The sequence below is a fragment of the Hyphomicrobium sp. genome, from assembly GCF_041674905.1.
In the GTDB taxonomy this organism is placed as follows: domain Bacteria; phylum Pseudomonadota; class Alphaproteobacteria; order Rhizobiales; family Hyphomicrobiaceae; genus Hyphomicrobium_B.
Map to the genome: position 1 here is coordinate 1 of NZ_JBAYUV010000023.1, position 54784 is coordinate 54784.

A 54784-nucleotide genomic window follows, 5' to 3' on the forward strand; every position below is an offset into this window, starting at 1 on the left:
CCGGTGACGTACAAAAACTCGAACCCGCCATCAGCGGCTTCAAAGCCTTGTTTTCTCCATCGACGGGGATCATCGACAGCCCCGGCCTGATGCAGGCGCTCGCGGCCGATCTCGAAAATAGCGGCGGCGCGATCGTGCTGAACACAGATGTTCAGAATGTTGATCTGCGTGCGGATGGCATTTTCAAAATCAAAATGGTCAGCAGCGGCGCACCGGCGAGAATTACGGCGCGAAATCTCATTGCAGCCGCGGGTCTTGGAATGGCAAAGCTCGGTTCCCTTCTACCGAGGGAAACGCCTTATATTCCGCCCGCGCTCCAATTTGCCCGAGGTCACTATTTCGCTTATCGCGGCAAATCGACATTCCGGCATTTGATTTACCCGGTCCCTGTCGACGGCGGCCTCGGCACGCACCTGACACTCGATCTCGAAGGGAATGTCCGCTTCGGACCAGACGTACAATGGATCGAAAGCGTCGACTATGCCTTCGACGATCCGGACGGCGCGCGATTGGCTGCGTTCGAACGCTCCATCCGCCGCTATTGGCCCGGCCTCCCAGATAACGCACTCAGCCCGGGTTACACCGGCATTCGCCCCAAGATCGCAGGACAAGGTAAACCATCGCAAGATTTTGCGATCCATGCTGCCACCCAGCACGGCATCCCGCACCTCGTTGCGCTCTACGGCATAGAAAGCCCAGGACTGACGTCGAGCCTCGCAATAGCGAAATATTGCAAGGCGCTGCTTGATACGAATTGAAAGATGAATTGCATTTGCGGTCGGCGGCACTCAAAAAACAGACCCCCGGATCGAAATCCGAGGGTCCGATATTGATTGCAGTGAGACGCCGCGATCCTAGGGTTCGCCGCGCCGGTCTTTCCACCAGCACGCACTGGCCGGTGAAGCAGACATCATCGACAGCGGGATTCCAAATGCGAAGCTCAATGCAATGAGAGACATGATTGCTTTTTTCATTGGAAATATCCTCTGCTAACGGAAACGAAACTCGGCCGGCAATTCGAGGTTCCGTCATCCGCAAACATGAATTCTCCAATTGAACAGCTATTTTTCGAAGTTTCTCCGGCCCAATTCACATCCCTCTCAAATATTTGGGGGAGCGCTCGGCCATCGAAAGCCAAGCGCTCCGAGGCCGTTAATCATCGTAGCCGGTCAGCACCTGCCCCGTTGCCGGGTGAGCGTGACCTTCGATCCGCACGCCATTGGCATCGACCGCATCGAACTCGTAAACGCCGTCATCGGCCTCGATTTTCGTCACCTTGTATCCCTGCGCCGCGAGCTTCTCCGTGACAGCCGACATCGAAAGCCATTTTTCCGCGGGGATATTGAGACGGTTCTGGTGGTTGTCGGCAAACGCCGGACCTGCAACAACCAAAAGAGCCGCGAGGGTGGAAAGCGTCAGGACCTTAAGCATATCTTGATCTCCATGTTCAGGGTTGGCCGGTTCAGCCAATGCAGGCACACTCTCGCATGTGTGCTGACGCTGCCCTGATGGCCGCCGTCAGCGAATTGTCAGGATCGTTTCGGCATTGATGTCCCATGCTTGGCCCATCGCGCTTTCTCATGACTGCCGCTCTGATAACGCTGCTCATTGCTGGCGGCGCCGCTGTCGCGTCGGCGGACGACGATGACGCGCGCGATCATGAAATCGCACGTCAGGCGCTGATCGAGGGCCGCATCCGGCCGCTAACCGAGATCACGGAAGCTTTCAAGGCTCAGTTCGCAGGCGAAATCGTCGGCGTCGAACTCGAGGTCAAAAGCCCCAGCATGCTCGTCTATGAATTCAAGGTTCTGACGCCCGCAGGCAAGCTCAAGGAGGTCAAGGTCGACGCGAAGACCGCGAAGATCCTCAAGGTCGAGGACGACGACTGATGCGCATTCTGGTCGTCGAGGATGAGCCGAAGATTTTGCAAAGCCTCGTTACCGCGTTGACGGCCGCCAACTATAATACCGACGCCGCCACGGACGGCGAGACGGCCTGGTTCCGCGGCGACACCGAAGACTATGACCTCATCATTCTCGATCTTGGCTTGCCGAAGATGGATGGACTGTCGGTGCTCAAGCGTTGGCGCGCCGCAGGAAAGATGATGCCGGTGCTTGTACTGACGGCGCGCGGGGCATGGTCGGAACGTGTCGACGGCATCGACACCGGCGCCGACGATTACCTGACGAAGCCCTTTCATCTGGAGGAGTTGCTGGCCCGCGTGCGAGCGCTTATCCGCCGCTCCGTCGGCTACGGATCGCCCGTCATCGAAGTGGGCGCGCTGACGCTCGACACACGGCAGATGCGCGTCTCGCGCGATGGAGCGCAGATCGCAGTTTCACCTCTCGAATACAGGCTGCTCGCGTATCTTCTGCATCACAAGGGACGCGTGGTTGCGCCGTCCGAACTGATCGAGCATCTTTATGGCGATGACGATGCGCGTGACGCGAACGCGCTGGAAGCCGTTGTGACCCGGCTGCGCAAGAAGCTCGGGCAGGACGTGATCGAGACGCGGCGCGGCTTCGGCTACATCGTTGCGGGCTCTCCCGCATGAGCTTTCGCTCCTTACGCCTGCGCCTCCTGCTTGCGGGTGCGGTTTCGATCCTCATCGCACTTGCCCTCGCCGCGTTCGGACTGTCATTGCTTTTCGAGCGTCACGTCGAACGCAGGATCGACGCGGAGCTTGCAGTCTATCTCAACCAGCTCGTCGCAAATCTGGCGTCGGGTCCGTCGGGAGAACTTCTAGTCAGGCACGCGCCGGCCGACCCCAGGTTCAAGGAACCACTGTCTGGCCTTTATTGGCAAATCGAACCCGCACCTCCCAGCAAACCGCTGACGTCCCGCTCGCTCTGGGACAGTTCGCTCGCTCTGCCGCCAGAACGCTCAACCGACGACACGCTGCATCACTATAGAATTCCTGGCCCCGGCGGCGAAGAGCTTTATCTGCTGCAGAAAAGCATCGAATTGCCACCGAGCCTCAATAGCTCGCGCATTCGCGTGGCTGTCGCCTGGCGCGCCGAGGAATTACGGAAGTCGGTTCGCGATTTCACGTCCGAGCTTGTTCCATTCCTCATCCTTATCGGACTGTTTCTCATCGCAGCTTCATGGGCGCAAGTGAGCATCGGTCTGCGCCCGCTCGCAGCCATTCGACGAAAGCTCGGCGCCATTCGCTCCGGCCACGCCCGTCGCTTGCAATCCGGATTTCCCTCCGAAGTGCAGCCGTTGGCCGAGGAAATCGACGGTCTCCTTGATGCGCGCGATCATGCCATCGAACGCGCCAAGGCCAGGGCCGCCGATCTTGCGCATGGACTGAAAACGCCCCTGCAGGTCCTCAACGGCGAGATCGAGCGCCTGAAGAATAAAGGCGAAGGCGAAATTGCAACGGACATTTCGGCCCTGTCTGAAACCATGCGCCGCCATATTGATCGCGAACTCGCGCGTGCGCGCATCAACTATGCCTCGCGCAGCGCGACGAGCAACGTGAAGTCCGTCGTCGATCGCGTCGTCCACGTCATCCAGCGCGCCCCGCAAGGACAGAAGCTCGATTGGGACGTCGACGTTGCCGAAGGCCTCACGGTCGCGATTGAAGCCGAGGCTCTGAGCGAAGCCCTTGGCAACCTCGTCGAGAACGCCAGCCACCATGCGCGCACGCGCGTTTCCATCTCGACCGCAACCGCGGACCAGCAGATTTTAATTGTCGTAAGGGACGACGGCCCAGGCATCGCCGAAGAACATCGCTTGACCGTGCTGGCGCGCGGCGAGCGGCTAGATACGCGAAGCGGTGGCGCGGGCCTCGGACTCGCGATCGTGTCGGATATCGCGGACGCCGCGGGCGGCAGGCTCATCCTTGACGACGCAAATCCGGGATTGATTGCAAAACTGCAGTTACCCGCGAATTCGGAAATGCCCTCGGAAATTAAATCGAAATATTAAGATGCCCGCGCTGCCTCTTAAATTCACGCCGAAGGCATTTATTTGAGACGATTTATATCAGAACGAAGCAAGCTGATCAGCGATTATTAATATTGAAGCCGCTGTTTTGTTGCTACCGGATGGGCGATTTATTCAATCTCATGATGTGAGCCCGCTCCAGGCGGCGCGCTGAAGGTTCACTCGGAGAAAGACGATGGCACAAAATCGTGTAACGCCGGCAACGCTATCTTTCGCAGTTCTGACGCTGGCGTCTGGGTCCGCCTGCTTTCCTGCCGTTGCAGACATCGTTCCTGAAAGCGTCAGGATCCAGCAGAACGCCAAACGAGCCTATTTCCAGAAGCCCGTCGTTCCGATCGATCGCGGCAATGCGCATCATAGAGACCTCGGGAGTTCGGGCGGTGACAGAGAATCTTCAGGCCGGATGTCACCGGCGCTCCCCGACCCGACCATACCGCCGTCCGTTCAGTCCAATGGAACGCCTCGATAGGCTTGCCGAACAGCCCGGGCGGCGCAAACGTCAGAACGGCCCGCGCTTGGCAATGCCATCAACGACGCCGTTCAGAACGGCGATGCGCGCATCATACACTTTCGCAAGGCACGCGACGTCATTCGCGCATGCCTCCCGCGTCTTCAACCAGGCGCGCTGCGCGTCCTGAATGTCACCACGCTGTCCCATCGCAACAAGCGACGTCGCCACTCCGAATAGCGTGGCGAGCCGCGCTTCCTGCTGACCCAAGGCATAATTCCGGCAGATCGTTTGTTCGGACGGCGAACGCGCTTTGGCGCAATCGATCGGGGCGTATCCTTCCGCCTGCGCGAAAGATGGTCGAAGCGCCGTCGCCGCGAGAATGGCAATCGCAAGACCTGCGCGCATGTGCTTATCCTCCGCCATTTCGGTCTCGCTAGTCTAGCAGCGCCGACGCCTTGACGTCAGCTCCGATCGGCGGCGCGCGTTGGCTCAAGGTTGTGCCTTCACCGTCGATGTCACCACCGCCGCAACGGCCTTGGCATCTTTTACGGTGGGTTCTCGGTCGCTCGGCACCTCTGTCGTTCCGGGCGATTGTTCGATTGCAGTCAGCCACTGCTCGGTGCGCTTAAAATCCGGGTCAGCCAGAAAGCGTTCGCTCGGCGCAAATCCCTCGGCGCGGCTGATGGCCTGCGCGACGAGCTTGCGGAATTCCGGCACATCAAAATAAGAGGCGTGCACCAGTTCCTTCCAGGTGAAATACGTGCTGATCGCTGTGTCGGCGCTATGCGGCGGAACAGCGAACCGAATCTGACCGATCGCCTGGCGGAATTTCGCAATCGAGCGGCTCGCCGCCATGTTGCTGTAGTCTGTTACGAGATCGGCGACGGAAGCAGGCAGACGCGGTTGCGACCGATCGAGCCAAGACGGGCGATCCGCTGCGCCCAAGACGACCTCGCCTTCGGTATCGTTGCCGAACCCGGCGCGCTTCACTTCCGCGTTCGTGATGGTGTTCAGGAACCTGCTCGACACGCCGCTGATCACCGACGCCAGCGCCTGGATCGTGACCATCAGCACGAGCGCGAGGATACCGAATATCAGCGGTGTCACGATCATCGGAATGGCCAGCGACCAGAGCCACCGCTGGCCACTCATGCCGCGAACGTTATTCGCCCCAAGAAACCAGGACAGCTCGTCCGTCACGAGGTGGAGCAGAAGCCCGCTATTGTAGGTCAAGTCATGGCCACCGCCGCAGATGACGCCACCTTCGCAAGGCTGTCCGTCCTTGCCCTCGAGAAAGCGCTGGCGAAACCGAATGGCGCGCTCGATCTCGGAGAAATTCGGATATTTGGCTTCCAAGGCGTTGCGCTTTTCCCGGAATTGCTTCCAGAGCGCCGATCGTTCCTGCTGCGTCCGCTCGGTCGGCGCTGCCGCCGTCGTGGCCGCTTCGGTCTCCCGGTTTCTTCGAATGGCGCGCATCTCTTCGCGCAAAGCTTTCACGTCCGCTTCGGCCTCTGGCGTAAGGTTCACCTCGTAAACGTGCGTATAGATCCAGCTCGACAGTCCAACGATCGTCGGTGGCGAAAACAGAACAGCTAGATAGATGAGCGGCAGCGCGATGACGGAGACCAGCGTTATGCTCGAAACGGCGAACGACCGGTCGAAAAACGTCAGCCGCGCATCGGGCAGTAATGCCAGGCCCTGAATCGCTTCATCATCCGGGTGCGCCAAAGCACGCCAACGATCGCCGAAATTATTCCGGGCCCGCTTTGTCACGCGGCGCCGATGGTCGAGCATGGCGCGCACGTCCAGATACTTGAAAAGAAAATAGATGAGGAATGCGGGAATGCTCATGAACGCGATTGTCCAGTACTGGACGCGCGGAAACAGGCTGCCGAACAGCAGGCGGTCACCCGTAAGCATGGTCGCTGCCTGATAGATGATCAACATCAACAGGAGCATCATCGACGCGACGAAAATGACTTTACGAACGAGACTGAGGCGCGTCAGCAGCCACACCTCTTTCCGCAGATTGATGAAGGGCGTGCCGACGGTGATCCAGCGCTTCAAGTTAGGCAGCGACTTTTTGCGTGCCGCGCATTCCAGCAAAGCGGAGGAGACAACCGAGCCGCCGTGGCTGTGCCCGATGACGCAGTAAGGCTCGCTTCGTGTCTCAAGCTCGCGCATCAGTTTCGCAAGTTCGGCGCCGGCCTCGCGACGCTCGACTTCGCTATTGTCTCCCGACCAAACGAACGGCTTCACATCGAGCTTGCCGTCGCGCCCTTCGACAAACTTATGGAGATCGGTCTCGAACGTGCTCTGCGTTTCCCACCACTGGAGATCCGGCTGAAGGCCGCCGTCGGCATTTGCCTCCGTCGGCTTCGCAAACGTGCCGTGCACAGTAATGATTGTCGCCATAGCCCCTCGTCGCCCGCAGTATCGTTCGGCCCGCAGCTCTTTCGAATTGTTCGCGCCTTGACGCCCTCGCGTGAAAAGGCGGCGCGGACTGGCCTTATCGCTAGTGACGTGCCTTAAAGCCGGACGGGAGCGAGGATGATGCCGCAACGGACCAACCGTGGCATTACAGACGGCCTCGCCTTGGCGCGAATATCTCCGCGTGTGGCCTTAAAACCGCGCCGAGCCGCCCGATGAACGCAATTTCCTACCGGCGGCCCACGTTGATGAAATCCTCTCCGTCATGGCGTTTCGAGCTGGCGAGTGCATGCGACCGAAAGCAAAGGTCGCGCACGCCTGGAACCGACGCACAGAGAGCTATCTCCTTCCTGTTCTATTTTCAGAGCCCCGGTAATCGAGACTTAACGGGGCAGCTCGTGCTTTCTCGGCGAGTGTTTGCATGCTGATGAATGTCCTTCGGGACCTGGAGACGCGACATGAGCCAGAACAATTCGGCACACTTTCAGCGGTCAATCCTGCACCTTCTGCGCCGCGTGGATCAGTGTGCGACCCAACTTTACTCTGACGAAACAGGCGACAGCGACCTGACCCTCCGGCAGCTGGCGATCATGACCGCGATTTCGCGCGAGGACGATCTCAGCCAGACCGATCTCGTCGTGATTACCGGCATCGACCGTTCGACCGTCGCCGGTATCGTCAGCAGGCTGATCCGTAAGGGCCTTCTCGAGCGCAAACGCTCTCCCGTCGACGGCCGCGCCTATTGCGTGAGGCTGACGAAGCGGGGCCTAAAAGCGGTTGCCGGCGCCGATCGCCTTTACTCCCGCATCGAGAAAAAGCTGCTCTCTGGAGTTTCTTCGGCGGAAGCCACCCAGTTCGTATCAACGCTGAAAAGTATTCTGGGCTCTCAAACGGCCTGAGTGCCTGCAGGCGTCTTTTTGTGCACTTTGAGACATAACATACCGACAGATATTCCGAGTTTGCATTTGACCGGCTCGCCGTAGAACCTATCATCCTGTGCGCTTAATCCGCATGGTGATCCTATGTCGTGCCCGCCTCCGTTACGCCAGAGCTTCCGGTGATGTCGTGAAGCGCCGCGCCTCCAAGACCGACTTGGTGTCGACCGCCTCCGTGCACCCGCGAGACCGCTTCGATTACTGGCATGAAGTGGCTTGCCAGGCCATGGTTCCGTTCGAATGCCGGCCGCGCGACCGTTCGAGCTTTGAGGGCGAGATCACCGCGCTGCCATTCGCCGGAGCGTTTCTCACGATCACGAGCAACAACGGCGTCAGCACCTGGCGCACCGCCCGCCAGGTCGCGCAGTCGAAGAATTCCGTCTTCATCTGCTCGCAGATTTCCGGAACCACGCGGATCAGTCAGAATGGCCGGGACGCGGTTTTACAAGCCGGCGATCTGACCCTCGTCGACAACGCAACGGCAAGCACCTTTGTGAGTTCGAACGTATCGAAGAAACTCGTCGTAGAGATCGATCGTCGAAAGTGCGAAGCCCGGCTGGGGCGGATCGCGCAATTGACGACACGGCGCATCGATGGCTCGATCGGCGCCGGCGCGCTTGTTTCTAATTTCATCCAGCTGCTTCCAGTGCAATTGTCGTCGCTCAGCGACGCTGCCCAGAGGCAGATCTCACACCAGCTCATTGAGCTGGTGGCATTGGCACTCACCGAAGGCAACGGTAACGCAACCGCGCGCTCCTCCGGACGGCTGATTTCGCTCCTGCGGCTCAAGGCTGTCGTTGACGCCAACCTCACCAACGGCAGCGCGACGTGCGAAGAGCTTGCCGCCGCTGCGGGCATCTCGGTGCGCTATGCCAACCAGCTGCTTGAAGCCGAGGAAACGTCGCTGCAACGGCTGTTGTTCAGCCGAAGGATCGGAAAATGCCAGGACGCGCTCGCCGATCCCGCTCAGGCGCATCGGCAGATCAGCGACATCGCATACTCCTGGGGTTTCGGTGACGTCTCACACTTCGGGCGGCTGTTCAAAAGCACGACGGGTCTGACACCGAGGAATTATCGGCTGCAAGCGCAAAACCCGGCTGAAAGAATTTAGCAACCTTTCCATATTGCACATACGCCGGTACCGCCTGTGCGCCCCAACGCGGAACCAGGCGCTGAGCTTCGCCGTTCCCCATAGCCCCCTGCGCATATGCTCCGCGATGGCTAAATCGCCATACCGGCCACCTGTCGCCCTAATCGAAACGTAACCAGGATGTGCGATGCTGGCGTAATGCCCGCCAGATTTTTGTTGGAGCTTATGGTGAGCGCCCGGCACGAAGTTCTGATCCGCGCACGGGCGCTGCAAACGCGCGTCAAGGCGCTGTGGACTCTGGCAATCGCCAGAGCCATGCGTTTCGTCGTTCGCGCTTCAATCAATCTTTCGCGTGCTGTTTTCATCGGGCTTGTCGTGCTCGCCGTCCTGCACGCCTACCTTTCCAAACGCGATGCGACCGCGCCATCGATCGAAATCGTGCGGACCCATCCTCTCGCGCCGGAAGCGCCCGAACTGCGGCATCCCTCTGCGGCCGAACCAAACAGCGCGCCGGCGGACCCAGCGGCGCCCTCCTCGCAGGCAACCGATCCCAAGGCCGCAGGTCCCCTTCCCCCGGCGCTGCAAAAGATGCCCGAGTGGACCGAAACCGAGATCGCTGACGCGAAAGCCGAGTGCACGCGATTGCTCGACAAGGTCGCGGTCGTAACCGAACCGCTTCCGCCTGCGCGGGAAGGCGCCTGCGGCGCACCGGCGCCGCGCGAACTCCACAGCGTCGGCGAGAGCAAGGTGAAGTTTCAACCGCCCGCAACGCTGCGCTGTCCGATGATCGCCGCGCTCAACACCTGGATTTCCGACAAGCTGCAGCCCGCCGCCAAGAAAAGTTTCGGCTCCCCGATCGCACGCGTGTTAGCTGGCTCATATTCATGTCGAAATCGTTACGGATTGGCGCGCGCGACAATCAGCGAGCATGCCTATATGAATGCCATCGACATCTCCGGCTTCGTCCTCGAAAACGGCAAGATCATCCGGGTTTCGAAATCGTGGACTCCGCCCAAGGAAGAAGCGACCGCGGACGCAAAGAAGCCTGACGCCGCGCACAACGGCCGCACAAAAACCGTCACGGTCGTGGCTGTTCGGATCGCGGCCTCGAAAGTTGGCGCGCTTGAGGACGGCGACAAGTCGAAGACCAAGCCTGACGAAGCTAAAAAACCTGAAAAAGATCCGACGTCCGAATTTCTGCATGTGGCGCATGACGAGGCCTGCGATATCTTCGGAACCGTTCTTGGTCCCGACGCCAACGCCGCGCACCGCGATCACTTCCATCTCGACATGAAAGAGCGAAAGTACCGTTCAATCTGCCAATAGCGGTTAGTCCGCAACGGCAAACGCACGCGGCGGCTCACCTGCGCGCGCGATATCGATCATCGTCGAGAACGCACGTTCGAGATGCCGCGTATAACGGATGCTATCGAACAGCGGCGCCGTTTCCCGCTGCCGCGCAAGTTTCGCACGGAGATCGGCAAGCTTGCCGTTATCCCGCGCCAGGGCGAGCGCGACGGAGGCATAATCTTCCAGATTTCTCGTAACAAGTTCGGGCAAACCGACGGCCGTCAGCAGACTTGCAGCGACGCGCCCGGAAAATGTCTCGCCCATCGCGGTAATGACCGGCAGACCCGCCCACAACGCGTCGCTCGCCGTCGTATGGGCATTGCAGGGCAGCGCATCGAGAAAAAGGTCCGCGAGACGATGCCGAGCGAGATGCTCGGCGATCGGCTTGCGTGTCGCGAAGACGAGCCGGTCCGGATCGACGCCGCGCTGAGCCGCTTCGCGCCGCAAATTTTCGCGGCACGTGACGGTCGGCACCAGCAACCAAAGCACTGCCCCCTCAACGTTCCGCAGCAGCGACATCCACACGTCGAACATCGTCGCGTTCAGTTTGTAGCTGTTGTTGAACGAGCAAAAGACGAAGGCATCCTCGGGCAACCCGAAGTCGGCGCGCGCCACGGGCGCCTCCGAAATCTTACGCCTGCGGTCGTTCGGCTGATAGCAATCGGGCAGATGCATGATGCGTTCGGAATAATCCGCCTGATGCTCCATCGGCGCAACGATCGGATCGGCGACGATGTAGTCGATGCCGTCCATACCCATCGAGCCCGGATAGCCGAGATAATTCACCTGGATGGGCGCCGGCCTGTACGTCAGAATTTCTGGGCGTCCGTCTCGCGTGTAGCCCTTGAGATCGACGAGAATGTCGATGCCGTCGTCGTGGATCGCGCGCGCCGCGTTGCGGTCGGTTATAGTGCCGATCGGCACATGACGATCGAAAGCTGCGACGATGCGACGGCGCATGTCCGTGCCGTCGTCGGGACTGAAGCAATATCCGAAAAGCTCGAACCGGCTGCGGTCGATGTTCTCTAGAACCTCGACGAGGAGCATCGCCGTCGCGTGATTGAAAAAGTCCGCCGACAGAAATCCGACACGAACGCGCTCGCCGACGCCCAGGCAGTTGCGATGCTCTTTGAAGCGCAGTGCGTCTGGCGCCGAGAGAGTTGCAGCGTGTCTGCGTCCAGCTTGCAACTGATCGGCGCGCGTCGAAGGGATCGAGATCAACTGGAAAGGCGCAACGAGTTCCCGCTGCTGGCGGAACTGATCGAGGCACGCGCCTTCCTCGCGATCCAATCCATCCCAATCGCAGAGAACGCGGCGCAGGTTCGCTAGCTCGAAGCGGTTGATGATCGAATCCGGCGCGTGCTCGACCGACTTGGCGAAGGCGGCGCGCGCCTCGTCGTAGCGTTCACGCTCCTTCAGCGCCACCGCAAGATTGTAGTGCGCAAGCGCGAGCGTCGCATCGAGTTCAATCGCCTTTTCGTAGGCCTGCACCGCACCGTCCGCCATGCCCATGCCGCGAAGCAGGTTTCCGACACTGGCATAAGCTTCGGCACGATCTGGATCGATCGCAAGGCCCGCCTGGTAGCTCGCGAGCGCCTCCTCTTTGCGGCCGAGGCTCGTGAAGGCAAGCGCCATGTTGAGCAGCGCATCGGCCGACGCCGGATCGGCAAGCGCGGCGCGGCTGTAAACGTCGATCGCTTCCTCATGTCGCCACTGCGTCCGTAGATAGTCGCCGAGCTCGTTCAAGCTTTTGGCGAACTCCTTCGGGTTTGCGGTCTGAGCCGAAAGCGCGGATTCGATGTCCTGAATCGAACCGGACGCCGCAAGAATACGCTGCTCGAGCTGCCGCAGATCAGAAAGCGAAGGATCGATTGTGAGCCCTTGACGGCAATACGCCAACGCTTCCCCGACATGTCCACTTTGCAGCATCATCTCGGCAAGCCGCGCCAGCACGCGCGGCTGCTCGGGTTGCAGGCGCAGAGACGTCAGATAGGCTTCGATCGCCTCCGCATCGCTCGCCGCTACTCGCAGAAGGTTGCCGAGCACTTCGAAGGCTGCCGAACTCTCCGGTTGCAGATCGACGCATTGCCTGCAGGCTTCGATCGCTTCTTGCGAGCGCTGCAAGTCGGAAAGAATGATGGCAAGGTTCAGCCACGCCTGATGATAGCCGGGATCGGACGCAAGGCTCTGGCGAAGATAGTCGACCGCGCGTGCGCCGTCGTTGCATTTGAATGCGATCAGCCCGAGATGATGCAGCGTGGGCGGGTGACCAGGCGCCTTCGCCAGGACGCGCCGATGCGCCGTCTCCGATTTCAGCCATTCGCCGGCCTGCAGATACGTCACGGCCTCGCGATAATCGGCAGCGATCGCGGGATCGATCTGATGTGGCGCTGCGCGTGACGTCGCCTGCGCACGCCGTCGCTCTTTGCGGTTCATGGATCACTCGAATGAATGCCGATCGGCACAGTCGAGGACCAGTGATGACTCGGCCAGCGTGCGCGGAGCTTGCGCGGCCGCAGCAGGACAGGCTCCGGCAAAAACTTCGCCGGAGTCGCCGTGAGTCGTCGTGCTATTCGGCGGGGTGCAATTGCGGTTCCGCCGGCCGGCGCCGGCCGAGCCCCGCAAGCCAACGGCAGATGACGTAGAACACCGGCGTAAAGATCAGGCCGAACACCGTCACGCCGATCATCCCGGAGAAGACCGCGGTTCCGAGCGCCTGGCGAAGCTCGGCACCCGCTCCGACCGCCCAAACGAGCGGCACGACGCCCAGGATGAACGCCAGCGACGTCATCAGGATCGGTCGCATTCTGAGCTTCGCGGCTTCCGTTGCAGCCGCGAACCGGTCGCGGCCCTGCGCTTCGAGCTGCTCGGCGAATTCGACGATCAGAATCGCGTTCTTCGCGGCAAGACCGATAAGAACGATGAAGCCGACCTGCGTCAGGATGTTGTTATCCATGCCGCGCAGGATGACGCCCGTGATCGACGCGATCAGACTCATCGGCACGATCAGGATGACGGCGAGCGGCAGAGTGAGGCTTTCGAACTGAGCCGCGAGAACAAGGAACACGAATGCGACGCCCAGCGCGAACGCGAACACCGCCGTGTTGCCGGCGCGAATTTGCTGGAACGCAAGATCAGTCCACTCATAGCTGAAGCCAGGCGGCAGCGTTTCGGCCGCAAGCTTCTGCATGATGTCGATCGCCTGCCCCTGCGAATATCCGGGCGCTGCCGAGCCGTCGAGTTCGGCAGCCGGATAAAGGTTGTAACGCGGCACGCGCGACGGCCCCGAAACGTCGCTGATCGTCGTGAACGAACCAAGCGGAACGGCATCACCGTTTGCATTCCGGACCCTGATGTTGAGCGCATCCTTGCTCGTCAGGCGGTAGGCGCCGTCGGCCTGCGCGGTCACACGGTACGTTCGCCCGATGATATTGAAGTCATTGACATAGATCGAGCCGAGGTAGGATTGCAGGGCGGCAAACACATCGGGAATACTGACGCCGAGCATCTCAGCCTTGACGCGATCGATGTCGAGAAAGAGTTGCGGCGTTGACGTTTCAAATAGAGAGAAAACCTGCGCCACGCCCGGAGTCTGCGCAGCTTTGCCCATCATGGAGTTGATGGCATCCTGCAGAACGCTTGAATTTGCGCCGGAACGATTCTCGACCATCATCCGGAAGCCGCCCGCGCTGCCGAGACCGCGAACGGGTGGCGGCGAGACGACGAGAACCATGCCGTCCTGAATCGCGGAAAACTTTGCTAGCAGCGCACCTTGTATGCCTTTCGCCGATTGTGCCGGGTCGCGCGAGCGTTCTTCGAATGGCTTCAGAACGATGAACACCGCGCCGGCATTCGATGCATTGACGCGCGTCGCACCCGAAAAGCCGACAATGCTGACGGCATGGGCGACACCCGGCACCGTCAACGCGAGATCGACAATGCGCCGGTTAACGGCATCCGTCCGGTCAAGGGAAGCCGCGGGCGGCAATTGTACGACGGTGATCAAATATCCGCCGTCCTGATCGGGGATGAAACCGACCGGCGTTTTACGGAACTCATTCAATCCGAATGCAATCAAGCCTAAATAAACGACAAGCATCACGAGCGCGAAGCGGACGATCTTGCTGACGAACCAGCCGTATCCCAATGAAAGCTTATCAAAGCTCCAGTTGAACATCCTGAAGAACGCGTGCACCGGCCACATGATCAGACTGGTGCGGTGCGTCTCGGCATGAGGCTTCAGCAGCAGCGCACAGAGAGCCGGAGACAGCGTCAGCGAAACAATCAATGAAATGACGGTCGCACCGGCAATGGTCAGAGCAAACTGCCGGTAGAATTGGCCCGAAATGCCGGTAATAAAAGCCGACGGAACGAACACGGCCGTCAGCACAAGAGCAATAGCAACCAGCGCCGTCCCGACCTCCTCCATCGTCCGATAAGACGCTTCGCGCGGACTGAGCCCATTGGCGATATTTCGCTCGACGTTCTCCACCACGACGATCGCGTCGTCGACGACGATACCGATCGCGAGCACCAAACCAAACAAGGACAAATTGTTCAGCGAGAAGCCGAACATCGCCATGATGAAAAAAGTGCCGATGAGCGAAACAGGAATGGCCACGATCGGAATGATCGCTGCGCGCCACGTCTGCAGGAAGATAATGACGACGAGGACGACCAGGACGATCGCTTCCAGGATCGTTTCCACGACCGCGTTCACGGACTGCTGGATATAATCGGTCGGATTGTAGATGATGTCGTACTTGATGCCGGGCGGGAAATTCTGCGAGATTTCCTCCATCGCGTCCTTGATCTTCTGCGCGGTGTCTATGGCGTTCGACCCTGGCAACTGGAAGATTCCGAGACCAACGGCGGCTGTTTTATCGAGATAGGAATTCACGCCGTAGTCGAGACCGGCAAGCTCGACTCGCGCGACGTCCTTCAGCCGCACGATGGCATCGCCGCTTCGCTTGACGATGATCTCTCCGAACTGCTGCGGATCCGCAAGGCGGCCGAGAGTCTGCACCGTGATCTGAAAAGCGCCGGGATCTTTCATCGGCGGCTGATTGAGGATGCCGGCGGCGACCTGCACGTTCTGCCCCTGAAGCGCCGTCACAACATCGCTTGCCGTCATCGTCAGCGATTGCAGGCGATCCGGATCGAGCCAAACGCGCATCGAATAATCGCGGCCACCGAACACGGTCACCGAGCCGATGCCCTGAATACGGCTCAGCGTATCGACCACGTTGACGTTGGCGTAATTGGATATGAACAGCGTATCTCGCGAATTGTCCGGCGACAGCAGATGCACGACCATCATCAGGTCCGGCGACGCCTTCGCGACCGTCACACCGATATTGCGAACGTCGGCGGGCAGCCGCGGCTGCGCGATGGCTACGCGGTTCTGAACCTGCACCTGCGCGATATCGAGATTGGTTCCGATGTCGAATGTGACCGAGATCGAGAAGCGTCCGTCGTTCGTCGAGTTCGACGAAATGAACAGCATGTGCTCGACGCCGTTAATCTGCTGTTCGAGCGGCGTTGCGACGGTCGCCGCCACGACCTCGGCGCTGGCGCCGGGATACTGGCCGGTGACATTGACAACGGGAGGAGCGATGTCGGGATACTGCGCGATCGGCAGCCGGGTAACCGACACCGCGCCCAGGATCATGAACACAATCGAGACAACGGCCGCGAAGATCGGCCGGTCGATGAAGAAATGCGAGATGCGCATCCGCCCTGCCTGCTCAGTTGGTCCGGACCGTCGGGTCCTTCGGTGCTGCTTCGGCCGTCGCCTGTTGAGGAGCGACCTTGACGCCCGGGCGCACGCGCATCAGCCCATTCACGATGACAACGTCCTCGGGACCGAGGCCCGCGGTGATGACCCGAAGACCGTCGACGACGGGCCCGAGCGTCACGTACTTCGGCGTTGCGACGTCATCTTTGCCGACCGCCAGAACGTACTTGCGCACTTGTTCGGTGCCGATCGCGGTGTCGGGAACCAGCAGAGCTTCGGCGGGCGGCGACGCAGTGATCCTGATGCGGCCGAACATTCCTGGCGTCAGCTTGCCATCGGCGTTTGCAAATACCGCACGCCCACGGATGGTCCCTGACGATCGGTCGATGACATTGTCGACGAAGTCGATTTTGCCATTGCGCTTGAAATCCTGCTCATCGATGAGCTTCAGCGACACGGGCAGCTTCATGCCGCGATCGGTGCTGTTGGCCTGCGTCCCCGATGCGGCTCGCAGATAGCGGAGATAGGACTGCTCATCCATCGTGAATTCGAAGCGGATGGGGTCAACGGAAACGATCGTCGCGAGAAGCGTCGTCGAACCCGTCGAGCCGCCCGTCACGAGATTACCCGTGGAAACGCGTCGATCGCCAATGCGGCCCGAAACCGGAGCCGCAAGTTCGGTGAAGTCGAGATCGAGTTGAGCCTGACGCGTCGCCGCTTCTTGCGCGGTCACGTTCGCCTCCGCGACGCGCTTGGTTTGCACACGCTGGTCCAGCGTCTGCTGCGTGATCGTCGTGCCGCGAACGAGATTTTCGCCACGCTTCAAATCGGCGTCGGCGAACGCAAGGTTAGCCTCAGCTTGCGCGATGGCGGCCTTCGACTGGTCGAGCGCAGCCTGGAACGGACGGCGATCGATCGTGAACAGCGGATCGCCCGCCTTCACCATCTGGCCGTCTGTGAAATGAATCTTATCGAGATAGCCGGAGACCCGCGCACGCACCTCGACAAAATCGACCGCGATGAAACGGCCGACATACTCGTCGTAGTCCGACACGAGTTTTTTGACGGGCTTGGCCACCGTCACGACCGGCGCGGGGGGAGCGGCGGCCGTCTGCGCATTCGACTTCTCCTCGCCGCATCCGGAAAGTCCGAAAGCGACCAGCAGCGTCGACATTGCGATGAAGGCGGATCGATTGAACAGCTTGTATCTCCGTCTTTCTGACTGTGCCGGTGGCCGCATCATCGCCGGAACGCCGGATGCGTTCACACGTTGGGCGCTTATGGCCATCGCCACAGTCGAACTCTCAGAGGCCGAGAGGCGCGCCCTAATAAAGAACCAAATGACAAGGAAGCACGAGTCGTGATACCCGTTACCGATCGGTAACGGGTAGGTACCGACCGGTAACATTTTCGTCAAGAGGCCATGAACACATCCCAGGTCAACAGATCGCGCATAGGCTATTCTGCGGAACTCGCAGCCTTGCCGCCCCGAGAGCGGATCATGATTGCCGCGCGCGACCTTTTCTATCGCCATGGCCTGCACCCGGTCGGGGTCGACAGCATTGCCGAGACCGCACTTACCAACAAAATGACACTCTATAGGCATTTCAAATCAAAAGACGATTTGATCGTCGCCTACATCCAAAGGCTCGCGGACGAGGGCGATGAGGTCTGGGAGCGCATTATCTCCGAGAACTCCGGAAACCCGGAAAAGTGCCTTGATGCCTGGGTCGATTACGTCGAAGACGTTCTGACCAACAAGCTCGAACGTGGCTGCGCCATCGCTAATGCGGCCGTCGAACTCGACTCCGAGCACCCCGCGCGGGCCGTGATCGAAGCTTATAAAAGCCGCAAACGGGCCAACCTGGTGAAGCTGTTCAAGGCCGCGCGGTATCGCGACCCGGAGCTTCTGGCCGACGAAGTGTTCCTGCTTTTCGAAGGTGCGCGGATCAACATCCAATGCGGCAAGAAAGGCCCGGCCTCTCGCCTCGTCCGAATGCTGCGCAACGTACTGGCCGCCGGACCGCGCCTTCCATCTTCAAAAGCACGCCGAAATCAGACGACTGTTTAATAAGCCACGCAACGTATTGATTCTCATGAAATATAGCAAAATCATATAAATTCAAGTTTTCGTCCGCGCATCTTGCGTAACGGATGACCCGCGCATCATATTGGTATAGCATTCGGGAAGATTTGGCAGTCGCCAACGGCCGAGTTGCCTGGCGATATCTGCCTTGAAAAATGAGGCTAACATGCGCAGCGCAGTAATCCGATCGGCCGCTTTTGCAATCCTCGGCATGGCATTGGCTTTCGCGGCGCCGCCCAGTTCTCGAGCAGACGATGAGACCGCCATATGGGATGGCATCAAAAGCGCCACCTTTGGCGCCCGTGACGTGCTCGACGGCGCCGGCAAAGTGTCTCTCGACGCGCCTTACCGCGCGGAAGATGCCTCGACCGTGCCGATCAGCATTCGTCTGCCGGCGGAGTTTGCCAAGAACGTCAAATCGCTGACGTTGGTCATCGACAAAAATCCGTCCCCCATTGTCGCGACGTTCAGCTACGGCGATGCAGCCGGAACCGGCGATCGCATCCTCGCAACGCGCGTGCGCATCGATCAGTACTCCGACGTGCGCGCCATAGCCGAGTCCACCGACGGCAAACTTTATATGACGTCACGTTTCGTGAAGGCGTCGGGCGGATGCTCGGCTCCGGCCTCGAAGGATGCCGAGGAAGCCGCAAAGTCTCTCGGTAAGATGAAAATCAGAACCGCATTCAAAGATCCCGAAGCTGCCGCGCTTCAGGAAGCCGAAATCATGATTAAGCATCCAAACAATTCCGGCCTCCAGATGGACCAGGTGACCGGGCTCTATACGCCTGCGCATTTCGTCGACAAGCTGGAGGTCCGGACCGGCGATAAACTCGTGTTCACGATGACGGGCGGAATTTCGATCAGCGAAAATCCGCACTTCCGCTTTTCCTATCACGGCAATCCGTCCGACGTGATGAGCGTGCGCGCTGAGGATTCAGAAGGTATGGCCTTTTCCGGAAAATCGATGCCTAGCCAGTCTTAACTCTCGTTCACACGGCAAATGGCCGGTAAATTTTCAGACAGTGATCTGACGCCAATTGCAGGCGGTGGTCTTTTAGACCGCCGCCTTTTGCTTAGGCGCGGCGCTCTCTTTGCAATCGCGGCGGCGGCGCCCGTCCAACTCGCGCAGGGTGAGACCAGCAAACCGGCGCATGATGAGGACTTGGCCAATCCATCTTGGCTGCACCGAACAGGTGGCCCGTTCACCGGCTACGGAATGCCGTCGAAATACGAGAAATACGTCGTGCGCAATATCGGCGGCAATCGCGAGCCTGCGGGCGACGGAGTTTCTTGGACACCGCTCGAAGATCTCGAGGGCATCGTCACGCCGAGCGGATTGCATTTCGAACGCCACCACAACGGCGTACCGGATATCGATCCGAAACAGCACCGCCTCGTGATCCACGGCCGCGTGCGTCAAGAGTTGATGTTCACCGTCGAAAACCTGCTCCGCTATCCGATGCATTCGCAGTTTTTATTCATTGAGTGCGGCGGCAACAGCAACGCCGGCTGGCATGAGGAGCCGATCCAGCGCCCCGTCGGATCGTTTCATGGCCTCGTCTCGTGCTCGGAATGGACGGGCGTGCCGCTTTCCATTCTCCTCGATGAAGCGGGCGTCGATGCAGACGCGTCATGGGTTGTCGCGGAAGGAGCCGATGCGAATCTTTTAAGCGTCAGCCTGCCACTGTCGAAACTGATGGATGATGCCATCGTCGGGCTCTATCAAAACGGCGAGCGCCTTCGGCCGGAGAATGGCTATCCTGTCCGTCTTATCGTTCCGGGCTGGGAAGGCATTACGAACGTCAAATGGCTTCGGCGCCTGCACGTCACCGACCAGCCTTCCATGACACGCGACGAAACGGCGAAGTACACCGAGCTGCTTCCGTCAGGCAAAGCGCGAATGTTCACGTTCGTGATGGATGCGAAGTCGCTGATTACGTCGCCGTCGCCGGGACAAACGCTGGACGGTCCGAACGTCTACCAAATCCGCGGCCTCGCCTGGAGCGGGCGCGGCAAGATTGCCAAGGTCGAGGTCTCGGCGGATGCCGGTAAGTCGTGGGCGGACGCGCTTCTCGATGAGCCGGTGATGACACGCTGCTTCACACGTTTCCGGATGCCCTGGAAATGGAACGGAGAGCCCGCCATTCTCAAGAGCAGGGCAACCGACGAAACCGGTTACGTGCAGCCGGAGCGCGACGTTCTTATCAAGGAGCGCGGCCGCGACGGATATTTCCACTACAATGCCATCGTAAGCTGGGCTGTCGACGAGGACGGTGCGGTCAGCCATGTCTACGCCTAAGCCGACGATCATTTTGGCGCTTCTTGCATGCATGGCCATCGCGACCGCCGCGCACGCCCAGAATAACGCCCAATCACCGCACCTCGGAACACCGATGACGAAGACGGAGGTCGCCAAATGGGACATCACGGTTTTTCCGAACGGGCGCGGTCTGCCTCCCGGCCACGGCACGGCGAAAGACGGCCGCGCGATCTACATGCAGAAATGCGCAAGCTGTCACGGCGACCAAGGCCAAGGCGCAACCGCTGACGACCTCGTCAGCGGTCCGCGACCTCCGACGGCCGATCACCCGAACAAGGCCATCGGATCCTACTGGCCCTACGCAACGACGATCTTCGATTTTCTCCGGCGCGCGATGCCGCCGGCAGCGCCAGGCTCGCTATCGTCCGACGAACTCTATGCGCTGACGGCTTATCTTCTCGCGGCCAACAAGATCATCGCTGAAACCGATGAAATGGATGCACTCTCTTTACCGAAGATCCAGATGCCCAATCGGGATGGCTTTATCCCCATCGACGCCAAGAAGTGAACGGCGAAAGGCGTTTGCATTGTCATAATTCGCATTCGCTCCGACGGGAGCCCGGCTCAGTCACGGCCCGAGCGGCTAACGCCTTTGAATTAGTATTGAAATACCCGGCGACGTGGCCTATCTCCCGGCCCCAGCGCAACTACGGCGTATGTTGAAGTGCCGCCTCGGCGGCTGTTCAAAAATTGGGAGCGGACGAGTGAACAACGTACTGATCATCGGGGCTGGCGCGGCAGGTTCGGTCGTCGCAAAAAAATGCGCGATGAACCGCGACGTTTTCAAGAAAATCCATCTCGCCTCGCGCCGCATCGAAAGTTGCAAGAAGGTTCAGGCTGAGTGCGAGACGCCGATCGAGATTTCGCAGGTTGACGCCGACAATGTCGCAGAGACGGTCGAACTGCTGAAGAAGGTCAAGCCTGACCTCGTCATCAACATGGCGCTTCCCTACCAGGATCTGCCGATCATGGATGCCTGCCTCGAAGCCGGCGTCAACTACATGGACACGGCCAACTACGAGCCGCGCGAGGAAGCCAAGTTCACCTACAAATACCAATGGCCATATCACGACAAGTTCAAGGCCAAGGGTCTGATGGCCGTGCTCGGCTGCGGCTTCGATCCGGGCGTCACGAACATCTTCTGCGCCTACGCGCAGGAGAAGCTTTATGACGAGATTCACACCATCGACATCATCGACTGCAATGCCGGCAGCCACGGCAAGGCCTTCGCGACGAACTTCAATCCGGAGATCAATCTCCGCGAGGTGACACAGCGCGGCAAGTATTGGAAGGATGGCGAATGGATCGAGATCGACGCGCTGTCGATTTCGACGATGATCGACTATCCGGAAGTCGGACCGGTCAAGTCCTACCTCATCTACCATGAGGAAGAGGAAAGCCTCGTCGAGAACATCAAGGGTCTGGAGCAAATCCGTTTCTGGATGACGTTCTCCGACAACTACATCAAGCACCTCGAAGTGCTCGAAAACGTCGGTATGACGCGCATCGATCCCGTGATGTACAAGGGCAATCCCGTCATTCCGATGGAATTCCTGAAATCGCTGCTTCCCGAGCCCTCGTCGCTCGCTGAGAACTACACCGGCAAGACGTCGATCGGCGTCGTGCTCAAGGGCGAGAAGAAGGGCAAGAAAAAGCGCTATATGATCTGGAACGTCTGCGACCACGCCGAAACCAACAAGGAAGTCGGCGCGCAGGCCGTTTCGTACACCACCGGCGTGCCGCCGGTCGTCGGCGCCATCATGATGTTCCGCGGCGAATGGAAGGGCAAAGGCGTCTTCAACGTCGAGCAGTTGCCGTCCGTCCCCTTCCTCGAAGAGCTTGGCAAGCAGGGCTTGCCGTGGCACGTGGAGGAGATCGAAAAGTCCGATCAGAAGAAGCTGTTTGCCGTCGAGACCTGATGACCGAAGCCGACATTCTTAGCGTCCGCAACGACGTGACCGGGCTTGTCATCTCGGTCGTGTCCGTCAGCTTCGGAATGATTTCGGCTTATATCGCCGGGCTCTGGCTGTTTCTGCGCGAAGCGCCGCTGACGCTTAGGCTTCTGGCCTTCGCGTTGCTCTCTTGCGGCCTAGCATTCATGGGCGCGGTGACGGCGGGCTTGAACGGTCTCCTGATCGGAACTGATCACGCCTGGGCGAAATTGACGACGCGCGCAACGGACATCGACAACTTCGGCGATGTCCGGCCTCCCTGGCTTCATGGCTTGAGCCTTTACGAAGCCTCGGCGGCGCTTGGCGCGCTGGCATTCGGCGCGATCTATCTTGCGCTCGCATACCTGACGTTCGTCTACAAATGGCCCGGCACGACCGCCGGTCCCGTCCGCGTTACGAACTAGAGTGCTTCCGGAAAAGTGGGAACCGGTTTTCCGATAAGAAGCACGATACAACAAAGACCTAGAGCCGATCCGCGATTCAACGAAAAGCGGAAAGGCTCTAGCGCGATCTCGAACCTCGAATTTGGTGGCAGGATTGGCAGAGACCTCGAAGCTTCAGGCACAGTCGTTTGATTGGGCGCGCACGATTGCAACGCCCTCGTATGTGCTCGATATGGCGGCACTGAAGCGCAATCTCTCGCGCGCGGCCGAGATCAAGCGCGAAGCCGGCTGCAAGATTTTGCTCGCGACGAAAGCATTCGCGCTTCCGGCTACATTTCCGGCGATGCGCGACGTACTCGACGGCACGACGGCGAGCGGCGAGTACGAAGCGAAGCTCGGTCACGATGAGTTCGGCAAGGAAGTGCACGTCTATTCGCCCGCCTATGCACCGGGCGAAGTCGAACGCCTGACGAAGCTCGCGCAACACATCTATTTCAATTCGCCAGAGCAGATCGAAAAGAACCTTTCGGTTCTGAAGGCGCATCCGAACCTCAACATCGGCATCCGCATCAATCCGGGCTATTCCAACGCGACGCTCGGCGGGGCGCTCTACGATCCTTGCGCGCCCTATTCGCGGTTCGGCGCGACGCGCGACATGCTCGACCGCGTCCCGTGGGAGCACGTCGGCATCCTGCACGCACATTCGCTTTGCGAATCGGGCGATGCGGGATCCGTGGGCCTCATCGAGCACGTCGCCCGCGAGTTTCCGGATTATATCCGTCGCGTCGAAGCTGTGAACTTCGGCGGCGGACATTTCATCAACAAGCCTGGATACGACATTCATAAGCTGATCGCGGCGATCAACGCATTCCGGCGCGAGTTCAACGTCGACGTCATTCTGGAGCCCGGAGCAGGCCACGTCGTCGATGCCGGGTATCTGGTCGCGACCGTGCTCGATCTTCATCACAATGACAAGGACATCGCGATCCTCGACGCCTCGGCGTCAACGCACATGCCGGACGTGCTCGAAGTGCCCTATACGCCGTCGATCGTCGGCGCCGGCGCACCCGGAGAAAAACCGCACACGTACATTCTCGGCGGCAAGACGTGCATGACCGGCGACATCATCGGCGAATATTCTTTCGACCGGCCTCTGAAGCCGGGTGATCGCCTCGTGTTCACGGACATGATGCAATATTCCTTCGTCAAGAATAACACGTTCAACGGCGTGCCTTTGCCTGATCTTGCCGTATTGAACGAAGACAACTCATGCGCCGTCATCCGATCGTTCGGATACGATGAGTTCCGGCGTCGCCTCGGCTGAGTGGCCGGGATAGCCATTCGATTGCCGATTGGATATGTTCGGCCCGATCGTCCGGCGAACTCGATCCGAAGCAATTGCCGGCGCCGGGACGCCCATGAAATCAGAACACCCAAAGCCCGTTCTTCTCGCCGATTATCGCACACCCGAATACTTGATCGATACGGTGGATCTCGACATCGCGCTCGATCCCGCAAAGACGCGCGTCGTCTCGAAGCTGTCGATCCGCCGCAATCCACAGTCGAAGGCCACCGGTAAAATACCGCTGAATCTGGACGGCGAACTGTTGGAGCTTGAAAGCCTTTCGCTCAACGGCAAGAAGCTCAGGCGCCCCGCATATGCGATCAGCGAAACCGGCTTGACGATCGCATCTCCGCCGAAGGACCCTTTCACGCTTGAAGTGACAACGATCGTCAATCCCGAGAAGAATACCGCGCTCCAGGGGATATATCTTTCGCGTGGCATCTATTGTTCGCAATGTGAGGCCCAAGGCTTCCGCCGCATCACTTATTTCCTCGACCGGCCCGACGTTCTCGCCCGCTACACCGTGCGTCTCGAAGCTGACCTCGCGACCGCCCCCATTCTGCTCGCCAACGGCAATCCGATTGCAAAGGGCACGCTCCCCGGACGCAAACGTCACTATGCTGTGTGGCACGATCCGCATCCGAAGCCGTCTTATCTTTTCGCGATCGTCGGCGGTGACCTTGCGCTGCTGCCTTCGATGTTCACGACGCAATCAGGCCGCGAGGTCGATCTCGGCATCTACGTCGAGCATGGCAAGGAAGCGCGCGCGCATTGGGCCATGGATTCGCTCAAGCGGTCGATGCGATGGGACGAAACGCGTTTCGGCCGTGAATACGATCTCGACGTCTTCAACATCGTCGCCGTGTCCGATTTCAACATGGGCGCGATGGAGAACAAGGGGCTCAATATCTTCAACGACCGCCTGATCCTCGCGTCGGCGGAAACGGCGACGGACGCAACCTACGAGTCGATCGAAAGCGTCGTCGCGCACGAATATTTTCACAACTGGACGGGCAATCGCATCACCTGCCGCGACTGGTTCCAGCTCTGTCTCAAGGAAGGGCTGACCGTCTATCGCGATCAGGAATTCTCAGCCGAAAGCCGCAGCCGAACCGTGCAACGCATTATCGACGTCCGGCAGCTGCGCGCCCTGCAATTCCCTGAAGATCAAGGCCCGCTCTCCCATCCCGTGCGGCCGGACAGCTACATCGAGATCAACAATTTCTACACCTCAACCGTCTACGAAAAGGGCGCGGAAGTCGTCCGCATGCTCGAGACGATTCTCGGGCGCGAGAAATTCCGCTCAGGAATGGATCTCTATTTCGAGCGTCACGACGGGCAAGCCGTAACCATCGAGGATTTCATCGCGTGCTTTGCAGACGCAAGCGGCCTCGACTTTACGCAGTTCATGCGCTGGTACACGCAGAGCGGCACGCCGGAGCTTGTCTGCGATCTGACGTTCGACCGGCGCAAGAAGTCGGCCGAGTTGACCGTCCATCAAACGCTGAAACCCACGCCCGGCAAGGCAAAGAAGCAGCCGCAGTTCATCCCTCTTGCGATTGCGCTCCTCGGCGAAAACGGCAACGAAATGGATATTACCGTCGAGGCGGGCGACCAAATCCGCCCCGGCGTTCTCGCCGTCACCGAGCGCACCAGCACGTTTCGTTTCGGCAACGTCACCTCGCGGCCCGTGCCGTCGCTGCTCCGGAATTTTTCCGCGCCGGTCAACGTCACGATTGCGCTGTCGGACGATGATCTCGCATTCACGATGCATCACGACGGCGATCTCTTCAATCGCTGGCAGGCGAGTAACAAGTATGCATCGCGCAGCATCCTGACGTTGCTCGATGCCAAAAGGCCAAAGACGCTGGTCACGTCCAAGGCGTCGAAGTTCGCGGCGGCACTCGATCACGCGCTTCGCGATCCAGACCTCGACGATGCTTACAAGGCCGAGCTTCTGAAGCTGCCCTCCGTCGCCGACGTATCGCGCGACAAAGCCGTTCGCGTCGATTATGCGGCGATCTTCGAAGCGCATCGTGCGTTCAGCCGCGCGGTTGCCGAAAAGCTCGCCGATACCCTCGGCGAGGTTTACGCGCGCACGTCGAACGGGCGGAAATTTTCACCCGACGCCAAGAGCGCCGGACGGCGGGCGCTGAGAAACGCCGCGCTGACGCTCATGACGACGCGTGCCACGGACGAGGATTACGCTCGCCTCGAAGCCCATTATCGCAAATCCTCAAACATGACGGACGCAGCGCAAGCGCTCGTCCTCATAGCAGGCGTGGATGCACCGGCGCGCGACAGCGTCATTCAGGATTTCTTCGAGCGCTGGAAAGACGATCATCTCGTGATCGACATGTGGTTCTCGGCTCAGGCACAGTCGCCGCGCGCCGAAACACTCGACGAGGTGAAAGCCCTCTGCGCACATCCCCTGTTCAAGATTACGACCCCGAACAAAGTGAGGGCCTTGATCGGAGCCTTCGTGATGGCCAATCCGCTGCAATTCAACAGGGCCGACGGCGCGGGATATGATTTTCTCGCTGAAAAGGTTCTGACGATCGATCCCCTCAATCCGCAGGTGGCGGCGCGCATGCTGGGGGCATTCCGCAGCTTCCGCTCGCTTGAGCCGAAGCGCAAAAGCCGCGCGAAGTCGGCTCTGAAACGAGTTGCAGACGCCACGCACTTGTCGCGCGACTGCCGTGAAATCGTGTCCCGTATGCTCGAGGAATAAATTGAGGGCATTGAGCAGGACGTCATGATTTTGCTCAATGTCACTCTTTTAAGATTTGATTCCCTGCCGATTTTTTCTCCCTCGACAGGTGAGTCGCAAATCGGTGATTGTCGAATCAATGGCGCGCGGAACCGATTCGGTCCCGGCCAGGATTGGGGCACTTACGAAAATCGGCAGGGGAATGAAAGATGGCGCGGACTTGGTCCGTTCCTCAACGGGGGAACTTTGCCAATTTGACCGGAGACCGGGCGCGCGCGCACGTTCTCCCGAGGACCCTGCTGCAGGCAGGCAGCCGCGAAATCCGGCGCGGCCCGCTGCTAATGGTCTCGGCGTTGCTGACGGCGATCGGCATTGCAGTCCTGAACTTTGATTCGCAATCGATGGGCACTTTACTGCTCATAGCTGGCGCGGGACTGGCGGGTGCTCTCATCCTTTCGTCCGCGGAGCCCCCGAGCAGCATCTCAAATTCTTTGAGTGGGGCGCGCCACACCGGCACCACCCAATTCACGGAACTTCTCGTCCAGTCCCAATCGAACGCCGGCCTGGACCGCGCCGCCTGGGCGAAACTCACGGCTCACATGAGCCACGAACTCCGCACGCCGCTCAACGCTGTTCTCGGTTTTTCGGAATTGATGTCGAAAGAAGTTTTCGGACCGCTCGGATCGAGCGCCTACGGCGACTATGCGCGCGACATCCACGCCAGCGGCCGTATCCTCCTCAAATCGGCGGAAGACGCTCTCGCGATCACAGCCCTGCTGACGGCGCCAGCGCGCAAGGATGTACCGCAGTCGTGTCATCTCAAATTGATCGTCGATGAAGCGTGCGCGTTTGCAGCGTGCGATCTCGCATTGCGCGCCATTACCATCGACTGCGATATCGATGCCGACGTCAAAATCGTCGGCGACCCGCAGGCGATGCGGCAGATGCTGATCAACCTTCTCACGCAAGCATCACAAAATGCCTGCTCCGGCGCCGTTATCCGCATCGATACACGCGCCACGAACGACACGGCCGAACTTTCGATCAGCATCTCGGGTCAAGAAAGCCTTGGTTTCGCGAACGACGACGACTTCTCCATGATCCTCGCGCGCACGCTATGCGAGCTTTCGAACGCCCAGCTTCGGGTCAGCGATACACCTGCGGGTCTACGCTCGTGGTCCGTGCAATTCCTGGCCGCAACCCAAAACGATCTGTTCTCCGGGCGGGCCTAAGTTAGGTCGACGCGAGACGAACGTTTCGACACGGCGGACCGGCAACAGCAAACTCAGTCAGATTTTATATCGCCATCGGCTTTGTGCGGTTCAACGTCGCCGCGTCTGAGAAAGTTGGGTTTGCGCTTGTCGCGCCACGCCTGCAACAGTTTGCGTTCTTCGGGCGTGACGCTCTCGGCGATCTCGGCAAAGGAGTCATTGAGGCCGGCCCTGAACTGATTTTCGGTCTCTCTGAGCTTCGCCATCGCGGCCTTCAGCTTTTCCTTGTCGAAGGGCTCGTTAGTCAGCATGGAATTGACCTCAAGCCACGCGCTGCGGACGGCCTCGCGCTCATCGCCCAATGAGGCGCGAGAATCCAGAACCTGCTTGCGAAAAGCATCCTGATGCTCGGCCGGCATTTGCCGCGCGAAAGCCAAAAGCCCAAATTCACCGCGCGCATGGCGGGAATTGAAATGCCAAGCGGCCGCAGCCAATCCCCCGATGAAGAGCAGGTTCAATCCCAACGAGACGATCAGCGCGGGATATATGAAGCGCGAGCGCCGGGAAGCACTCTGATTTGCGTCGACCGTCACAGCATATCCTCATCCAACAAGATGTCGGGATCGTCAGCGTGCGCGACCTGACGCGATGCATATGCCGAATTCGTCCCGAGCAGCGAACTGACGACGCTCGACTGTCCCGCCAGAACACCGAGCACCAGCGACGCGGCCAGCGCCGTCACGGCCCAACCCTGATGACGGCGCGGAACCGCCCGCTGCACCGATTCCGGATGCGTCACGATAAGGCGCGGTTGATGCGCGGCAGCCACTGCAATGCGCTGCTTCAAGCCATCGAGACGCGAGGCGTCGTACTGCGGAGCACGATCCAGGAGCGTATCGAAAAGCTCGGCGTCACGAAGCATTTCCCTTGCTTCGCCGCTGTCGGCGATCAAGGCCGATAAATCGTGCCGGAGTGGCGCGGGCCAGCGCGTGCGATCGGCGCCATACGTATCGAGCGCCGCCTCCAATCCATCAAGCCCTGCAGGCTTCAGGTTCCGTGTCATTGTCTCGCCGTCTCCCGCATTTCAGGACTCGCTGTCATTGCGCAACGACTCCCAGTCCGATTTTAGTTCCACCTTCAATTGCCTGCGCGCCCGGCTCAGCAGCGACTCGACCGCTTCATCGGAAACGCCGAGGATGTTTCCGATCTCGATCTGACTGAGCCCTTCGAAATGAAAGAGCGTCAGAGCCAGACGCTGCCGCTCAGGCAGCTTTTGCATGGCCCCGCCGACGCGAAGCTGCATGTCCTGGCTTTCGAGAGCGGCCAGCTGCTTGGCTGGCTCCGGCACCTCCGGCAATTCATCGACCACTTTCACGCGCCCCTGACCGCGAACGCGGTCGAGGCACAAATTCGAAACAACACGGCGCAGCCACGGCCTTATGCCTGCCGGCCCGATCTCCAACGTCGCGCCCGAGCGCCAAAGCCGCAAGAACGCCTCCTGCGCCACATCTTCTGCCTCGGCGTCGTCACGAAGCATCCGCCGCGCCACGGACACCATCGTTCCGAGGTGCCGTTCCATCAGCACGCCGAACGCATGGCTGTCGCCGCTTCCGGCCTCCGCGACGAGGACCACCTCGTCGTTTCGAGTCTCGGCCGCGGGCCTCGGCCTAGCCGGGCTGCCGTCGGTCTTGATCGCCGCCACGTATCCCCTCGACATGCTTTTCGCTGCCTACCTGGCTGTCGACTGCCGCTCGGCGCACAAGGTTAAAGTCTGGGCGCCAGTCTGCATCATTCGATGATAGGAACGCCATAGGGTGCGTGATCCGTCGCTACTGCGGCGCTCAGACGATAAGGTGGTCGAAAGCGCCCCGGATCTTGGCGAGCGCATCTTTCAGCTTACGTTCCAAATCGTCGAAAGACCGAGCCTCTCCAGCCCGCACCAGCAATGATTTCAAGCCCTTCGGCGCCGACGCCGGGTGGAACGGCCCCTCGAGCGTCAGGCGCAGAATTTGCGTCAAGTCGTGCAAAAGCTGTCCGGCCTCCGACAGCCGGCGATGCTCCTCAGTCGAAATAACCCCCTCGGCGGCCGCCGTATCCAACGCCACCAGGGTGGTCTGATCGAGAATGCGCGGATGCTCGGCTGCAAAAACAAGTTGCAGATGCTGAGCGATGAATTCCAGATCGACGAGGCCGCCGCGAGCCTGTTTCAAGTCCCAGATGTCGCTGGTGGCCTTTTCTGCTTCGATCCGGTTCCGCATGTCGCGGATGTCGGCAGCGATCCGCTCCCGATCGCGCGGCGTCGTCAGCACCTTGCGGATTTCGGATTCAACGCGTGCGGACAAATCCGGCGAACCGGCGATCACCCGCGCCCGCGTCAACGCCATGTGCTCCCACGTCCACGCTTCGCTCGCCTGGTAGCTCGCAAAGCTCGAAAGCTGCGTCGCCACCGGCCCCTTCTGACCCGAAGGCCTGAGCCGCATATCGACCTCGTAAAGCGCGCCCTCGGCCGTGTGTGCGGTGAGGGCCGTGATCAGGCGTTGCGTTAAACGCGTGTAGTAATGCTGCGGAGCGAGCGGGCGCGGCCCGTCCGATTGTTCCGCACCGCGCTCGAAATCGTAAACGAGAATGAGATCGACATCGGATGACGCCGTCATCTCGCGCCCGCCGAGCTTGCCCATCGCGATGACGACCGCGCAACCGCCGGGCACACGGCCATACTCTTCCTGCATCTGGCGGCTGACTTCACGCAGCAGCCCGGCGATCAGCCGTTCAGCGACGATGGCGTAGGCCAGTCCCGCTCCCGCCGCCGAGATGCTGCCGGTCAGCGCCCGGACGCCGATGAGAAACTTCTGTTCGCTGCCAATGATGCGCGCCGTATCGAGCACCTCCTGCATCGGATCGCCAGTGCTCGTCTCGCGCGCGGTCGCGAACGACTTGATCAGCAGCTCGTCGATCGCATCCTCATCAAGGCGGCTGCCGAGCACATGCGGATCGAGCACCGCATCAAGCAGCCGACGTCGCTTCGACAGGATATGCGCCAGACGCGGCGCCGATCCCATGATGTCGGCAAAAAGCCGGATGAGACCCGGCTGCGCTTTGAGCAGCGAAAAGAACTGCACGCCTCCCGGCAGTTCCGACAGAAACCGGTCGAAGCTCGCGATCGCGGCATCGGGATCGACCGTATCGGCGAGCGCCGAAATCAACAGCGGCTGCACTTCCGTCAAGCGCTCGCGGGCGCGCGGCGACCGGACCGACGGCGTCCGCCCGTGATGCCATCCGCGAACGATGGCGAGCACCTGAGCAGGCTGCGAATATCCGAGCCGCTTCAATTCCGCAGCCGTCTGCGGATCGTCCTCGGCACCGCTGAAGACCATGTTCGAGCTTTCTCCGGTCAAGGCCGGAGCATCCTCGAACAGTTCCGAATAGTGTCGTTCCACCGTTTCAAGCTTTGCCGTAAGTTCGGCCGCAAGCTCGGGGGTGCCGGAGTAACCCGCAAAACGCGCGAACGCCTCCAGCGTCGGTGGATTTGCGGGCAACTCGTGCGTCTGCTCGTCGGCGACCATTTGCACGCGATGTTCGAGACGGCGCAGATAGCGATAGGCTGCATCGAGTTCAGCGCGACACGCGGCCTTTACCCATCTTCGTTCCTCGAGCGCCGCAAGCGCGTCGAGCGTCGCGCGCACGCGCAAATCCGGTTGCCGCCCACCCGCGATCAACTGTTGCGTCTGAACGAAGAATTCGATTTCGCGGATGCCGCCGCGCCCGAGCTTCAGGTTTTGCCCCGGGACCGTGATGCCGCCGATTTCCCGATACGCATGGATCTGGCGCTTCATCGCGTGGATGTCGGAGATCGATGCGAAGTCGAGATATTTGCGCCAGATGAACGGCGATAACTCGCCAAGGAAATCGTTACCCGCGTCGATGTCGCCCGCGATCGGCCGCGCCTTGATCATCGCGGCGCGCTCCCAGTTCTGCCCGACTGTTTCGTAGTAGCCATGCGCGGCGGCCGTCGAAAGCGCGACCTGCGTCGCCCCGGCATCGGGACGAAGCCGCAAGTCGGTGCGGAACACGTAGCCGTCCGGCGTCCGTTCATCGAGCAATAGAACGAGGTCACGTGTCAGCCGCACGAAAAATGATTGCAGGTCGCCGGACCCGGCAAGGCGGGATTTCTCCCGGTCGAAGAAGACAATCAGGTCGATATCGCTGGAATAGTTGAGCTCAAAAGCTCCGAGCTTGCCCATCGCCAGGACGAAATAACCCGACGCCCGCTCCGGTGCGGCGGCATCGGGCGGTTGCCACAGACCCTGCTCGGAGGCCTTGCGAAACAGAAAGCGGACCGCCGCCGCAACCGCCGCATCGGCGCATTCCGCGAGAACGCGCGTCACGGTCATCACCGGCCAGACGCCGCCGAGATCGGCAAGCGCCGTCAACAGCGCCACTTCCGTCTTGTACTTGCGGAGCACTTTTTTCGCGGCCGCCATGTCCGGCGCTGCGCTCATGCTCTGGGCGAGGATCTGCGTCATCGCCGCGAAGTGGTCCTCGGGCACCCGCATCAGGACGCGGCCGACCCGCTCCACATCGAACGTCGCCAGCATTGTCAGAAAGAGCGAACCATCGAAGGTGCCGCGCAGCAAAGCTTCGACCTTCGGATCGCGGAGCAACGCCACAAGCGACGGCGCCTTTGCCTCCGCTTCCGTCACGAGTGAACTCAGACGCTCCGCTCCCCGCCCGTCAGGCGCGGAAACCGGAGCGTCAATGATGCGGGCGGCGAGGCTAGACTGGGCGGGCTGATCCATACGCTCATTGTGCCGCAAGACCGGCCGCCGCGTCACTAGCCGTACTGCCACCGGCCACCAAAACAGGAGCTATGCATTTGCCCGACAGCACCACGATAACCTTGAGGCCGGGTTGATTGTCCTCGAGACGAACTTCCCCATGATGCAGCCGCGCCACCGCCGCGACGAGGCTGAGCCCCAGGCCGGTTCCTGGCTGCGTGCGGCTGGCTTCGAGCCGCACGAACCGCTTCAGCGCCCGTCCCCGGTCGTCAGCCGCAATGCCAGGACCGTGATCTCCGACGGAAAACGCTGGCCTGCCGTCTTGCCGATATGCGCGAACCGTAACGGCGCTCCCGGGTTCGCCTGCGCGAGAATATTTGATCGCATTGTCGATGAGGTTCGCCACGGCTTGCCCGATGAGCTGGCGGTTGGCGCGAACGCAGACGTCCTTCTCGGCCTCGATCGACAGGGCGAAGCCAGCTTCCTCGGCGGCGGGCATGTAGAGTTCCGTCACGTCCTCGACGAAGCGCCCGAGATCGAACGTCTCGACGCTGTCCTCCAGAGGCCCGGCCTCGAGGCGCGCGATCAGAAGCAGCGCGTTAAATGTCTTGATCAGCTCGTCCGATTTCTCGATCGTGCGCTCCAGGCCTTCCCGGTACGCTTCCGCGCCGCGCGGGTCGCGCAACGCCGCCTCCGCCGAATTGCGCAAGCGATTGATCGGTGTTTTGAGATCATGCGCGATGTTGTCGGAAACTTCGCGCAACCCGCTCATCAGCCCTTCGATGCGGTCGAGCATCTCATTGAGGTTCCCAGCCAGCTTGTCGAGTTCGCCGCCGCCTCCGCTCGTCGGAATGCGGCGCGTGAGATCACCGTCGATAATCGAACGGCTCGTCGCCGTGATTGCATCCATGCGGTTGAGAATAAGGCGGCTGACAGCGAGCCCTCCCAGCAGCCCCGCAACCGACAGCACCCCGAAACCAAGCAGAAACGCCACCCGGATCGAATCCGCGAAGGCGCGTTGGTCTTCGATATCGCGGCCGACGATCAGGCGGACTTCAGGTCCGAGATCGACCGGAATGGCGACGGCGAGGTGCGCGGCTGCGTTCGCCGCCTCTCCTGCAGGCTGATAACTGAAGACCCCGCCATGCGCGTTCTCGACCAGTTCCGGCGGGATGCGATTGAGGTTGCCCGCGATCTTCACGCCGTTGTCGTCGGAAAGATAGTAAAGCCCAGTGCCCTGAAGGCGCGACATTGCACCGACTGTCTCGGCAAGCTTCGCGCGGCCGCCGACTTTCATTTCGGACGCCATGATGCGGGCTTCGGCGGTCAACACGCCGAGAACCTGATTGGTCAGCAGATTGTTGGTTTGCCAAAACAGGAACCCGACGACGAAGGCAGCGGCGAGCAGAAAGAAGGCTACCGCCGCCGCGCTCAATCCGAATGCCGTTGTCGATGCCGCCTTCGCGACGCGCTCAAACAGGGCCGTCACGGATCGTATATCCTGCGCCCCGGACCGTATGCAGCAGCGGCTTGTCGAAATTCTTGTCGATCTTGGCGCGCAGGCGCGAGACATGCACGTCGATGACGTTCGTCTGTGGATCGAAGTGATAGTCCCAGACATGTTCGAGCAGCATCGTGCGCGTCACGACTTGCCCCGCGTGCTGCATCAGATACTCGAGCAAACGATATTCGCGCGGCTGCAAAAGAATATGTTCGCCACTGCGAGTGACGCGATGAGACAGCCTGTCGAGAACGAGATCGCCGACGGATATCCGCGTCTGCTGTTCTTCTGGAGCCGTACGGCGGCCGAGCGCCTCGACGCGCGCCAAAAGCTCGGAATAGGCATAGGGCTTCGTCAAGTAATCGTCGCCCCCGGCACGCAATCCTTTGACGCGATCATCGACTTCGCCAAGCGCGGAAAGAATGAGAACCGGCGTCCGGTTGCCCTCGGCGCGCAACGACTTGATCACCGAAAGGCCGTCGAGGAGCGGTAGCATACGGTCGACGATTAGAACGTCGTAGACGCCGTCGGTCGCAAGCGCCAGTCCCGCCTCGCCGTCACCGGCGAGATCGGCAGTGTGCCCATTCTCTTTCAAAGACTTCTGAAGGAACTGCGCCGTTTCCCTGTCGTCTTCGATTACGAGCACGCGCATGGCGTTTTTCTGATCCTGGCCGTCTCTCGAATATCTGTTTAGCTGGGTGTCGGCCAAACGTCGAGGCAGCCCCGCCATGTGGTTGACGGAGCTGCCCGAGCCTGCCATGGCGTTAACCTCAGCCCTTCTTGTCGGACAGCTGAACGGCCACGAACCGTTTCTGGTCTGACGATTTGATGTGCAGCAGCACGGCCTTCCGCTGCAGACCCTGGGCCTTCTTGACGCCGGCCGCGACGTCGTCGGGCGTCTTAACGGCTTCGCCCGAAACCTCGAGGATCAAGTCCCCGGCCTTGAGTCCTTTCTCGGCGGCATCCGACGACGGATCAACCTCAGCGATGGCGACGCCTTCCTGGTTCGAACCGGTGCGCGCAGGCATCAGCGTGACGCCAAGCTGGCTCAGCTCCGTCTGCGATGGCTTGCTGTCGTCTTTATTGTTGCCGCTGTTGTTGTTGTCGTCGTTATCGCCATTCAGCAAGGCTTCGGCATTCTTCGGGAAGAGCCCCAGTTTGACGTTGATCATCTTCTCGGAGTTGTTGCGCCAGACCTTGATATTGACGGGCGACTCCGGAGAAAGCTCGGCGATCTTGCGCGCGAGGTCGCGGCTGTCGGCGACCTTGGCGTCGTTCACCTGCAGGATCGCATCCTGCGTCTTGATGCCGGCGGCGGCAGCCGGGCCGTTCGCGGTGACTTCGCTGACCAGCGCACCGTGGGCCTCATTCAAGCCGAGGCTCGCAGCCGTATCCTCGTCGACGTTCTGAATCTTGACGCCGAGCCAGCCGCGCTTGACCGTGCCGGTGGCCTTGAGCTGCGTCACGACCTCAGCAACCGTCTTGGCCGGAATGTCGAACGCGATGCCGACGTTACCGCCCGACGGAGAGAAGATCGCGGTGTTGACGCCGATCACCTCTCCATCGAGGTTGAACGTCGGACCACCCGAGTTGCCCCGGTTCACGGCCGCGTCGATCTGCATGTAATCATACGGTCCCGAGCCGATGTCGCGAGCGAGCGCGGACACGATGCCAGCCGTGACCGTCCCGCCAAGACCGAAGGGATTGCCGACCGCCAGCGCCCAATCGCCGACGCGCGGTGCCTTGGTCGAGAACGTCACGGCCGGAAATGTCTTTGTGCTGTCGATTTTGAGTAGCGCCACGTCGGTACGCTGATCGGTGCCGACAAGCTTGGCCTCATATTTGGTATCGTCGTTGTCGAACGTGACCTGGATTTTCGTCGCTCCGTCGATGACGTGATTGTTGGTCACGACATAGCCGTCGGAGGAAATGACAAAGCCCGAGCCCTGCCCTTGAACGATCTTCGGCCGCTCTTCCTGCTGACCGAATTCCTTTGGCAGGTTCTTGAAGAAGTCGTGCAGCGGATGATCCGGAGGCAGGTCGGGGAGGTTGAAGTTGCCGCCGCCCTTCTTGTCGAATTTATCGTTCTTTTTGTTTTCGGCCAGTTTCGACGCCCCGCCGTCATTGACGACGGACACCGACACGACGGATGGCTTCACGCGCTCGACAAGGTCCGCGAACGAAAGCGGAGCGCGGCCCATCGGCGTTTCGATCGTTTGCGCGGCGGACGTATCGGCCCGCGCCGTGTGCGATGGAATGAGATAGCCAAATCCCGTCGCCGCAACGGCGGCAAGCGCCACGAACGACGGAGCAATTCTGGAAAAGCGAACGGTAGTGGTCATCGGCGCGCGATCGGGGAACAGCATCCCATGAGTCTCCAAACTGAAATCGTGCCTTCTAGCTTGCCGACGAGACGTAATCGAGCCGGGATTACCGCAGGATGTCAGGCACGTTAACAGTTGGTAATCTGTGCGACACACGTTGAAAATTGGCGCGTCTCGTCATGTCGCCATGAAGCAGCCATGCCGAGCGCAGCCGAGGCAAGACGGCGAGACAATCGAGACGCTAGCTGTGATCGCCAGAAAGAATTTCCGAGAGCTTGGTTTTTTCGTCGTCGGAGAGCGCCGTGCTCGGCGCGGTCTTCGGTTTCGCCGCCGCCCGTGCCGCCAGCGTCAGTCCGGCGATGAACACCAGAACGGGCGTCAGCCAGAGCAACAGCGTCGACAACTGAAACCTCGGCCGCAAAAGCACGAATTCGCCGTAGCGGGCGACGACATAATCGATGACCTGCGAGTCGCTATCCTGAGCAACGAGACGTTCGCGCACGAGGCGGCGCAAATCTCCCGCAAGCGGCGCATCACTGTCGTCGATCGATTCATTCTGGCAAACGAGACAGCGCAGCTCGGACGAAATCGTTCGAGCCCGCTTTTCAAGCGCGGGATCGGACAGCATTTCACCGGGCTGAACGGCAAACACGACCGCGGCATTGGCAAAAATCGCCAATGCAAAAACAGCCATCGAAAACATCCGCCGCATCGCGCCTACTCCGCAGGAACGGCGATCGTGCGCCGCGCGCGACCGGCCGGAACGCCGATCCGCAACCGCCGGTCGGACAGCGAAATGCCGCCGCCGAAGAACATGATCAGCGTACCGAGCCAGATGAAGCGCACAAGCGGATTGAAATAAGCGCGCACCGCGTAGCCGCCGTCAGGCTGTGAATCGCCGATAACGAGATAAAGGTCGCCGCGCCATGACGCGTGGATGCCGGCTTCCGTCGTCGGCTGCGGCGGAGCATCGTAGAGACGCTTCGACGGTCTCAAGCGCCCGATCGACGTGCCTGCGCGCGTGACATCGAAGTCGGCGAAATCTTCGCGATAGTTCGGCCCGCGCCCGCTCTCGAAGCCCGCGAACGTCACGTCGTATCCGGCGACCGAAAGCGTCTGCCCGGGCTTCATGACGAGGATGTGCTCTTCCCGGTAGGCGCTCGTCGCGATGATGCCGACGATGAGCATGCCGATACCGAAATGCGCGAGCAATGTTCCGTATGCGGAGCGCGGGAGGTTTCGAGCACGGCGCAAACTCTCCGAGCCGGACGCCTGCCCGAGCTTGATGCGGTTCGCCCATTCGGCAAGCGCGCCCGCCATGACGTAGACGCCGAGGCCGATACCGAACGGCGCGAGCCAAGGTCCGCGATGGCCCACGGCATAGACGGCGACGATCGCAACGATCGCAGCCAGCACCGCAAACGCCAAGCGCTGCATGACGGCAGCGAGGTCACCGCGCTTCCACGCCAGCATCGGGCCGATGGGAAGTGCCAGCAGCAGCGGGATCATCAGCGGACCGAACGTCGAATTGAAGAACGGCGGACCGACGGAGATTTTCTCGCCCGTCAGGCCTTCGAGCGCCATCGGATAAAGCGTGCCGACGAGAACGGTCGCGGTGGCGGTGACGAGCAGCAGGTTGTTCAGAACCAGGCTGCCCTCGCGGCTGATCGGCTGGAAGATGCCGCCGCTCTGCATCTCGCTCGCACGAAGCGCAAACAAGGCGAGGCCGCCGCCGGTGAACAAAATCAGAATGGCGAGAATGAACACGCCGCGCGCCGGATCGACGGCGAACGAATGCACCGAAGTCAGGACGCCCGAGCGCACGATGAACGTGCCCATCAGGGACAGCGAAAACGTCAGGATCGCGAGCAGGACCGTCCACACCTTCAGCGCCTCGCGCTTTTCCATTACAAGCGCCGAATGGAGAAGCGCGGTTCCCGCGAGCCACGGCATGAAGGACGCGTTCTCGACCGGATCCCAGAACCACCAACCGCCCCATCCGAGCTCATAGTAAGCCCACCACGAGCCCATCGAGATGCCGATCGTCAGGAACATCCAGGCGGCGAGCGTCCATGGCCGCACCCAGCGCGCCCAGGCGGCGTCGATGCGGCCTTCGATCAGCGCGGCGATTGCAAATGAGAACGCAATCGAGAAGCCGACGTAGCCGGTGTAGAGAAACGGTGGATGAAACGCCAACGCCGGATCTTGCAGGATCGGATTTAAGCCGCGGCCGTCGGACGGCGCCGGAATGAGACGCAGAAACGGGTTCGACGTCAGGATCGAGAACAGCAGAAACGCGACCGCGATCGACGCCTGCACCGATAACACCCGGGCTCTCAACGTAGGCGGCAGATTAGTGCCGAACAGCGCGACGGCGGCACCGAACAAAGCCAGGATAAGCACCCAGAGCAGCATCGAGCCTTCGTGGTTGCCCCAGACGCCCGCCAGCTTGTAGAGCAGCGGCTTCGTCGAATGCGAGTTCTCCGCGACGTTCGCGACCGAGAAATCCGACGTCACATAAGCGTGCATCAACGCCACGAAGGCGATGGCAAGCAGGATGAACTGCGTAACGGCAGCAGGCTCGGCGACGCGCATCATGCGCTCGTCCTTGAGCGATGCACCGGCCATCGGCAAGACCATCTGCACCACGGCGACGAGCAGGGCCAGGATCAACGCGAAGTGTCCGAACTCGACGATCATGGCTTGCCTCCCTAAGGCGTCTCGACTTTCATGCCAGCTGGATGGGCGCCCGTGCCAAGTTTCACGCCCTTCTCTTCCAGCGACTTCGCGACTTCGCGCGGCATGTAATTTTCGTCGTGCTTGGCAAGCACGCTATCGGCCTTGAACCCGCCGTCGCCATCGAGGACGCCCTCGGCAACGACGCCCTGTCCTTCGCGAAAGAGATCAGGCAGAACACCGGTGAATGTCACGGGAATTTCTTTCAGCGTGTCGGTCACCTTGAACCTGATCGTCGTTCCCTCGCGTATCACCGACCCGCTTTCGACGAGACCGCCCAGCCTGATGCGTTGGCCGCTGGGGACGCCCTTTTCGGCGATATCGCTCGGCGTATGAAAGAAGACGACGCTATCCTTCAGCGCAAACAGCACGAGGATCAACGCCACCGCGAGCGTCGCGACGCCGCCGCCGATCAGAACGCCGCGCTTTTGTTTCCGTGTCATCCGATGTCTACATCCATCGCGCTTCAGCCTCCAAGCCCAAGCTCGCGCGCGAGATCATCGACGCGCGCCAGCCCGACCTGATCGTTCTTGAGATTTGTCCGGGCGTCCGACAGAGCTTTTACCGCATCGTCTTGGCGTCCGAGCACCTGATAAGCACGGATGAGCTTCAGCCAACCTGCGGCGTCGCTGCCATCGGTTTTAAGACGCGCCGCCAGCCCGTCGACCATCTGAGTGATGAACGCCTGACGCCGCTCCGGCGACATCGACATGATGGCGGACGGTGAAGCTTCCGAAGGACGCGGCAGCGACGTGTCACCCGCATCTTTTTTGGGCAACATTTGAGCCGGAGGCGACTTCCCATCTGCAGGCATCAGGTTGGCAAGACGCGCTTCGAGCATTTGCCGCCACGGCGCGTCGGTCGGCGCCTCTTCGATCAGCTTACGATACTCGGAGGCGGCTTCCGCCAGCTTGCCGTCCTGCTCCTTCGCGAGCGCCAGCCAGATACGAGGCTCTTTTTTCTCGGGAGCGATCACGATGAGACGCTCGAGCGCCTTGCGCGCATCCTCCGGAATGACACCGTTCTCGATCCGGATTCGCGCATTCGCGAAGCCTTGCAGCCGGTCCGGCGACTCACCCGCGATTCTAACCGCATTGGCATAGGCATTCGCCGCGTCCGCGTATCGACCCATCGCGTAATAGACGGGCGCAATCACGCCCCAGCCCGTGCCATCCTCGGGATGTTCGCGCAGCCGCTCCTCGACCTTGGCGACGAGATCGTTCGGGTTATTCGAATTCTCTCGCTGAGCGATGCGGGTGCTCAGCGGATCGCCCGGCATCCCCGGCGCCCCGTAAGCGAGATAAAGCGCGAGGCTTGCGATCGGGAGAGCGATTGACGTCAGAATGGACGCATAGGCCGCAAAGCCGGCCCGCTTGCGACGCTGAGGCGTCTCGGCCCGATCCATATCCGCAGCCGTGCGCAGAAGGCGGCGCGCGATTTCGGAGCGGGCGTTTTCAGCTTCATTCGAGGCCAGCGTGCCGCTCGCCTCGTCGGCGGCGACTTCCTTCAGCTGATCCTTGTAGACCGCGATATCGGCGGCGGCCGTGACAGCATCGGGATCTTCGGCCGATTGCGGTGCAGCCCATAGCAGCGGTCGTGTGATGACAAGCGTCACCACCGCCACCAGACAGGCCACCAGAATCCAGAAAATCATGCCGCGCGATCCTCGACTTTAGAAACGGAATAGGATCGCTGTGGCGGGCAGGCAAGCCGACACTGACCGTTTCAGCGCTTCTGTCGCGGATTTGACTTAACTGTGATGAAGGTCGCTACGCAGTTCTGCGGCGCACGACGAGGCATCAGCCCACGCCTTGCCACGTCCCGTCTTGATTGCGGCAGGCTGTTCCGCGCATCTGCTGAGGCCGTCCATCGACATAAACCGTGTGGGTATAGTCGCGGCAGTCGGCGACGCCGCGCTTGTATGGCCGGCTCGGGATCACGTCGCCGTAATGGCCGGTCTCCGGATCACGCCACTGACGCGAGACGCCGGACTGCCCGCGTTCGAGCGCGTCAAATTCGGCTTCCTCGGCGTAGCGCCGGTCGCGCTCATCGAGGTTCTTGCCGATCTGGCTGCCGACGATTCCGCCGACGACGGCGCCCGCGACTGTCGCGGCGACGTTGCCGCTGCCCTTGCCGAACTGATTGCCGACGAGCCCGCCGGCGACGCTGCCGAGAACAAGCCCCGTATTCTGGTTATCTATGCCGCCCTGACCGTTGCTGCACCCGGCAAGCATGGCGACCGCCAACAGCGGAATCGAAAAGCGCGCGACGCGCATGGCGAACCTCGTTCCCGTTTTCCCTCGCGCCTCTGACCCAACCAGGTGACCCGGTCCGGCGCATGTCCCTCAAGCTGGCTAGACCGATATTGTGCGCGCGACAAGGCAGAAATCCACCACAATCCAGGCAAACAAACGACACTAGAGGATGATGCCGCGCGGCAACACGCGAATGGAGCACAAATCGCTGGGCGGCCCGGCGCCTAGGCGGCCGGAAGCTCCAGGATGGCCTTGAGGCCCCCGTGCTCGGACGCGTCCAAGGCCAAGGTGCCGCGATAAGACGAGGCGAGATCGCTGACGATCGACAGCCCGAGGCCCGAGCCGGGCTTTGTCTCGTCGAGGCGCAGGCCGCGCTTGCCGATCTTGGCGCGCTGCTCGGGCGAAAGTCCCGGCCCGTCGTCCTCGATCGTGATTTTAAGCCGCTTCCGCCGGGGAGCGCCGGTCGGCGCGTCGACGGCCGCCGCCAGATAGGCGTGGGCTTTGCCCCATTTGCAGGCGTTGTCGAGGAGATTGCCGAGCATTTCCTCGAGGTCCTGCTTTTCGCCCTGGAATTGCGCGCCCGCCTGCACGGAAAAGGAGATCGCGATCCCCTTTTCACCGTGAATGCGCTCGATCGCGCGAACCAGCGGCTCGACCGTCGTATCGACCGGCGTGACGCGACCGATGGCGCCCGCCCGCGCCGCCATCCGCGCCCGGTCGAGGTAATGGCTGATCTGGTCGCGCATCAATTGCGCCTGCTCCGCCACCTTCGCTCCGAATTTCGAGCGATCGTCGCGCGCTTCGTTGGTGATGACCGCGAGCGGCGTTTTCAGCGCGTGCGCGAGATTGCCGACCTGCGTCCGCGCGCGTTCGATGATGTCCTGATTGGAATCGATCAGCGCATTGAGCTCGGTCTGCAGCGGTTCGATCTCGGCTGGTAACTGACCTTCCAGGCGTTCAACTTCGCCCGATCGTATGCTCGCCAGCCCGCGCTCGATCCGGCGCAGCGGCAAAAGCCCGAACCGCACCTGGAACACCGTCGCCGCCAGAAGTCCGATACCGACCAGCGCCAAGGCGCTCGTCAGGCGTGTGCGGAATTTCTTGACGGTCGCTTCGAACCAGTCGAGCGGACCGGCGACGATGATCGAATACTTTGTATTGTCCGGGTCGTGTCCGGGGGAATCGATGAATTCCAGGATGCGGATCGTGGAACCTGTCGGTCCCGGCACGTTCATCCAGCGCGTGCCGGACGTGTCGGTTGGAAATCTGCGTTCGTAGGGAGATGGAAGCACGGCGGTCGCGAGCGAGGGAGAAACCAGCGTGCGGCCTGGCGCTCCGTCGATCGGACGGACCTGCCAGTACCAGCCGGATTGCGTCACCTCGAACAACGGCTCGTAGAGGTTCGGCGGAATGACGGGAACGTCGCCGCTCGTGCCCATGCTGTCGACGGTGATCTGCGTCAGCAGCTTTCTGAGCTGCGCGTCGAAACTTAACTGCACGTCGTCACGGTACAGCGAATAGATGATGTAACCCGCGAGCGGCAGCGCCAGCAGCGTCCAAGCCGCCGAGGTCGCGAACAGCCGCAACGCGAGCGAGTTAAGCCTCATCGGGTCCTTGGCTCATGCGATAGCCGAGACCACGCACGGTCTGAATGACGTCGCCGGGGATTTTCTTCCGCAAGCGGCCGATAAAGACCTCGATGGTGTTGGAGTCCCGGTCGAAGTCCTGGTCGTAAAGGTGCTCGACGAGTTCCGTTCGCGAAACGACGCGGCCGTTATGATGCATCAGATAGGCAAGCAAACGGAATTCGTGCGACGTCAGCTTCACAGGGAGGCCGTCGCAGGTCACCCGCGCCGACTTGGTATCGAGGCGGATCGGACCGCATTCGATTTCGGATTTGGCATGGCCCGAGGCGCGGCGGATCTGCGCCCGGACGCGAGCCAGCAATTCTTCCATGTGAAAGGGCTTGGCGAGATAGTCGTCGGCCCCGGCATCCATGCCGGTGACCTTATCGCTCCAGCGGTCGCGGGCGGTCAGCAGGATGACCGGCATCTTGCGGTCGCTGCGGCGCCATTGCTCAAGGATCGAGATGCCGTCGATTTTCGGCAGGCCGATGTCCAGGATCACGACATCATAGGGTTCGGTGTCGCCGAGGAAATACCCCTCTTCCCCGTCCGCCGCCGTGTCGACGGCAAAGCCCGCGTCCGCGAGCGCCGTCGCGAGCTGGCGATTGAGATCCTTATCATCCTCGACGACGAGCGCGCGCACGCTGATCCACTCCCTCAGTGCCGAATCCGCAAGTTGTAGGGGTGTTGCAACAAAATCGCTAGCCCGGCAACCGCAACTCTTCACCGGACTCTTGCGGTGATAACGGTGGTGCGGAGCTGGCCCGTCGGGCCGCGGATGACGATGCGGTAGAAGTAGCCGTCCGGAGAGCGGCAAAGCGTGGTCTTGACCAGTTCGCCGATCCCGTCGGCCGCGAGCGACCTTGAGACTTCCTGGACGGTTATGAGGTTTTCCCGGCGGACGATCTGCCCGGCCATGCCCCAGTCGGTCAGGCAGTCTTCCGCGCGCACGACTCCGGGCAGCACCAACGCTGCCGCAGCCGTCACCGCTACTGCACCCATAGATCCGATCATACGCATGTCTTCCAGACGTCCGACCACATTTACGGGTCCCTCGTTGAACGGTCCATGAACGTCATGGCCCGCGACGTCTTATCTCGCGACGGTGGATATCGTTAATTCTTCCGCAGAACGAGCGGCGTATCGGCCTTGAGACGTCCATAAATCGCCAGAACCGTCCCGAATAGCCCGGCGAGCGCCTGCGCGGCGGTAATCGCCTGGTCGCCGAACGTCGTGATGATGTCCGCCGGCAGCACGACACCGACGGCCGGGCCGATGACCGGAATGACGGTCGCCGCCGCAGTGATCAGCGTACCCCACATCGTCTTTGAACTCAGCCACCATTTGCTATCGTCGCTTGAAATTTGCGTTCCAGACTTTTCACTCATCTTGCTTTCTCCTTTTGCAATTTGCTGGGGCTCGAGCAGCCCCCGGTTGGTGGCGTCGGCGGCAGCCCATGTGCGCGCCAGCGCCAGCGTTGCGTCGACCCGCTTCAGCCAGCCGCGCCCGAAGCGCCAGAAATGCGGAAGCGCCCGATAGCGCGCACGTCGCGTCTCGGCATAATCGTCGAGCAGATCCGCGAGGCTTTTCGCGCCGATCGCAGAGAGCGTCTCCGGACCGATCTCGCCGTCGGCCGTGACGCCCCCGACGCCTTGCAGCATCCGGATCGCGGCGCCGACGCCGTGGTTCACGGCGGCATCGAAATGCATCAGTGCCAGCGGCGCGGTGAAAACCGGACACGAAGCCGGATCGAAGTAGCGCTGCCGGTAGATTGCGGTGACCGTCGCGTCCGGAATGCGCTTCAGCTCGGCGATCAGGCGCGCCCGCGACGCGTCATCGACGGTCTCGTTCTTGAATCTCGCATAAACCTCTAGCGTGACACCACGGTTGGTCGGCCCGCCGGGATCATAAGGATCGTTCGAGTAGCCGCCTTCCATATCGAGCACATGCGCGAGTGCTTTCAGGAATATCGCGTCGTCGTGCTGGCTCTCCGGCTCGATGTTTTCCTTCGGCCAGCGAAGCCCGAGAAGCCTCGCCCTATCGAAGCTGGCGACCGTCACCGCGTCACCCTGATTGCCGCCGAGCAGATAGAGCTTGCCGTTCGTATCGCTGAGCACGAAGCCGACATGCCCCGCGTTCGGATCGTCGCCGCACGACAGCACTGCGACCGCACCGAAGCGCGGGCTATCGAGCCGGTCGCCCCAATCGAGATACGATCGCGCAAGCAACGATCCCGTTCCCGTGTAACCGGAACGCTTCAACATCGCGCCGAGGAACGCCGCGCACCACGGCGTCGCTTCCGTTTCGACGCTCGTGTCGCCGGCATCTCGGAAGTAGCGCAGGATTTCGGGCGCATCGTCCTTCCCCGGAATTTCGCGCACGCCGAATTCGGCCCACGCAGCTTCAAGCCACGGCGGTTGATCCATGTCTGCCTCTGAGATTTTGTTGTGCCCACGTCTTCCCTCCCTCGACGGGAGGTGCAGGAGGTGAGGTGAAGGGGTAGACCGCGAGCAGGTCTTTCATCAGCCCTCTCGACGGGGCGAGACGGCAGCAGGAATTCTCCCACTTCTCCCCTCCCCTCGACGGGGAGAAGGACGGATAGAACCGCAATAACATCGCCTCACTGCTCCCCTCCCCTCGACGGTGAGGGGTCGGGGGTGGGGTGAAGGGCCAGGCGGAGAATCCGATGTGTGAAAGCGCGTTCTTCCTCACCCCCGAAAGTCGCGGGCTCGTCGCTGCATCACGCTTAACCGAGGACCCCCACCCCTAACCCCTCCCCGCAACGGGGTGGGGAATTGAGCGCGCCGATCGCGTGCGCTCTCGTCCTGGCAAGGCGGAAAAGAACAGAGCGGTGAATGTTCCCCCCACTTTTCTCCCCTATGGAGAGGGTTGGGGCGAGCACGAGTAGGTCCTGCGCAGGACTTCTCGAGCCTGCGAGAATGGCAACGACATTGCTTCACTTCTCCCCTCCCCTCGACGGGAGAAGGACGGATAGAGCCGCAATAACATCGCCTCACTGCTCCCCTCCCCCCGACGGGGAGGGGTCGGGGGTGGGGTGAAGGGCCAGGCGGATCGCCGCGATCAATCGAAACGGCGTCAGACGACGGCGGCGCGCGCAGCCCCACGGCCGAACAGCATGTTGGTCTGGTAGACCTTCACTGAAACGGCCGCTTGCATGCTGCCGAAATCGGCGATCTGATCGGCGCTTGCGTAGACGGCGTTGGGCCCCGACACGGAAATCGTGCGCTTGATCATCTCGCCGTCGAGAATGTCGACCTCGTACGTTTCACTGTCTTCCCCAAGCGGCACCTCCGGCAGTTCCCAGTTATCGCCACCGATCCGCGTACGTCTCATCCACGACATGTTGAGATCGCCGGACGCACGCACGCCCTTGATATGCGCAGGCGACAGCGGCCGCCGTCCGAGACCTTGATACGCGAACGATGACGTCACGTAAGAGCCATCGCCGATGTCGCGATTGCCCGGACCGTAGCGCCAATTGAGCGGCAATTTGAACTCGCTGTCCTGAAGCGGAACGCGGCTCACGGCGCCATCGAGCAGAACGAACGGCGCGCCCTCGGCGAGGACATCGCTCATGGCGCCCTCGGTTCCAAATTGACCGCGCAGAAGCCCGCTCAGCTCATAGGTCTGCGCATCGACGAGCGTTGCGTTCAAAAACTGAATGATCTCCCAATCGCCTGCATCGTTGCGAACGGCCGCGAGGTTGGCGCCCCCGAGCACCGTCAAAAGATCGGCCGATGCGAGCGTGCCGTACGTCAGTCTGACACGCACGCGCGCCTGGTTGTCGATCAACCCTTCCAGACCAGCGGGAAGCGGATCGAGCGTCACACCGACCGTTGCAGGCGCGCTCGCGACGGCGCGCAGCTGATACGCGGTCGTCTGCGGCGAAACATAGAGCGCGACGCTGCCGGGCCACGGCTTCTGCATCGCCGCGACGTAACCCGATTGTGCATCGGCCAACATCGTCCACGACGGCAAGTTCATCAGCATGACGGCTGGCGTTCCCACTTGCACCGGCACCGGTTGCGCCGCCGCTCGCGACGAGGCATCGATCCGGTCATAGACGTCGGGATCGATGCCGAGCGCCGCAATCTCGCGCACGCCGCGCTCCGTGACATCGGTCAGACGCAGCAACCGGTTGCGTCCCGCGATATCGACGGACACGACATCGCCCGGCTCCAACGCCAGCGCCGACGGCGGCAAGCTGAACGACGCACGCTCGCGCGCCGCCCACGTCTCATAAAGCCAGCTCTCAACGAGCGATCCCGCAAGCCCGTCGTCGAGAACGATCGGCAGATCGGCTTCGGCGACGCGCCCGCTGGCGCCCGTCAGGCGGCGCGCCTCGGCGACGGCCTGCGGATAAACGTCGGCGCTCGAGATGTATCGCACTTTCGCGGACGCCGGCAGATCGGTCTCCTGCGCGCGCGTGACTTCATAAAGCGGATCGCCCGCGCGCTCTTCGACAAGGCCGTCGGCCGAGAACGTCATCTGTGGCTCGGCGCGCCCGCGATGGCGAAAGACAATTCTGCCGCCGCTTTCAATGCTGTCGAAGAAATACGCAAGGCTGAGCGGCTGCAACGCGTCGCGGACCGACATCGTGTCGTCGAGCACGTAGCCGGGCACGGTTCCGGTCAGTCCCGACGCATCGAAGTCCGCGAAGTCGTTGTCCGTCAGAATTTGCGCGACGAGGTCGCCGAGCGAAGCGCTTCCCAACCGGCCGTTGAGCCAATGGCCGAGCGCCCAGTTGCCGCCGTCGCCCCAATATGTCGTCGCATAGGGAAATGCCGGATACGGCCGCGCATCCCAGCAATAGACATGCATGCGGCTGAGATCGACCATGCGCGCGCCGGTAACTTCCGAAACAGGATTGAGACCCGCGATGTAACCGGCTTTCGTCCAATCGAAGGCGTCGCGCAACGCTTCGAGACAACGCGTCTGCATGAAGTCGTCGCGAATGCCGCGCGAATAATAGGGCAGCATCGATTCAGAACTTTTTGGATCGACGAAAACATTCGGCTGGTTGGCGCCTTTGTCGACGGCGGGGCAGCCAACCTCCATGAACCAGAACGGTTTCGACTGCGGCACCCACACCGTCGCGGTCGCGCTTTCGACGCCGCCCGGACGGTTATAATGCGCGTTGCTCCACCATGAGCGAATGTCCTTGTAGCGGAACACCCACGGCTTGCCCGCGCCATCGGTGATCGGCGTGCGCACCTGCGCGTCCCGATCGGCCGCCGACGCATAATACCAGTCGTAGCCCTCGCCGCCCGCCACGTTCGATCGCAGGTACGACGCATCATAGATCGACGCCGCACCCGCGATGGCATCGAGATGGTCGCGTCCGTCACGCCAATCAGCCAGCGGCCAATAGACGTCGACGCCGATCGCATCGATGTTCTCGGACGCCCACAGCGGGTCGAGATGGAAATAAACGTCGCCCGATCCATCGCCCGCCTGATGCCCGAAGTATTCCGACCAGTCGGCGGCATAGAGAACCTTAGTCGTTGCGCCGAGAATGGCTTTGACGTCGGCTGCGAGTGCGATCAGGGCGCTGACGAACGGATAAGCATCCGCGCTCGAACGCACGTGCGTCAGCCCGCGTAGTTCCGTTCCGATGACGAACGCGTCGACGCCGCCTGCGGCTTTGGCGAGATAGGCCTGGTGCAAAACCATGCGCCGATACGACCACTCGTTCGGACCGGAATAATGGACAGTGCTCCCCGCTAAGGAGAAATCCGCCCGCGCTGCCGTTCCAACGAACGACGCGATCTGGCTCGCGGCCGTTGCCGTCTTATCGGGCGTGCCTGACACGCCGGGCGCCGGGTGGCACGTGATACGGCCGCGCCAGGGATAGACGGGCTGGCTGCCGCCGCCATAGGGACTGGCGAGAGCGTTACCGTCCGCGACGTCCATGAGAATGAAGGGAGTCAGCGTCACGCTGAGTCCGCGCGTCTTGAGATCACCGATAGCAGCGATCACACTCTGGTCGGAAGGCGTGCCGCCATAAGCCGCGTTGCCGTCGCGCGTGCTGATGAGATGCGCGTTGCTTCTGTTGCGTCCAGCGACGAACCAGGTGAGCGGCGCGGTTTTTTTGTGCCGCGTCTCGACACCGGGCTCGATCGTGCAGTTTCCGGCACGCAAATCGGTTCCAAACCAGCTGACGATCAGCGACACCGAGCGAGCGTTAGGAAGCGAGGCTTCGAGCTGATCGACGGCAACCTGCCAGTCCGTCGCGCCGATCAACTGATGCACGTTTTCCGATTGCGAGACGCCATCGTCGAACGTCTGATGCACCGGCTCCGTGGCGTAGACGAATTCGCCCGAACCCGGAATCATCACGACGCCGCGAATATTCTTTTCCGCACTCGAAATGCCACGAAAGACTTCGAACGAGAGTTGCGGCACGCGATTGCCGAACTCCGCGAGCGGCAGACGTTCGAAGACGATGTAGGCGACGCCGCGATAGGCCGGAGCATTCTCCACGCCCTCGCGCCCGGCGATGAGACTGTCCGGCTCCTGCATCTCGCTGCCGGTGTAGAGACGGAACGATGTGCGCGCGAGATCAAGCTCCTGCTCGTCGGCCCAGATACGGCCAACGCGAGTCACGACACCTTCGCCGAGCGCCACCGCGAAATTCGCGTAATAGCGATATTGCGTCAGCGTCGTGCCACCGCCCGAACCGCCTTTGCCGCTCCCCGCCGACTCCGTCGTCTTGACGATCTCTTCTTCGAGATCGGTCGCCCAAATGATCTGCCCGCCGACGCGCGCGCGTCCGTAAATACGCGGCAGCGGTGATCCCTCCGTCGACGCGGTGACGCGAAGATCGCTGAGCCGCGGCCCTTCGACGGCGCGGCTTTGTCCCGAGGCACCGAACAGCGCGGCGTCGACATAAGCGCCCGCGAAAGCGCCGACCTGCGATCCGATCGTGGCTCCCGACAGCGCCACGCCGAGAAAGCCGACGCCAGCGGGAAGCACGCTGCTGCCGACCGCGGCTCCGACAGCCGCCAAAGCAAGCGTCGCCATGGTTCAGAACCCTTCGTTCAAATTTGGAAACCGGAATGCGCCCGCGACCCGGCGGCGCCACCAGGGCGAGAAAGACACTTCACAAACCGGCGAACCTTCCATCGCGTGGATCATCGTCGACGCGCTGGCGACAATGGCCGCATGCTTCGCAACGACGCCCGGACGCAATCGAAACACGACGGCGTCGCCGGCCGCGATATCCGGCGCGGAAATGATTTCGAGATGCCGCGACGCGGCGGCAAGCATCGTTTCCTCGCCACCGGCTTCCGCCCAATCGCGACTGTATGCGGGCGGCTTCTCCGCATCCGATCCATAGACATCTCGCCAGACGCCGCGCACGAGGCCGAGGCAATCCGTTCCGATGCCGCGACGACTTGCCTGATGATGATAGGGCGTGCCGATCCACAGGCGCGCCACTTCGACGATAATCGCACGTGTCGGTCGTGAGGACATGAGCTAGCTCCGGCGGCCCACTTGCGTCAGGAATTTGTTGCCCGGCATCGACGCAAAGCCGCGAAAGTTGATGACATTCGCAAAGCGCGTCTTGCAGGTCTCGACGCGCTTGTCGCATCCGGCGGTGACAACGAAGATATCGCCCACGGCGGGAACGCCTTCGGCATCGGTCCACAGCTCGATCGCATCGGAGCTTGCAAGCTTTGCATGCGATTTGACTTCGATCTTGAGTCCTTCCGACGCGCCCGATGCGAACGTGAAAAGCCCGCGCGAAAAAAATCTGCCAGCGAACGCCGCGAGCCCCGACACGGTGAAGCGCCGGGCCGATGACGCCGCGATGATGCTCCCCGTTCCGCGATAAGCGGGCGCCGAGAGATCCACCTTGCAGCGCGCGTCACCGAGATCGGCGTCGCAGGTCAATTGCAGAAGCCGGCCTTTCGGCTGTTGCAGATAGTGCGCGAGACCGCGAAGTTCCGCCGCGAAGCTCGTTCCACTGCGTCGCACCTCGCCGATGCTTCCCGAGCGCATCAACACGCGCTGGCTCGTGTCGCTCCAGTTGACGCGATGGATTTCGACGCGCGCATCGTCATAGCGGCCAGCCGAAAGATCGCCGTCGGTCAATGTCGCGGACGACAGCGCGCCTGAAACTTCGAGGTTATCGACCGCGAGGCCAAGACTGTCCTTGATGTCGCTTGCGGTGAAGCCGCTGGCGGCCTCATATGTCGTGCCGTCGAAGGTCAACGTCCTGTCGTGGTCGGTGAAACCCATCACGACGCCGTCGCGGCGCGCAACACGCCAGCACCAGCAAAGCGTCGTCTGACCCGATGCGAGATGTGCGCCAAACTCGGAAGAAAGCGCTTTCATAGCCGCACCTCGACGATTGGGATGTTCGGAATGGCGCCCGACGTAAATCCTGAGAGGTTGATTTCGAGCTTGTCGCTATCGAAGCGAACCGGAACGTCGAATTCGAATCCGGCCGTCACGCTTTGCCCGGCAGACGGGATATGTCCGGCGAGAAACGTCACGACACCCGTAGCGAGATTGACCGCGTATTCGGTGCCGCTCGCGCGCTCTATTCCGGCGACCGCGATGCGTACCTTATTAGCGACTGGCTTCTTAATATCCCGTGCCCAGGGCGCGAACGCGCCGCCATACGTCTTGCGCAGCTGAAACGCAGTCTTCGCGCCGTCGCCGCTGCCTAGAACCTGATCGAGCGGCGATACGCTCGCATTGGGTGCACACGATTTCCAATCCATCGGATCACGCCAGCGAAAAGCGTGTAGCCGGCCGCGACACTCCTCGAAGAACGCGATGATCTGATGCAGATCGTCGAGCGACTTGACGCCGTAGCCGGCATTATAGCTGCGGCGGCTATCCGCCCAGCGGCTGTTGCGCTCTTCGTATCCCGAACCGAGCACGACGACATCGGTGCGCCGCTCCGGACCGCCTTGCGCATTGCGCGAGATCGCCGTCGGAAATCTGACGTCATGAAAGGACATGAGATCACTTCGCTCTAGAGGTTGCGCTGCCCATTCGCAGCGGCGCGCGCGATCATCGCGGCGATCTGCGTTTGCGAGCGGTTGAAGCTCGCCGCGTCCGGCGTCGAGATATTGATCGTGATGTTCTGGCCGCCGCCGCCCGCCGCCGCAACGCCGAGCCGTCCATCGGAACCGCGCGTCAGCGGCATGATCGCTTCCGGACCTTTTTCGCCCGCGAGGCCCGACGCGCCGCCAGCAAGAGGAAACGAGATCGGGCTCGCGATGACGCCGCCGCTTGCGAACGGAACGGGAGTGCCGTTTTGAATGACGCCGCCTTTCGCAAACGGCATCGCCCCGCTGATGACACCCTGAAACATCGACGCCAGACCCGTCGTCAGCGGCTGCAGCGCCGCCTTCAACGCGAGATTGGATATACTGAGCGCAAGCGACTTGAACACGTCGCCGACGCTCTTGCCCTTGATGGCAAGATCACCGAACGCCGACGCAAGCCGGTTTGAAAACTGCTGTCCTAGACGGCTCGTCGTCGCCAGGCTCGTCTCGAGTTCACTCGTATCGGCCGTGATTTTGACGTTCCACGTCTCGAGCTGTTGCTCGTCAGTCAATGGCATCGTTTCATGTCTCGCAATCTGGATATTGCCGCATCAATGTGTCGAGCTGCATGCGCGTCGGCACCAGTCCATCGCTTGCCGTTCCGAATTTGCCACGCAGCATGGCCTGCAGCTCGCGTGGCGTCATGGACCAGAAGACGGCTGGCGTAAGCGCCAGAACGCCAAGTCCAATTTCCATCACGAGATCCCAGCGAAAGGGTCGCGCGCTTCCCCGTTCGCCTCCTCTGCCCTGCTCTCATCTGCAGCGCCTCCGCCGCCGAACGTCGCCGTCAGCAGACGCGCGACGATATCGACGTAACCCGCCGCGCCATCATCGCACTGCATCGTCGCGACATCGCTGTCGCTTGTGGCGTGACCCGCTCCTCGCATGCCTGCCGCAATGACGCGCAAGCAATCGCGCGCCGAGAGACGGCCTTTCTCGAAGCGCGCCGCCAGCGCCAGCATGTCGGTGTCGCCGAAAGCGTCTTCGAGCTCCGCAAGCGCACCGAGCGTCAACACGAGCTTAAATGTCGTGCCGTCGAGCTGCGCCTCGATTTCACCGCGATGTTTATTGGCCATATGGATATCCGAGTTTCCCTTCCGCTTGCGGGGAGGCCGAGGCATCCTCGGTCTTCACCCCGCCCCCTCCCCGTCAATGGGACGGGAGAAGCAGGCGAGCGGCTTGCGACAAAGACAGCATTACGCCGCCACGAACGTCAGCTCGCCCGCGCTTTCGAGCGAGATGTCGAACGTCACTTCCGCATCGTGACGTCCGCTGAATTCCAGCGCCGTGATCTGGAACGCTCCCTGGATCGTTCCGAAATCCGGCACGATGATTTGCCAGTCGCGGATCGTGCCATTGAAGGCGTAGTCGCGGATGGTCGCGTCCGACGCGCCATCCTTGAACACGCCCGAGCCGGTGACCCGCGCCGACTTCACACCCGCGCCCGTCAGAAGCTCGCGCCACTGCCCCGCGCTTTCGGTGTTGGTGATCTCGACCGTCTCCGCGCTGATCGAAAGATTGCGTGCGCGAAGCCCGGCGACCGTCACGTAAACGCCCGCGCCGGTCGTATCGACCTTCAGAAGAAGGTCCTTGCCTTTTTGTGCTGCCATGTCTGAGAACTCTTTTTGTTTTACGCCCGGCAACTCGCGTTCCGCGAGCCGGCCGCCGGGCACCGCCTTGGTGGTCGAACTTCCGTCATCATCAAACGCGTGAGCGCAGCGAGTGCGTTCGGGGATCCAGCGCAAAGCCGCCGTGGGCTCAATATTGCGTCTTCGACGCGTCTTGTGCTGGATCCCCGGTCTTCGCTTTCGCTCGAGCGAGGATGACGACATTGGTCGTCCTACGCTGCCTCAACTTCCGTCACGGCGCGAAAGCGCGCGATGCCGTGAAAGGTTTCGCCGTCGCTGTCGCGGCGAGCTTCCGAAAATTCATGCCGCAGATTGATCAGCCGGTGTCCTGCGAGCGTCAGGTCCTGATCGTGCAGCGCCGCGCGCGCCGCCGCGATCACTATTTCCGTTTCCCGCCTGCCGCGCGCCCGCGACCAGACATGCAGCGTCACCAAATGCTCGTAACCTTCATCGCTCCCGGTCGACCAGTCGCGTTCCGTCGATTGCCCGAAGGTCACGAACGGAAACTCGGTGCGCGCCGGCGCATCGTCGTAGATGCGCGGACCGCCGAGCGCGGCAAGCGTCGACGCATCGCCCGAAAGTTTCTCGAAAATCGCCTTCTGAAGCGCAAAGCCCGCACTCGACATCACTTGCCCCGCGTTGGCTGATAGAGGTTTGCATCTGGGCTCTGCTTCTGCGGCGGCCGCTCTGCGGCGATATCCGCCTCACGCTTGGCGATCGCCTCGCCGACGAGAGCCAGCGCACGCATGCGCGCGGCTGACGTGCCAATTCCGCCGATACTCATGCTCACTTTCATAGATCACGCTCCTCCACTGGGCACTTCAACCAGGCTCCGCGATCCTCGATGTCGATCGCACCGAGAATGTCGAAGATGCGAACTCCGAACCGGATGCGCATCTC

49 protein-coding genes are annotated in these 54784 nt (G+C 61.3%); 17 read left to right on the top strand and 32 right to left on the bottom strand.

Going from position 1 to position 54784, the window contains the following annotated elements; genetic code table 11:
• Window positions 1-758: NAD(P)/FAD-dependent oxidoreductase (locus WC026_RS10555; RefSeq protein WP_372710895.1), on the top strand; the 758-nt coding region annotated here is incomplete at its 5' end.
• A 394-nt stretch (window positions 759-1152) separates the two neighbouring features.
• Here the strand turns inward: WC026_RS10555 and WC026_RS10560 are convergent.
• Window positions 1153-1431, bottom strand: coding sequence for a PepSY domain-containing protein (locus WC026_RS10560; protein ID WP_372710896.1), 279 nt, complete (start codon window positions 1429-1431; stop codon window positions 1153-1155).
• Window positions 1432-1580: 149 nt separating this feature from the next.
• Between WC026_RS10560 and WC026_RS10565 the strand changes: the two genes are divergently transcribed.
• The 4 genes from WC026_RS10565 (at window position 1581) to WC026_RS10580 (ending at window position 4420) form a co-directional block, all read left to right on the top strand.
• The gene (locus WC026_RS10565; protein WP_372710897.1) at window positions 1581-1889 is read left to right on the top strand and encodes a PepSY domain-containing protein; all 309 of its coding nucleotides are present in this window, start codon (window positions 1581-1583) and stop codon (window positions 1887-1889) included.
• Window positions 1889-2554, top strand: a complete 666-nt coding sequence (locus WC026_RS10570; RefSeq protein ID WP_372710898.1) for a response regulator transcription factor — start codon at window positions 1889-1891, stop codon at window positions 2552-2554. Before WC026_RS10565 ends, WC026_RS10570 begins: the two co-directional genes overlap by 1 nt.
• On the top strand, window positions 2551-3933 hold the full coding sequence (locus WC026_RS10575) for a sensor histidine kinase (protein ID WP_372710899.1): 1383 nt from the start codon (window positions 2551-2553) through the stop codon (window positions 3931-3933). Before WC026_RS10570 ends, WC026_RS10575 begins: the two co-directional genes overlap by 4 nt.
• A 193-nt stretch (window positions 3934-4126) precedes the next feature.
• Window positions 4127-4420 (top strand): hypothetical protein, encoded by a 294-nt coding sequence (locus WC026_RS10580; protein ID WP_372710900.1) that lies wholly within the window; start codon window positions 4127-4129, stop codon window positions 4418-4420.
• Between the two features lie 30 nt (window positions 4421-4450).
• Here WC026_RS10580 and WC026_RS10585 read toward each other — a convergent pair whose 3' ends face one another.
• Both WC026_RS10585 and WC026_RS10590 read right to left on the bottom strand, forming a co-directional pair.
• Complete coding sequence (locus WC026_RS10585; RefSeq protein ID WP_372710901.1) at window positions 4451-4825, bottom strand: lysozyme inhibitor LprI family protein; 375 nt, start codon at window positions 4823-4825, stop codon at window positions 4451-4453.
• Window positions 4826-4891: 66 nt separating this feature from the next.
• Window positions 4892-6817 (bottom strand): hypothetical protein, encoded by a 1926-nt coding sequence (locus tag WC026_RS10590; RefSeq protein ID WP_372710902.1) that lies wholly within the window; start codon window positions 6815-6817, stop codon window positions 4892-4894.
• Window positions 6818-7290: 473 nt separating this feature from the next.
• Between WC026_RS10590 and WC026_RS10595 the strand changes: the two genes are divergently transcribed.
• The 3 genes from WC026_RS10595 to WC026_RS10605 all read left to right on the top strand — a co-directional run bounded on the left by WC026_RS10595 (window position 7291) and on the right by WC026_RS10605 (window position 10183).
• On the top strand, window positions 7291-7731 hold the full coding sequence (locus WC026_RS10595; RefSeq protein WP_372710903.1) for a MarR family winged helix-turn-helix transcriptional regulator: 441 nt from the start codon (window positions 7291-7293) through the stop codon (window positions 7729-7731).
• A 166-nt stretch (window positions 7732-7897) separates the two neighbouring features.
• Entirely contained in the window at window positions 7898-8878 is a 981-nt protein-coding gene (locus WC026_RS10600; RefSeq protein WP_372710904.1) for a helix-turn-helix domain-containing protein, read from the top strand.
• 204 nt (window positions 8879-9082) lie between these two features.
• Window positions 9083-10183: an extensin family protein gene (locus tag WC026_RS10605; RefSeq protein ID WP_372710905.1), complete on the top strand. Its 1101-nt coding sequence runs from the start codon at window positions 9083-9085 to the stop codon at window positions 10181-10183.
• A 3-nt stretch (window positions 10184-10186) separates the two neighbouring features.
• On the opposite strand, the gene WC026_RS10610 is transcribed toward WC026_RS10605, so the two are convergent.
• The 3 genes from WC026_RS10610 to WC026_RS10620 form a co-directional block, all read right to left on the bottom strand.
• Window positions 10187-12643 carry a tetratricopeptide repeat protein gene (locus WC026_RS10610; RefSeq protein WP_372710906.1) on the bottom strand — a complete coding sequence of 819 codons (2457 nt, stop codon included), beginning with the start codon at window positions 12641-12643 and terminating at the stop codon, window positions 10187-10189.
• A 133-nt stretch (window positions 12644-12776) separates the two neighbouring features.
• A complete protein-coding gene (locus tag WC026_RS10615; RefSeq protein ID WP_372710907.1) occupies window positions 12777-15941 on the bottom strand; it encodes an efflux RND transporter permease subunit in 3165 nt (1054 codons plus the stop codon).
• Between the two features lie 13 nt (window positions 15942-15954).
• Window positions 15955-17232 carry an efflux RND transporter periplasmic adaptor subunit gene (locus tag WC026_RS10620; protein ID WP_372710947.1) on the bottom strand — a complete coding sequence of 426 codons (1278 nt, stop codon included), beginning with the start codon at window positions 17230-17232 and terminating at the stop codon, window positions 15955-15957.
• A gap of 135 nt (window positions 17233-17367) precedes the next feature.
• Between WC026_RS10620 and WC026_RS10625 the strand changes: the two genes are divergently transcribed.
• The 9 genes from WC026_RS10625 to WC026_RS10665 all read left to right on the top strand — a co-directional run bounded on the left by WC026_RS10625 (window position 17368) and on the right by WC026_RS10665 (window position 27975).
• Window positions 17368-18015, top strand: coding sequence for a TetR/AcrR family transcriptional regulator (locus tag WC026_RS10625; RefSeq protein WP_372710908.1), 648 nt, complete (start codon window positions 17368-17370; stop codon window positions 18013-18015).
• 181 nt (window positions 18016-18196) lie between these two features.
• A complete protein-coding gene (locus WC026_RS10630) occupies window positions 18197-19015 on the top strand; it encodes a quinoprotein dehydrogenase-associated SoxYZ-like carrier (protein ID WP_372710909.1) in 819 nt (272 codons plus the stop codon).
• 18 nt (window positions 19016-19033) lie between these two features.
• Window positions 19034-20332, top strand: a complete 1299-nt coding sequence (gene soxC, locus WC026_RS10635; RefSeq protein ID WP_372710911.1) for a sulfite dehydrogenase — start codon at window positions 19034-19036, stop codon at window positions 20330-20332.
• A complete protein-coding gene (locus tag WC026_RS10640) occupies window positions 20319-20861 on the top strand; it encodes a c-type cytochrome (RefSeq protein ID WP_372710912.1) in 543 nt (180 codons plus the stop codon). The genes soxC and WC026_RS10640 overlap by 14 nt, the downstream gene beginning before the upstream one ends.
• 196 nt (window positions 20862-21057) lie before the next feature.
• A complete protein-coding gene (locus WC026_RS10645) occupies window positions 21058-22272 on the top strand; it encodes a saccharopine dehydrogenase family protein (protein WP_372710913.1) in 1215 nt (404 codons plus the stop codon).
• Window positions 22272-22709, top strand: a complete 438-nt coding sequence (locus WC026_RS10650) for a hypothetical protein (protein WP_372710914.1) — start codon at window positions 22272-22274, stop codon at window positions 22707-22709. The genes WC026_RS10645 and WC026_RS10650 overlap by 1 nt, the downstream gene beginning before the upstream one ends.
• Before the next feature lie 124 nt (window positions 22710-22833).
• Entirely contained in the window at window positions 22834-24012 is a 1179-nt protein-coding gene (gene nspC / locus WC026_RS10655) for a carboxynorspermidine decarboxylase (RefSeq protein WP_372710915.1), read from the top strand.
• Between the two features lie 94 nt (window positions 24013-24106).
• Window positions 24107-26764 (top strand): aminopeptidase N, encoded by a 2658-nt coding sequence (gene pepN, locus WC026_RS10660; protein ID WP_372710916.1) that lies wholly within the window; start codon window positions 24107-24109, stop codon window positions 26762-26764.
• A gap of 233 nt (window positions 26765-26997) precedes the next feature.
• On the top strand, window positions 26998-27975 hold the full coding sequence (locus WC026_RS10665) for a sensor histidine kinase (RefSeq protein WP_372710917.1): 978 nt from the start codon (window positions 26998-27000) through the stop codon (window positions 27973-27975).
• 53 nt (window positions 27976-28028) lie between these two features.
• On the opposite strand, the gene WC026_RS10670 is transcribed toward WC026_RS10665, so the two are convergent.
• From WC026_RS10670 to WC026_RS10795, 26 genes are all read right to left on the bottom strand, one after another.
• Window positions 28029-28547 (bottom strand): periplasmic heavy metal sensor, encoded by a 519-nt coding sequence (locus WC026_RS10670; RefSeq protein WP_372710918.1) that lies wholly within the window; start codon window positions 28545-28547, stop codon window positions 28029-28031.
• A complete protein-coding gene (locus WC026_RS10675; protein ID WP_372710919.1) occupies window positions 28544-29017 on the bottom strand; it encodes a hypothetical protein in 474 nt (157 codons plus the stop codon). The genes WC026_RS10670 and WC026_RS10675 overlap by 4 nt, the downstream gene beginning before the upstream one ends.
• A 21-nt stretch (window positions 29018-29038) precedes the next feature.
• Window positions 29039-29671 (bottom strand): sigma-70 family RNA polymerase sigma factor, encoded by a 633-nt coding sequence (locus WC026_RS10680; protein WP_372710920.1) that lies wholly within the window; start codon window positions 29669-29671, stop codon window positions 29039-29041.
• Between the two features lie 124 nt (window positions 29672-29795).
• Window positions 29796-32750 (bottom strand): bifunctional [glutamine synthetase] adenylyltransferase/[glutamine synthetase]-adenylyl-L-tyrosine phosphorylase, encoded by a 2955-nt coding sequence (locus WC026_RS10685; RefSeq protein ID WP_372710921.1) that lies wholly within the window; start codon window positions 32748-32750, stop codon window positions 29796-29798.
• A 4-nt stretch (window positions 32751-32754) separates the two neighbouring features.
• Window positions 32755-34218 (bottom strand): sensor histidine kinase, encoded by a 1464-nt coding sequence (locus WC026_RS10690; RefSeq protein WP_372710922.1) that lies wholly within the window; start codon window positions 34216-34218, stop codon window positions 32755-32757.
• Window positions 34202-34882, bottom strand: coding sequence for a response regulator transcription factor (locus WC026_RS10695; RefSeq protein WP_372710923.1), 681 nt, complete (start codon window positions 34880-34882; stop codon window positions 34202-34204). Before WC026_RS10695 ends, WC026_RS10690 begins: the two co-directional genes overlap by 17 nt.
• Before the next feature lie 118 nt (window positions 34883-35000).
• Window positions 35001-36572, bottom strand: a complete 1572-nt coding sequence (locus WC026_RS10700; protein WP_372710924.1) for a Do family serine endopeptidase — start codon at window positions 36570-36572, stop codon at window positions 35001-35003.
• 223 nt (window positions 36573-36795) lie between these two features.
• Complete coding sequence (locus WC026_RS10705; protein WP_372710948.1) at window positions 36796-37257, bottom strand: cytochrome c-type biogenesis protein; 462 nt, start codon at window positions 37255-37257, stop codon at window positions 36796-36798.
• Between the two features lie 14 nt (window positions 37258-37271).
• On the bottom strand, window positions 37272-39254 hold the full coding sequence (locus WC026_RS10710) for a heme lyase CcmF/NrfE family subunit (RefSeq protein ID WP_372710925.1): 1983 nt from the start codon (window positions 39252-39254) through the stop codon (window positions 37272-37274).
• Between the two features lie 11 nt (window positions 39255-39265).
• Window positions 39266-39733: a cytochrome c maturation protein CcmE gene (ccmE, locus tag WC026_RS10715; protein WP_372710926.1), complete on the bottom strand. Its 468-nt coding sequence runs from the start codon at window positions 39731-39733 to the stop codon at window positions 39266-39268.
• 23 nt (window positions 39734-39756) lie between these two features.
• On the bottom strand, window positions 39757-40944 hold the full coding sequence (gene ccmI / locus WC026_RS10720) for a c-type cytochrome biogenesis protein CcmI (RefSeq protein ID WP_372710927.1): 1188 nt from the start codon (window positions 40942-40944) through the stop codon (window positions 39757-39759).
• Between the two features lie 145 nt (window positions 40945-41089).
• Window positions 41090-41566: an RT0821/Lpp0805 family surface protein gene (locus WC026_RS10725; protein WP_372710928.1), complete on the bottom strand. Its 477-nt coding sequence runs from the start codon at window positions 41564-41566 to the stop codon at window positions 41090-41092.
• A 203-nt stretch (window positions 41567-41769) separates the two neighbouring features.
• Window positions 41770-43152 carry a sensor histidine kinase gene (locus tag WC026_RS10730; RefSeq protein ID WP_372710929.1) on the bottom strand — a complete coding sequence of 461 codons (1383 nt, stop codon included), beginning with the start codon at window positions 43150-43152 and terminating at the stop codon, window positions 41770-41772.
• A complete protein-coding gene (locus WC026_RS10735) occupies window positions 43142-43813 on the bottom strand; it encodes a response regulator transcription factor (RefSeq protein WP_372710930.1) in 672 nt (223 codons plus the stop codon). Before WC026_RS10735 ends, WC026_RS10730 begins: the two co-directional genes overlap by 11 nt.
• 80 nt (window positions 43814-43893) lie before the next feature.
• Entirely contained in the window at window positions 43894-44184 is a 291-nt protein-coding gene (locus WC026_RS10740; protein WP_372710932.1) for a hypothetical protein, read from the bottom strand.
• A 101-nt stretch (window positions 44185-44285) separates the two neighbouring features.
• The gene (locus tag WC026_RS10745) at window positions 44286-45596 is read right to left on the bottom strand and encodes a TIGR02594 family protein (protein ID WP_372710934.1); all 1311 of its coding nucleotides are present in this window, start codon (window positions 45594-45596) and stop codon (window positions 44286-44288) included.
• A 670-nt stretch (window positions 45597-46266) separates the two neighbouring features.
• Window positions 46267-50214 carry a glycoside hydrolase/phage tail family protein gene (locus tag WC026_RS10750; protein WP_372710935.1) on the bottom strand — a complete coding sequence of 1316 codons (3948 nt, stop codon included), beginning with the start codon at window positions 50212-50214 and terminating at the stop codon, window positions 46267-46269.
• 3 nt (window positions 50215-50217) lie between these two features.
• Window positions 50218-50667, bottom strand: a complete 450-nt coding sequence (locus WC026_RS10755; RefSeq protein ID WP_372710936.1) for an NlpC/P60 family protein — start codon at window positions 50665-50667, stop codon at window positions 50218-50220.
• 3 nt (window positions 50668-50670) lie between these two features.
• Complete coding sequence (locus WC026_RS10760; protein ID WP_372710937.1) at window positions 50671-51531, bottom strand: DUF2163 domain-containing protein; 861 nt, start codon at window positions 51529-51531, stop codon at window positions 50671-50673.
• Window positions 51528-52166: a TIGR02217 family protein gene (locus tag WC026_RS10765; protein ID WP_372710938.1), complete on the bottom strand. Its 639-nt coding sequence runs from the start codon at window positions 52164-52166 to the stop codon at window positions 51528-51530. The genes WC026_RS10760 and WC026_RS10765 overlap by 4 nt, the downstream gene beginning before the upstream one ends.
• Window positions 52167-52180: 14 nt before the next feature.
• On the bottom strand, window positions 52181-52774 hold the full coding sequence (locus WC026_RS10770) for a phage tail tape measure protein (RefSeq protein WP_372710939.1): 594 nt from the start codon (window positions 52772-52774) through the stop codon (window positions 52181-52183).
• A 4-nt stretch (window positions 52775-52778) separates the two neighbouring features.
• Window positions 52779-52952, bottom strand: a complete 174-nt coding sequence (locus tag WC026_RS10775; protein WP_372710940.1) for a phage tail assembly chaperone — start codon at window positions 52950-52952, stop codon at window positions 52779-52781.
• Window positions 52952-53332 (bottom strand): gene transfer agent family protein, encoded by a 381-nt coding sequence (locus tag WC026_RS10780; RefSeq protein WP_372710941.1) that lies wholly within the window; start codon window positions 53330-53332, stop codon window positions 52952-52954. The genes WC026_RS10775 and WC026_RS10780 overlap by 1 nt, the downstream gene beginning before the upstream one ends.
• 120 nt (window positions 53333-53452) lie before the next feature.
• Window positions 53453-53866: a phage major tail protein, TP901-1 family gene (locus WC026_RS10785; protein WP_372710943.1), complete on the bottom strand. Its 414-nt coding sequence runs from the start codon at window positions 53864-53866 to the stop codon at window positions 53453-53455.
• 230 nt (window positions 53867-54096) lie between these two features.
• Complete coding sequence (locus tag WC026_RS10790; protein WP_372710944.1) at window positions 54097-54510, bottom strand: DUF3168 domain-containing protein; 414 nt, start codon at window positions 54508-54510, stop codon at window positions 54097-54099.
• Window positions 54510-54668, bottom strand: a complete 159-nt coding sequence (locus tag WC026_RS10795; RefSeq protein ID WP_372710946.1) for a biopolymer transporter ExbD — start codon at window positions 54666-54668, stop codon at window positions 54510-54512. The genes WC026_RS10790 and WC026_RS10795 overlap by 1 nt, the downstream gene beginning before the upstream one ends.
• Window positions 54669-54784: the final 116 nt, after the last annotated feature.

Coding starts and splice junctions, on each gene's coding strand:
- WC026_RS10560 (WP_372710896.1), bottom strand. CDS start 1,431: ATGCTTAAGGTCCTGACGCTTTCCACCCTCGCGGCTCTTTTGGTTGTT.
- WC026_RS10565 (WP_372710897.1), top strand. CDS start 1,581: ATGACTGCCGCTCTGATAACGCTGCTCATTGCTGGCGGCGCCGCTGTC.
- WC026_RS10570 (WP_372710898.1), top strand. CDS start 1,889: ATGCGCATTCTGGTCGTCGAGGATGAGCCGAAGATTTTGCAAAGCCTC.
- WC026_RS10575 (WP_372710899.1), top strand. CDS start 2,551: ATGAGCTTTCGCTCCTTACGCCTGCGCCTCCTGCTTGCGGGTGCGGTT.
- WC026_RS10580 (WP_372710900.1), top strand. CDS start 4,127: ATGGCACAAAATCGTGTAACGCCGGCAACGCTATCTTTCGCAGTTCTG.
- WC026_RS10585 (WP_372710901.1), bottom strand. CDS start 4,825: ATGGCGGAGGATAAGCACATGCGCGCAGGTCTTGCGATTGCCATTCTC.
- WC026_RS10590 (WP_372710902.1), bottom strand. CDS start 6,817: ATGGCGACAATCATTACTGTGCACGGCACGTTTGCGAAGCCGACGGAG.
- WC026_RS10595 (WP_372710903.1), top strand. CDS start 7,291: ATGAGCCAGAACAATTCGGCACACTTTCAGCGGTCAATCCTGCACCTT.
- WC026_RS10605 (WP_372710905.1), top strand. CDS start 9,083: ATGGTGAGCGCCCGGCACGAAGTTCTGATCCGCGCACGGGCGCTGCAA.
- WC026_RS10610 (WP_372710906.1), bottom strand. CDS start 12,643: ATGAACCGCAAAGAGCGACGGCGTGCGCAGGCGACGTCACGCGCAGCG.
- WC026_RS10615 (WP_372710907.1), bottom strand. CDS start 15,941: ATGCGCATCTCGCATTTCTTCATCGACCGGCCGATCTTCGCGGCCGTT.
- WC026_RS10620 (WP_372710947.1), bottom strand. CDS start 17,232: ATGGCCATAAGCGCCCAACGTGTGAACGCATCCGGCGTTCCGGCGATG.
- WC026_RS10625 (WP_372710908.1), top strand. CDS start 17,368: ATGAACACATCCCAGGTCAACAGATCGCGCATAGGCTATTCTGCGGAA.
- WC026_RS10630 (WP_372710909.1), top strand. CDS start 18,197: ATGCGCAGCGCAGTAATCCGATCGGCCGCTTTTGCAATCCTCGGCATG.
- soxC (WP_372710911.1), top strand. CDS start 19,034: ATGGCCGGTAAATTTTCAGACAGTGATCTGACGCCAATTGCAGGCGGT.
- WC026_RS10640 (WP_372710912.1), top strand. CDS start 20,319: ATGTCTACGCCTAAGCCGACGATCATTTTGGCGCTTCTTGCATGCATG.
- WC026_RS10650 (WP_372710914.1), top strand. CDS start 22,272: ATGACCGAAGCCGACATTCTTAGCGTCCGCAACGACGTGACCGGGCTT.
- pepN (WP_372710916.1), top strand. CDS start 24,107: ATGAAATCAGAACACCCAAAGCCCGTTCTTCTCGCCGATTATCGCACA.
- WC026_RS10675 (WP_372710919.1), bottom strand. CDS start 29,017: ATGACACGGAACCTGAAGCCTGCAGGGCTTGATGGATTGGAGGCGGCG.
- WC026_RS10680 (WP_372710920.1), bottom strand. CDS start 29,671: ATGTCGAGGGGATACGTGGCGGCGATCAAGACCGACGGCAGCCCGGCT.
- WC026_RS10685 (WP_372710921.1), bottom strand. CDS start 32,750: ATGGATCAGCCCGCCCAGTCTAGCCTCGCCGCCCGCATCATTGACGCT.
- WC026_RS10695 (WP_372710923.1), bottom strand. CDS start 34,882: ATGCGCGTGCTCGTAATCGAAGACGACAGGGAAACGGCGCAGTTCCTT.
- WC026_RS10700 (WP_372710924.1), bottom strand. CDS start 36,572: ATGACCACTACCGTTCGCTTTTCCAGAATTGCTCCGTCGTTCGTGGCG.
- WC026_RS10705 (WP_372710948.1), bottom strand. CDS start 37,257: ATGTTTTCGATGGCTGTTTTTGCATTGGCGATTTTTGCCAATGCCGCG.
- WC026_RS10710 (WP_372710925.1), bottom strand. CDS start 39,254: ATGATCGTCGAGTTCGGACACTTCGCGTTGATCCTGGCCCTGCTCGTC.
- ccmE (WP_372710926.1), bottom strand. CDS start 39,733: ATGACACGGAAACAAAAGCGCGGCGTTCTGATCGGCGGCGGCGTCGCG.
- ccmI (WP_372710927.1), bottom strand. CDS start 40,944: ATGATTTTCTGGATTCTGGTGGCCTGTCTGGTGGCGGTGGTGACGCTT.
- WC026_RS10725 (WP_372710928.1), bottom strand. CDS start 41,566: ATGCGCGTCGCGCGCTTTTCGATTCCGCTGTTGGCGGTCGCCATGCTT.
- WC026_RS10730 (WP_372710929.1), bottom strand. CDS start 43,152: ATGAGGCTTAACTCGCTCGCGTTGCGGCTGTTCGCGACCTCGGCGGCT.
- WC026_RS10740 (WP_372710932.1), bottom strand. CDS start 44,184: ATGATCGGATCTATGGGTGCAGTAGCGGTGACGGCTGCGGCAGCGTTG.
- WC026_RS10745 (WP_372710934.1), bottom strand. CDS start 45,596: ATGGATCAACCGCCGTGGCTTGAAGCTGCGTGGGCCGAATTCGGCGTG.
- WC026_RS10750 (WP_372710935.1), bottom strand. CDS start 50,214: ATGGCGACGCTTGCTTTGGCGGCTGTCGGAGCCGCGGTCGGCAGCAGC.
- WC026_RS10755 (WP_372710936.1), bottom strand. CDS start 50,667: ATGTCCTCACGACCGACACGTGCGATTATCGTCGAAGTGGCGCGCCTG.
- WC026_RS10760 (WP_372710937.1), bottom strand. CDS start 51,531: ATGAAAGCGCTTTCTTCCGAGTTTGGCGCACATCTCGCATCGGGTCAG.
- WC026_RS10765 (WP_372710938.1), bottom strand. CDS start 52,166: ATGTCCTTTCATGACGTCAGATTTCCGACGGCGATCTCGCGCAATGCG.
- WC026_RS10770 (WP_372710939.1), bottom strand. CDS start 52,774: ATGCCATTGACTGACGAGCAACAGCTCGAGACGTGGAACGTCAAAATC.
- WC026_RS10775 (WP_372710940.1), bottom strand. CDS start 52,952: ATGGAAATTGGACTTGGCGTTCTGGCGCTTACGCCAGCCGTCTTCTGG.
- WC026_RS10780 (WP_372710941.1), bottom strand. CDS start 53,332: ATGGCCAATAAACATCGCGGTGAAATCGAGGCGCAGCTCGACGGCACG.
- WC026_RS10785 (WP_372710943.1), bottom strand. CDS start 53,866: ATGGCAGCACAAAAAGGCAAGGACCTTCTTCTGAAGGTCGATACGACC.
- WC026_RS10790 (WP_372710944.1), bottom strand. CDS start 54,510: ATGTCGAGTGCGGGCTTTGCGCTTCAGAAGGCGATTTTCGAGAAACTT.
- WC026_RS10795 (WP_372710946.1), bottom strand. CDS start 54,668: ATGAGTATCGGCGGAATTGGCACGTCAGCCGCGCGCATGCGTGCGCTG.